The organism is Stutzerimonas nosocomialis, assembly GCF_005876855.1.
GTDB lineage: Bacteria > Pseudomonadota > Gammaproteobacteria > Pseudomonadales > Pseudomonadaceae > Stutzerimonas > Stutzerimonas nosocomialis.
In genome coordinates this window covers 1-57,671 of the sequence record NZ_QLAE01000002.1, presented here as the reverse complement: position 1 = coordinate 57,671, position 57,671 = coordinate 1, and the positions used below count along the sequence as shown (strand labels likewise).

Below are 57,671 nucleotides of genomic sequence, written 5' to 3'. Positions count from 1 at the left end.
CTACCTGGGCCTCTACCTGCCACCCTTCCTGCCCAAACGAACGCCTCCGGATTGACCGATATTTATCGGTCTTATAGTTTTCAAATGGCTTTCAATGCGACAGATAGCGCTTTCAATCCGGATAAGTATCGAATAAATTTCGCAGCGCCCACCCCGGGCCGCAACCGCCAGCATCCGCGAGGTTTTCCATGTCCCGTATCGTTACCGTTGCCGCCACCCAGATGGCCTGTTCCTGGGATCGCGAAGCGAACATCGCCAACGCCGAGAAGCTGGTCCGCGAGGCGGCCGCCAAGGGCGCGCAGATCATCCTGATCCAGGAACTGTTCGAGACCCCCTACTTCTGCCAGAAGCCGAACCCGGAATACCTGCAGCTGGCCACTCCGGTCGAGGAGAACCCGGCCATCCAGCACTTCCAGAAAGTCGCCGCCGAGCTGCAGGTGGTGCTGCCGGTGAGCTTCTTCGAGCTGTCGGGGCGCGCGCGCTTCAACTCCATCGCCATCATCGATGCCGACGGCAAGCTGCTCGGCGTCTACCGCAAGAGCCACATCCCGGACGGCCCCGGCTATCACGAGAAGTACTACTTCAACCCGGGCGACACCGGCTTCAAGGTCTGGAACACCCGTTACGCCAGGATCGGCGTGGCGATCTGCTGGGACCAGTGGTTCCCCGAGACCGCCCGCAGCATGGCGCTGATGGGGGCCGAACTCCTGTTCTACCCGACCGCCATCGGCAGCGAGCCGCATGATTCGACCATCACCTCGCGCGACCACTGGCAGCGCGTGCAGCAGGGCCATGCCGGCGCCAACCTGATGCCGTTGATCGCCAGCAACCGCATCGGCCGCGAGGAGCAGGACGGCTACGACATCACCTTCTACGGCTCGTCGTTCATCGCCGACCAGTTCGGCGCCAAGGTCGAGGAAATGGACGAGACCAGCGAAGGCGTTCTGGTGCATCGGTTCGACCTCGACCAGCTCGAGCACATCCGCAGCGCCTGGGGCGTGTTCCGCGACCGCCGGCCGAACCTGTACAGCCCGATCCGCACGCTGGATGGCTCGCTGCCCTCCAACTGAGCCGCAGCCAGTCGCAGGGTGGAAAACCGCGCAGCGTTTCCACCGCCAGGCCAAACAGTCGGTGGAAAAGACCCTCGCCGCCTTCCACCCCACACGGACATCGCCATGACCACCCTGACCACCACGCCGCGCACCGACGGTTACTTCATGCCCGCCGAATGGGCCCCGCACAGCCAGACCTGGATGGTCTGGCCGCAGCGCCCGGACAACTGGCGTGACAACGGCGCGCCGGCGCAGGACGCCTTCGCCGCGGTAGCCCGCGCCATCGCCCGCTTCGAACCGGTCACCGTCTGCGCCACCGCCGGGCAGTATCACGTCGCCCGCGCGGCGCTGGACGATGCACGCATCCGCGTGGTGGAAATGAGTACCGACGATGCCTGGGTGCGCGACACCGGCCCGACCTTCGTCATCGACGGCAAGGGCGGCCTGCGTGGCGTGGACTGGACCTTCAATGCGTGGGGCGGCCTCGACGGCGGGCTCTACGCCGACTGGCAGCGCGACGACGAGGTGGCGCAGAAGATCCTCGAGATCGAGCGCTGCGACCGCTACCGCACCGAGGGCTTCGTGCTCGAGGGCGGCTCGATCCACGTCGACGGCGAAGGCACCCTGATCACCACCGAGGAATGCCTGCTCAACCGCAACCGCAACCCGCACCTGTCCCGCGAGCAGATCGAAAACGTGCTGCGCGAGCACCTGGCGGTCGACAGCATCATCTGGCTGCCCCACGGCCTCTACAACGACGAGACCGACGGGCACGTCGACAACTTCTGCTGCTTCGTCCGCCCGGGCGAAGTGCTACTGGCCTGGACCGATGATCCGGCCGATCCCAACTTCGTACGCTGCCAGGCGGCCATGGCCGTGCTGGAGAAGGCACGGGACGCGCGGGGCCGGGCCATCACCGTACACAGGATGCCGATCCCCGGCCCGCTGCATGCCAGCGCCGAGGAATGCGCCGGCGTCGTGGCGCTCGACGGCAGCCAGCCACGCGACCCGTCGGTGCGCCTGGCCGGCAGCTACGTGAACTTCCTGATCGTCAACGGCGGCATCATCGCGCCGGCGTTCGGCGACCCGCTGGACGCCGAGGCCGAGCGCATCCTGGCCGAGGTGTTCCCCGAGCACCAGGTGGTGATGGTGCCGGGCCGGGAAATCCTGCTCGGCGGCGGCAACATCCACTGCATCACCCAGCAGCAGCCGTTGCCGCGCTGACGGCGCCTCAGCGCCAGGACGCGAACCAGCCCAGGCCGTCCTCGGTGAGGTCCCGCGGGTTGTACTCGCAGCCGATCCAGCCGTCGTAGCCGGCCTCGTCGAGCAGGGCGAACAGGTAGGGGTAGTTCACCTCGCCCAGGTCCGGCTCGTGGCGATCCGGCACCCCGGCGATCTGGATGTGTCCGATACCGGCCTGGAATCGCCTGAAGCAGGCGGCCAGGTCGCCCTCCATGATCTGCGCGTGGAACAGGTCCAGTTGCACCCGCAGGTTCGGCTCGCCCAGCTCGGCCAGAATCGCGTGGCCCTCGGCCTGGTAATTGATGAAATAGCCGGGCATCGAGCGGCTGTTGATCGGCTCGATCAACAGCGTCAGGTCGTGCTCGGCCAGCCGCCGCGCGGCATAGCGCAGATTCTCCAGATACACCTCGCGCATCCGCGGACGCTCGCGCTCGTCGCTCACCAGCCCCGCCATCGCGTGCAGCCTCGGGCAATCCAGCGCGCGGGCGTATTCGACGGCGCGGTCCACGCTCTCGCGAAACTCCGCCTCCCGCCCCGGCAGCGCCGCGATGCCCCGCTCGCCCGCGGCGAAATCACCCGGCGGCAGGTTGAACAGCACCTGGCTCAAGCCATGCTCGGCCAGCCGCCCGGCCAGCTCGGCCGGTGCGAAATCATAGGGAAACAGGTACTCCACACCCTTGAAGCCTGCGGCGGCGGCACGGCCGAAGCGCTCCAGGAAAGGGGCATCGTTGAACAGCATGCTGAGGTTGGCAGCGAATCGTGGCATGGGCAGTCACCATTGGGCGCCGAAGGTCTGGCGCAGTTCTTCGATCTGGTCATCATCGAGCGGGCGTACCGGCTGCTGGCGCAGCAACAGGTACAGCTTGGCGGTTTCTTCGAGTTCTTCGATGGCGTAGGTGGCCGCCTCCAGGGTCTTGCCCGAGACGACCGGCCCGTGATTGGCGAGCAGCACCGAACTGTGTTGCCCGACCAGCCCGCGAATCGCCTCGCCCAGCTGCGGATCGCCGGGGCGGTGATAGGGAATCAGCGGCAGCCTGCCGACACGCATGACGAAATAGGGCGTCAGCGGTGGCAGGCAGGACGTCGCGTCCAGGCAGTCCAGGCAGGACACCGCCGCCGAGTGGGTGCAGTGCAGGTGCACGATGGCGCCGGAGTCTTCACGCCCCTCATAGACGGCTCGGTGCAGGAAGGCCTCCTTGGAGGCCGGTTTGCCGGCCAGGTGGTTGCCTTGCCAGTCGAGCTTGGCGATATCGGCCGGGTCCAGCCGCCCGAGGCAGGCGTTGGTCGGCGTCAGCAGCCAGCCGTCGTCCAGGCGCGCGCTGATGTTGCCCGACGAGCCGGGACTGAGCCCGCGCAGGTAGAGCGAACGGCCGATTTCGACGATTTCCTCGCGCAATGCGCTTTCTTCGCTCATGCGAGCATCTCCCAGGCCTTGACCATGAAATCGGCGCTGCCAAAGTTGCCGGACTTGAGCGCCAGCGCCAGCGGCCGCCCGGACTGGCCGAGCGTCTGGGTCCAGGGCACGCCGGGATCGATGCTCGGCCCGATGCGCAAGCCCTCGATACCCAGCGCGCCAACCACCGCACCGGAGGTTTCACCGCCGGCCACCAGCAGCCGGCCCACGCCCTGCCGTTCGACCAGCTCGCGTGCAATCGTCGCCAGCGCCGCTTCGATGCGCTCGCCGACCTGCTGGGCGCCGAACTGCTGCTGCACGCGGCGGACGTCCTCGGGTGGGCTGCTGGCGTAGATCAGTATCGGCCCCTGCCGCTCGGCGGCCCAGGCCAGCGCCTCGGCGACCAGGGCATCGCCACGGGCCATCAGCTCGGCGGCCTCGAGGCGAAACGCGGGATACACGGCCGCAGCCTGCTCGATCTGGCCGAGGGTGGCCCGCGAACAGCTACCACTGAGAATTGCCTGGCGACCCCAGCCGGGCTCCAGCCGACTGGCTTCGCCGCCGGCCGTGAGCAGCCCCCTGGCCTGCCAGTCCTGGGCCATGCCCAGCGCCAGTCCGGAGCCCGCGGTGACCAGCGGCAGATCGGCGCAGGCGGCGCCGAGGACCGTCAGGTCTTCATTGTCGATGGCGTCGCTGATGGCGATGCCGACACCTTCGGCACGCAGCGCGGCGATTCGCCGGCGGGTCGCTTCGACGCCGCCACGCAGGGTGCGGTAGTCGATCAGGCCGACCCTGTGTGCGGTCTGCGGTTGCAGCACACGCAGCAGGTTGGCGTCACGCATGGGCGTGAGCGGATGGTCCTGCATGCCGCTTTCGTTGAGCGGCACGTCATTGGCGAACAGGTACCCGTTGAAGACGCTGCGGCGGTTTTCCGGAAACGCCGGGCAGGCCACGGTGAAATCGCTGCCCAGGGCCTGGAGCAACGCATCGGCGACCGGGCCGATGTTGCCTTCGGCGGTGGAGTCGAATGTCGAGCAATACTTGAAGTAGAACCGCCGGCACCCCTGCCGACGCAGCCAGTCGAGGGCCTGCAGCGACTGCGCGACCGCCTCGGCCGGCGGCAGGTTGCGCGACTTGAGCGCCACCACCAGGGCATCGGCCTCGCCCAGCGCCAGCGGCCGGCGCGGCACGCCGATGGTCTGCACGGTGCGGGCGCCGCCGCGCACCAGCATGCTGGCAAGGTCGGTCGCGCCGGTGAAATCGTCGGCGATACATCCGATCAGGGGCATGTCACATCTCCTCGTTGGCAGCGGCGGGCAGGCGCACGCCCGGAAAGATCTTCGCCACGGCGATGTCGTCCTCGCGGCCGAGCCCGGCAGCCGACGCCTGCTTGAACATCTGGTGCGCGCTGGCGGTGAGTGGCAGCGGGAAGACGGCGTCCTGTGCGCTGTCGAGCACCAGCCCCAGGTCCTTGACGAAGATGTCCACCGCCGAGCGCGGCTGGTAATCGCCGGCCAGCAGGTGCGGCACACGGTTTTCGAACATCCAGGAATTGCCGGCGCTGTGGCTGATCACCTCATACAGCGCCTGCGGGTCGCAGCCTTGGCGTATGCCGTAGGCCATGGCCTCTGCCGCGGCGGCGATGTGCACGCCGGCGAGCAACTGGTTGACCAGCTTGATCTGCGAGCCCTGGCCGGCTTCGTCACCCAGGCGGTAGACCTTGGCGGCAACCGCCCCGAGCGCCGTTTCGGCCCGTTCGAATGCGGCGGCAGGGCCCGAAGCCATGACCGTCAGCTCGCCGGCGGCGGCGCGCACCGCGCCCCCTGAGATCGGCGCATCGAGCATCAGCACCTGCCGTTCGGCCAGCCGCTCGGAAAGACGCCGGGCGGCGGTAGCGGAAATGGTCGCGCAGGCGATCACCACGGTGCCCGGGCGCAGGTGTATGGCGATGCCCTGCTCGCCGAAGAGCAACTGCTCGGTCTGCGCAGCGTTGACCACCACGATGAACAGCAGGTCGCTGGACGCCGCGCTGTCGGCCAGCGCGGTGACCGGTTGGCCGCCCTCCGCGACGAAGGCCCGGCACACCGCCTCGCGGAGGTCGTAGCCCCATACCGGCAGCCCGGCTCGCAACAGGGAACGCGCCATGCCCAGGCCCATGGAGCCGAGGCCGATCACGCCAACGCTGGAAGTCGCTGTCATCGGGTTAATCCTCTTGTGGTTGTTATAGGAAGATGTCGGCCTCGCTTCGCGCTTCACGCAGGCGGGCTTCGGCGTTGTGCAGGTGGGCAGAGGCCGCGCGTCGCGCCGCCTCGCTGTCACCGGCGGCGATCGCGTCGAGCAGTGCGTGATGTTCCCGATCGACCTGGTGCATGTAGCGGGTATTACGCGCCTCGTTGCGACGGGTCACGCTGATGGCCTGCTGCACCAGTTGGTGCAGGAAATCGATGGTTTCGAGGAAGTGCTGGTTACCCGTGGCCGCGACCACCGAGCGGTGGAAGGCGAGGTCCTCGCGCACCCCGTCCTCGCCGCGCTCGACCGCCTCGTCGAGTTCCGCCAAGGCATTGCGCATCGCCCGCAGCTGAGCGTTGCTGCGGCGCGCCGCAGCCAGCTCGGCGGCCTTGATCTCGAGGGCGCTGCGAAGCTCGAGAATTTCCACCACGGCCTCGAAGTTGCCCTGCGGCGGCGACAGACGCAGCGCCACCGAAGGGTTGGGAACGACAAAGGTGCCACTGCCCTGGCGCGAGGTGAGCATGCCCTCGCGCTTGAGCATCGAAATGGCCTCGCGCACCACCGTGCGGCTCACGCCGTACTGCTCGCACAGTGCCTGCTCGGTAGGCAGCCGAGTCCCGGCGGTCAACCGGCCTTCATGAACCGCCGTGCTCAGGCGCTTGGCCAGTCGTTCGGCCAGCTTGGGGGTGGCGTCGTTCAGCATATTCACTCGGGTCTCCCGGCAACCATCGCAGCTCCTTGCCGGTACGGAGGGCAAAGAAGAGCGGTGCGAACGGTTGCACCAACAGTAAATTCATCATACAACATGACAACTACCTGTCACCTGATTCGTCGATAACAAGAATGGGGCATGCCTATCCACGGCCCCGAATATTCTCCTGAAGCGGAGTGCGATGCATGAAGATCCTGGTAACCGGAGGTGCCGGCTTTCTCGGTGCCCGTCTGATCGAGGCGCTGCTGGCGCCCGCTGCGAACGACCTGCTGCCGGCGGGCAGCACCATCGTCTCGGTCGACCTGGCGCCCTGTCCGGTGAAGGACCCGCGCGTGGTGTCCTACACGGGCGATGTGTCCGATCCGGTCTTCATCGCCTCGCTGGTCGATTCGGATACAGCCCTGGTCTATCACCTGGCTGCGGTCGTCAGCGGCCAGGCCGAGGCCGATTTCGATCTCGGCATGCGGGTCAACTTCGATGCGACCCGCATCCTGCTGGAGGCCTGCCGTCAGCAGGCGCAAGCGCCACGCTTCGTCTTCGCCAGCTCCCTGGCGGTATTCGGCGGGCCGATGCCCGAGCGAGTGCCCGAATCGCTCGCGCCGCTACCGCAATCCTCCTACGGTGCGCAGAAGGCGATGGCCGAACTGCTGATCAGCGATTATTCGCGCAAGGGCTTCGTCGACGGTCGCGTGTGCCGCCTGCCGACCATTTCCGTGCGTCCGGGCAAGCCCAACGCCGCGGCCTCGTCGTTCGCCAGCGGGATTCTGCGCGAGCCGCTGGCAGGCGAGGCGAGCAACTGCCCGGTGCCGCTCGATACCCGCCTGTGGCTGTCGTCCCCGCAGACCGTTATCGACAACCTCGTGCACGCCGCGCGTCTGGATGGCAAGACGCTAGGCCTGCGCCGCACCCTCAATCTTCCCGGTATCAGCGTGCGGGTCAGCGAGATGCTCGACAGCCTCGCCCGCGTCGGTGGCGACGCGGCGCGTGCGCGGGTCAGCTTCGAGCCGGACGAGCGCGTACAACGCATCGTCTGCAGCTGGCCCGGAGATTTCGACATCGAGCGCCCGCTGCAGCTGGGCTTTGCTGTCGATGCGGACTTCGACAGCGTGGTGAGGGCTCACCAGCGCGACATGAATCGCTAACCAAACGGCGCCAACCTGGCGCCGTTGCTCCATCCAATAACAACAAGAGGGATTACCCATGGACGCAACTTCCATCGCCGGTCCGCAGTTGATGGTCGGCCTGGTCCTGGCCATCATCGTACTGATCGTGCTGGTCCTGAAGACTCGCATACATGCGCTGCTGGCGCTGATCATCGCCGCGTCCATCGCCGGCCTGGTCGGCGGCATGGCACCCGACGCGCTGGTCAAATCCATTACCACCGGCTTTGGCGCCACGCTGTCGACCATCGGCCTGGTCATCGGCTTCGGCGTGATGATGGGCCGCCTCCTGGAGGTCTCCGGCGCGGCCGAGCGCATGGCCTACAGCTTCGTCCGCTGGCTGGGCAGCAAGCGCGAGGAGTGGGCGATGATGGTCACCGGCTACATTGTCTCGGTGCCGATCTTCTGCGATTCGGCCTTCGTCATCCTCAATCCGCTGGTGCGCGCCCTGTCGCGCAATACCGGCAAATCCATGCTCACCCTGGGCATCGCGCTGGCGGGTGGCCTGATGCTGACCCACCATGCGGTGCCGCCGACCCCGGGCCCGCTGGGCATCGCCGGAATCTTCAACATCGACGTCGGACTGATGATCTTCTGGGGCGTGGTGTTCACCATTCCCGGAATGTTCGTGCTGGTGGCTTACGCACGCATCATGGGGCCGCGCATCGAGGCGATGATCACCCAGAGCGGGCAACCGCCAATCGAGCCGGCCGCCGCCTACCGCGAAGTGCTCGAACGCGCCGACGCCCGCGAAGCCCAGCTGCCGCCGCTGTGGCTTTCGATGCTGCCGATCCTGCTGCCCATCCTGCTGATCTTCGCCAACACCCTGGTGGTCACCCTCTCCAAGCTCAACGGCGACAGCACCCTGGCCCAGAGCCTCTTCGGCCAGACCGTCGCGTTCATCGGGAACCCCGTGATCGCCGTCGGTCTCGGCGTGATTGCGGCGCTCTATGGTCTGGTGCCGCGTCGCCCGCGCGATGAAGTCATCGCGGAGATGGAGAAAGGCGTGGAAAGCGCCGGGATCATCCTGCTGGTGACCGGCGCCGGCGGAGCGCTCGGCGCGGTGCTGCGCGACAGCGGCGCGGGTCAATACATGGGGGAGTGGGTAGCCACCCTTCCGTTGCCAGCCGTGCTGATTCCCTTCGTGATCGCCTCGCTGGTGCGCCTGATCCAGGGTAGCGGTACTGTCGCGATGATCACCGGGGCGTCCATCGCAGCACCGATCCTGGCGTCGATCCCCGACGTCAACATGGTCTTCGCCGCCCAGGCCGCGGCCATCGGTTCGATGGTCTTCAGCTATTTCAACGACAGCTACTTCTGGGTGGTCAACCGGATGCTCGGGGTGAAGAACGCCAAGCAACAGTTGCTGACCTGGTCGGTTCCTTCAACCCTCGGCTGGCTCAGCGCGCTGATCACGCTCCTGTTGTTCAACGCCGTCCTGGGCTGACCGCCGCCAGCCGCCTCAGGTCAGGACGATCTGGTTCTTGCCCTGGCGCTTGGCCTGGTACATGCCGGCGTCGGCGCGGGCGAAGAGGCTGTTGAGCAGCAGGTCGTTGGCGTTGAGCGAGGTCAGGCCCAGGCTCACGGTGACACGGAACAGGCGTCCTTCGGAGACGAAGCCCAGGCGCCGGATCTCGCGCTGCAGGCGCAGCGCGATCTGCTCGGCCAGGTCCGGTGCGCAGCCGGGCAGCACCGCGGCGAATTCCTCGCCGCCAATCCGCCCGAACAGGTCGCCCCGGCGCAGCGTAGAGGCGCCGCACTGGGCGACCTTCTGCAGCACCTGGTCGCCCATCGGGTGGCCGTAGGTGTCGTTGATGCGCTTGAAGTCATCGATGTCCAGCAACAGAAACGCAAGCGGCGTGGCGTACTGGCGGGCATGCTCGAATTCACGCTGGGCGCATTCGAAGAAGTGCCGGCGGTTGCTGCTCTGGGTGAGCACATCGGTGGTGGCCAGGCGTTGCAGCTCGCCCTCCAGCTGCTTCTTGTCGGTGATGTCCTCGGCGATGCCCACCACCAGCGGGCCCTTGCCGTTCTCGCTGTCACGGGCGATGAAGCACTTGTCGCTGAGCCAGCGCAGCTGACCATCGCTGCGGATGATGCGGTATTCGCGCTCTTCCACCGCGCCCGAGTCGAGCACGTCGAGCAGGGTGCTCTGGGCGTAGTCCAGGTCGTCGGGGTAGATGCTGTTGCGCCACTCGCCGTAATCGGCCAGCAACAGCGCGGCCGAACGGCCGAACACCCGCTCGTAGGCGGGGCTGACGTAGATCATCCGCTGGGCTTTCCAGTCGAACGCCCACAACACGGCATTGAGGCTGCCGAGCAGTGAGCTGAACATCTGTTCGCGCTCGCTGAGCCGCGCGACCTCCGCGCGCGCATGCATCAGCGCGAGCAATGTTTCCGCCTCGGTTCCCGGCGACTCCTTCCCCGTAACGCCTTGCTCTCCCAGCTTCATGACCGCGTACCCAAAGGCCGGCTCCAGGACACCTGCAGCCGCGTGCGGGGGGCCACCCCGTGACAAGATGCATGTCAGATAGCGCGCCTTTGAGCAAGTTCCCTAGCGGGGGACGGCCACCCGGGCCGCCCCCGAAAGGCTCATGCCAGAGCGGTTGCAGGACGTAGCGAGTAGGTCTTGAGCTGCTCGGCGAACTCGCGCAGGGACTGGATGCCGCTGGCTTCCGCCTCGTGGATCCACTGTTTGATCGCGGCCAGCATGTCGTGGCCGTTGGCGCTGGTCTTGGACCAGATCTGCTGCAGCGCCAGGCGTTTTTCGTAGATCACCCGCAGCGAGTGGCTCTGCTCGAGCATGACCGCGATGCGTGCGTGGTGGTGATCTTCCAGCAGGCTCGGCTCACGCGACAGCAGCCGCTTGGCACGGCGGAAATGGTGACGCACCGAGGCGTCGGCACGGGCCAGCTCCAGGCGCACCAGCGGCGCGATCACCAGCTTGCGGTACTGGGCCATGATCTGGAAGCGGTTGTTGAGGATGGCCATGGCGGTGTCCATGTCCAGCTGGCCCTTGCCCTCGACGCGGTGGGCGATGGGCGCGACGCGGTTGACCTTGGCCAGCCTCAGCAGGCTGAACAGGCGAATCCAGGCCCAGCCCATGTCGAACTCCCACTTGCGCACCGAAAGCTTGGCCGAGTTCGGGTAGGTGTGGTGGTTGTTGTGCAGCTCTTCGCCGCCGATGATGATGCCCCAGGGCACCAGGTTGGTCGCCGCGTCGCGGCATTCGAAATTGCGGTAGCCCACCGCATGGCCCAGGCCGTTGACCACGCCGGCCGCCCAGAACGGAATCCAGATCATCTGCACCGCCCAGACGGTCAGGCCGATGACACCGAACAGCGCCAGGTCCAGCGCCAGCATCAGCACGATGCCGAGGTTCGGAAAGCGGCTGTAGAGGTTGCGCTCGATCCAGTCATCCGGGCAGTTCTTGCCGTAGATGCGCAGCGTTTCCTCGTTCTTGGCCTCTTCCATGTAGAGCTCGGCGCCGCGCCGCAACACGGTTCCCAGGCCCTTCTGCACCGGGCTGTGGGGGTCTTCGGCGGTTTCGCACTTGGCGTGGTGCTTGCGGTGGATGGCGGTCCACTCGCGGGTATTCATGGCCGTGGTCAGCCACAGCCAGAAACGGAAGAAATGCTTGAGCGCAGGGTGCAGCTCCAGGGAGCGGTGCGCGGAATAGCGGTGCAGGTACACCGTCACCGCGACGATGGTCACGTGCGTCACAGCCAGCGTGACGGCCACGAGCTGCCAGACCGACAGGTTGAGAAGACCGTTGTACCACATAGCGTATCTGTTGCCTCGGAGTCGGGAAGTGGGCAGGCTCGGGCGACCTGCACTGCATTATCGGCCCGAGGCTCAATAACACCAGCCCCCCTGCCGATAGAAAATAACCGATCGTCGCTCTGCCTGATGACGCACCGGCTTCCAGAGGAACCGTCGCCATGTCCGATTGTCTTCGCACCCCGCGAACCATGCGTCCTCTCGGCCTGCTCGCTCGATCGGCAAGGATTTCGTCGCCCCCGTGGCGACCCTCGACGGAACATCGACCGGATGTTTCAGGCCAGACCCGCGGCGAGACGCTAAGCTTGCTTGGGCGGTGTGCGAGAAAGACCAGCCGACCGGCGCCGCGCGCTTGCCAGCCAAGGGTGCCGGCCATCACTCTTGCACGCTACCGTAGCGATGCCTCGCCCGCGCGGCCACCGGCCGGCCCCCTGCGAAGGCTCTCGTTGCGCAATCTCAAGCGGCGCTCGTTCGAAAAGCCTGTATGACAACAACAAGAATCGGCACACACCTGGCTCCCGTAACGCCCCTGGTCATCGGCACACTCCTGCTCAGCCTGTTCTTCGCCTTCCTGGCCTACGACGGCTACCGGGTGCGCGACGGGCTGTGGCAACAGCAGATGGAGCGCCAGGGGCGCTTTCAGACCCAGGCATTGCAGAACGCGCAGCAAGGCCTGCTCAAGCAGGCCGAATCGCTCGCCGGCACCCTGGCACGCGACACCGAGATGCTCGAGGTGGTGCGCCAGATCGACGCCCAGCTGCGCAGCGGCGCCGCCCTCGACGCTCCCGCCGTGCAGGCCCTGCGCCAACGCCTGCACGCCATACTCGCGCCGTCCTGGCAGGCCATGGCGCAACACCAGGTGCGGCAACTGGAGCTCTACTGGGGCGAGGCCGGCAAATCCCTGCTGCGGTTGCACGATCCGCAGGCCCATGGCGACGACGTGGCCCAGCACCGCGAACTGCTGCGCAACGTGCTGGAGCAGGGTCGCCCCGCCTCCGGCCTGGACATCGCCCGCAACGGCGCCGGCAACCGCGCGATCGTCCCCCTGCGGGCCAGCGACGACCCGGCCAGCCCGGTGATCGGCGCCCTGGAAGTCGGCCTGGACATCCTTCCGGACCTGGCCGTGCTGCAGAAGCAGATCGACGCCGGCCTGGCGCTGATCACCGATCGCCAGCAGCTCGAACAGAGCCTCTGGCAGCAGCCGCACGGCCAGCCCCTCGGCGACAGCGGCGACTGGCTGCTCGACGGCCGCTCGGCCGAGCACCTGCTCGACTGGGTCGAGCGGAAACTGCTGGCCGCGCCGGAAGACGGGCTTGCGGCCCGTCAGCTGGAATCCGGCGGGCGGCATTTCCTGCTCAGCCAGCTTCCGCTGCACGACGTCCACAGCGAACGGGACCCGGCCCGCGAGCCCCTGGCCAGGGCGATGGTCTGGCATGACGTCACCGAGCAGCGCGAGGAGCACGAGGCGGGCAACCAGCGGCTGTTTCGCAAGTGGTCCAGCGCCTGGCTGCTCGCCGAGCTGTTGCTGCTGGCCCTGCTCCTGCTGCATCGCTGGCGGCTGAACGCCCAGCGCGAACACCTGCTCACCCGCGAACAGCAGCAGCGCGAGCGGGCCGAACTGCTCGAGCGCACCCAGAAGATCACCAGCCTGCTGCCCGGCATGGTCTACCAGATGATCCGCACGCCCGAGGGCGCCTACAGCTTCCCCTACGTCAGCGAGGGCTGCCGGGATCTCTATGGCGTGAGCGCCGAGGCGCTGATGCAGGATCCGTCGCTGGCCTTCTCCACCATCCACCCGGACGACCACGACGACGCGCACAGGACCATTCGCAAATGGTCGAACGAACTGCGCTCGGGCAGCTTCGAGTACCGCATCCTCCATCCGCAGAAGGGCCTGACCTGGATCGGCGGCTACACCACCGCCGAAGCGCGCGACGACGGTTCGGTGCTCTGGCACGGCTTCATGGCCGACATCACCGAGCGCAAGGCGATCGACCAGCGCATCAAGGTCGAGCGCGAGCGCATGACCGGCGTCCTGGAGGCGACCCAGGCCGGGACCTGGGAATGGAACGTGCAGACCGGCGCGCTGACGATCAACCCGCGCTGGGCCGAAATCATCGGCCACACCCTGGACAGCCTGGGGCCGGTCGACATCGGCCTCTGGGCACGCCTGGTCCACCCGGACGACGAATTCTCCGCGGCCGAAGCCCTGGCCTGGCATTTCCACGGCGAACAGGCGCTGTTCGAGCATGATTACCGGCTGCGTCACCGCGACGGCCACTGGGTCTGGGTGCGCGTACGCGGCCAGGTCCTGAGCCGCAACGCCGAGGGCGAGCCGCTGATGATGTACGGCACGCTCAAGGACGTCAGCCGCGAGCACGAGCAGGAAGAGGCCATCCGTCGCGCCCGCGCCTTCCTCGAGGCGGTGATCGACTCCTCGTCGGAAGTGGCGATCATCGCCACCGACCCGCAGGGCACCCTCACCCTGTTCAACGCCGGCGCGGAGCTGCTGCTGGGCTACAAGGCCGGCGACGTGGTCGGCACGCTCAATGCCGCGGCGCTGCTGCCCGAGGCGCAGCTGGCCGAGCGCGCGCGAGCCCTCAGCGCCGCCCTGGGCCGCCCCATCGAAGGCTTCGAGACGCTCTCGGCGATCGCCCGTACCGGCACCCCGGAAACCCGCCACTGGCGCTTCCTGCACCCCGACGGCCGGGTTCGCCAGCTCAACCTGACCATCAGCACCATCACCGATGCCCTGGGGCAGCTCACCGGCTTTCTGGGCTTCGCCAGCGACGTCACCGAGCTGATGGAAACCACCCGCGCGCTGCAGAAGAGCGAAAGCCGCTTCCGCGGCATGGTCAGCAACCTGCCCGGGGTGGTCTACAACAGCCGCAACGACGACAGCCAGACGATGAGCTACCTGAGCGAGGGCATCGAGCGGCTGACCGGCTACCGGGTCGAGGAGCTGATCGACAGCCGCGTGCGCAGCTTCGCCAGCCTGGTCCACCCCGAGGACCTCCCGGCGTTCAACGCCGCCCGGCAACGGCAGAACGAGGACGTCTTCGAGCGCACCTACCGCCTGATCAATACCGACCAGCAGGTGGTCTGGGTGCGCGAGAAGGGCCGCGCGCAGCGCAATCGCCGCGGCGAGATCGTCGGCTACGACGGCTTCATCTGGGACATCACCCAACGGGTGCAGGCCGAAAGCGCCTTGCGCCTGAGCCAGGAGCGCTTCGCCGCGCTCTACCGCCTGGCGCCGGTGGGCATCGTGCTGAGCCGGCTCTCCGACGCCAGGATGCTGGAGTGGAACCCGCAGCTGTGCCGGATGAGCGGCTACGACGATAGGGCCCTGGCCGACCTCGGCTTCCTGAGCCTGATGCCCACCCTGGCCGGCGACTCCCAGGCTCTGGACCTGCTCACCCGCGACGGCTTCCACGGCCCCTACGAAACGCTGCTGCGCCACGCCGACGGAACCCAGGTGCCGGTGCTGCTCAACGGCGCGCTGATGACCGGCGACGACGGCCAGCCGCTGGTCTGGTCGATCATCCAGGACATCACCGAGCGCGCCCAGGCCGAGCACGAGGTGCAGGAGCGCGAGCGCTACCTGCGCCTGCTGATCGCCAACGTCATCGACGCGATCATCATCACCGACGACAGCGGCACCATCGAGACCTTCAACCACGCGGCCGAGCGCACCTTCGGCTATCTGGAGCACGAAGTCCTCGGCCGCCCGCTGTCCCTGCTGCTGCCCGAAGCGGCCATCCTGTGCGACGGCGGCCAGCCGGCCGGGGAGATGGCCGCGCGCCAAGCGCTCGATCACGAACTGACCGCGATCCGCCGCGATGGCGAGCCGTTCACCGTGGAACTTCGGGTATCGCAGGTCAGCCATGACGGGGCGGGCAAGTTCATCGGCCTGGTGCGCGACATCACCGAGCGCAAGCGCATCGAACGGATGAAGAGCGAATTCGTCTCCATCGTCAGCCACGAGCTGCGCACGCCGCTGACTTCCATCAGCGGCGCGCTGGGGCTGATCACCGGCGGCGCGCTCGGCGAGCTGTCGGGCCCGATGCGCCAGATGCTCGGCATCGCCCATCAGAACAGCCTGCGCCTGGGCCGCCTGATCGACGATCTGCTGGACATGGACAAGCTGGTCGCCGGCAAGATGGTGTTCAACCTGCGGCCGCTGCCGCTGGCCCCGCTGCTCGAAGAGGCGCTGCGCAGCCACCAGCCCTACGCCGAGCAGCACCAGGTGCGCTTCGTCCTCGAACCGGTGGGCGACTGGCAGGTGATGGTCGACGAGACCCGGCTGGAGCAGGTGCTGGCCAACTTCCTGTCCAACGCGGCCAAGTTCTCGCCGCCCGGCGAGGTGGTGGTCGTCGCGGTCCGCGCCCAGGGCAGCGGGGTGCGGGTCAGCGTGACCGACCGCGGCCCCGGCATCGACCCGGAATTCGAGACCCGCATCTTCCAGAAATTTTCCCAGGCCGACTCCTCCGACACCCGCCAGAAGGGCGGCACCGGCCTGGGGTTGGCGATCAGCAAGGAGCTGGTGGAACGCATGCACGGACGGATCGGCTTCGACAGCAGACCAGGCCAGGGCGCATCCTTCTGGTTCGAGCTGCCGCTGGCCGACGAGGTCGCGGAGACCTCCCGGTGATGGCGGCTGCTTTCCGCATGCGGCCATGCCAGCATGGGCACACTACACTCAACGGGGCGAGACGATGAACGAGCTGAGGCGAATTCTGCATGTCGAGGATGATCCCTCCATCCAGGCGGTGACCAAGGTCGCGCTGGAGGTGGTCGGCGGGTACGAGGTGTTGTGCTGCTCGTCCGGTCCCGAAGCCCTGGAACAGGCCCGGGCGTTCGCGCCCGACTTCATCCTGCTCGACGTGATGATGCCCGGCATGGATGGCCCCGAGACCCTCGCGCGGCTGCGCGAGTGCCTCGACCTGGCCGAGATCCCGGTGGCCTTCATGACCGCCAAGGTGCAACCCAACGAAGTCGAGTACCTGCGCGGGCTGGGTGCTCGGGAAGTGATCATCAAGCCGTTCGACCCCATGCTGCTGGCTGGCCAGGTGAAATCCATCTGGCAAGCCGGACGAGGCTGATGGCGCCGCCGGAGCGATCCCGATGAGCCGAGCACCAGGCAAACCGATGGAACCTGCGAACCTGAACACGACGCGCGACACCCCGCAGCGCGAGTCCTCGCGCCTGGCCGCCCTGCTGCGCTACGAGATCCTCGATACGCCCGACGAGGAGGCCTTCGACGACTTCACCCAGCTGGCCGCGCAGTTCTGCGGCACGCCCATCGCCCTGATCTCGCTGATCGACGAGCGCCGGCAGTGGTTCAAGAGCCGCGTCGGGCTGGACGTCAGCGAGACCCCGCGGGAAATCTCGTTCTGCACCCATACCATCCAGGGCAACGATGTGTTCGAAGTGCCGGACGCCACCCGCGATCCGCGCTTCGCCAACAATCCGCTGGTCACCGATGCGCCGGACATCCGCTTCTACGCCGGGGCGCCCCTGACCACGCCCGACGGCTTCAACCTGGGCACGCTCTGCGTGATCGACCGCAAGCCGCGCCAGCTCAACGACCAGCAGCGCGACGCGCTCGAGCGCCTCGGCCGTCAGGTCATCCGCCTGTTCGAGCAGCGCCTGCTGACGCGCCGCCACGCCGAGCAGGCCGCGCTGCAGCGCGCCATCCTCGACAGCGCCAATAGCGCGGTGGTGGTGGTCGACCAGGAGGGACACATCGCCAGCATCAACCCCGCCGTCGAGCAGCTGCTCGGTTACAAGGAGGTGGAGCTGCTCGACCAGCCCTTCGCGCAGACGCTGCTGCCCGCCGAGGCCCTGCAGGCCCGCGCCTCGGCGATGTCGCAGGAGTTCGGGCAGCGGATCGAACCCGGTTTCGAGGTGCTGACCGCCGGGCTGCAACGCGGCCAGCGCGAGCTGCGCGAATGGCAGATGCGGCATCGCAACGCCGGCCTGATCCCGGTGCAGCTGAGCATCTCCCCGATCATCGACGACCAGCAGCGGCTACGCGGCTACCTCGCCATCGCCTACGACATGGGCTACCAGCAGCAGCTCCAGCTGCGCCTGCAGCAGATCGCGGCCCAAGTGCCGGGCATGCTCTTCCAGTACCTCTGGCGACCCGGCGAGCGCGGCTACTTCCCCTATGCCAGCGAGGGCATCGAGCGCATCTACGGGCTGACCTCCAACCAGATCTCCGACAGCGTCAATCCGCTGTTCGCGGTCATGCACCCGGACGATCGCCAGCGCGTCAGCCGCACCATCCGTGCCGCCGCCGCGGCCGTCTCGCCGTGGCACTTCGAGCACCGCATCAACCATCCGCGCAAGGGGCTGATCTGGGTCGAGGCTCGCGCCACGCCGATGCCGCGACCCGATGGCTCGGTGCTCTGGCACGGCCTGGTCACCGACATCACCGAGCGCCGCGCGCAACAGGACGAGCTGGCCAAGCAGCAGGAAATGAACCGTCGCCTGCTCGAAGCCCTGTCCGAAGCGGTGATCGCCTGCGACGCAGACGGCAACCTGACGCTGTTCAACGACAAGGCCCGGGAATGGCACGGCCAGGACGCCGCGCCGGTCTCCCCGCAGCAGTGGGCCAGCCGCTACGACCTCTACCATGCCGACGGCGTCACCCCGCTCGAGGAAGAGGAGATTCCGCTGCGCCGGGCGTTGCGCGGCGAGCACATCACCAACCTTGAGATGACCATCGTGCTCAACGGCCGGCCACGCCACGTGCTGGTCAACGCCGACCCGCTGCACGCCCCGGACGGCGACCAGATCGGCGCCGTCGCGGTGCTGCACGACATCACCGAGCGCAAGCGCATCGAGCAGCTGCAGCGCGAGTTCGTCTCCACCGTCAGCCACGAGCTGCGCACGCCGCTGACCTCGATCACCGGCTCGCTGGCCCTGATCTGCGGCGAAGCGACCGGGGAAGTGCCCTCTCACCTGCAGGAGCTGCTGAACATCGCGCACCAGAACAGCCAGCGGCTGACCGAGCTGATCAACGACCTGCTCGACATGGACAAGCTCAACGCCGGCAAGATGCGCTTCGACCTGCAGATCCAGCCCCTGCAGCCGCTGCTCGAACAGGCCCTGCGCAGCAACGAGGGCTATGCCGAACGGCTCGGCGTGCGCTATCGCCTGACGGGCACCAGCGAGGCGCTCGTGCGCGTCGACACCCTGCGCCTGCACCAGGTTCTGAACAACCTGCTGTCCAATGCCGCGAAGTTCTCGCCGCCTGGCGAAGCGGTCCTCATCGGCACCGAGGCCCGTGGCGACGCCGTGCGGGTCAGCGTCACCGACCAGGGGCCGGGCATCAGCGACAGCTTTCGCGGGCGGGTATTCCAGAAATTCGCCCAGGCCGACTCGTCGGACACCCGCCAGCAGGGCGGCACCGGCCTCGGCCTGGCCATCAGCAAGGATCTGATCGAACGTATGGGCGGACGTATCGGCTTCGACTCCGAAGAGGGCCGCGGCGCCTGCTTCTGGTTCGAGCTGCCGCGCTACGAACAACCGGCAACGACCAGTGAGGGTCACCAGCCATGAAGCAGCTCAAACGGATTCTCCATGTCGAAGACGTTCCCTCGATCCAGGTGGTGACCCGCGTGGCACTGGAAAGGATCGGCGGCTTCGAGGTGCTCAGCTGTCTGTCGGCCAGGGAAGCATTGGCGCGCGTGGAGGATTTCGCGCCCGATCTGGTCCTGCTCGATATGATGCTTCCGGAGATGGACGGTGTGGAGCTGCTGCGCCAGCTCGGCCAGCGCATCGACCTGACCCAGGTGCCGGTGGTATTTCTTACCGGTGCCGTGGACCAGGAGCGGCTCGACGAGCTGCGCCAGCTCGGTGCCCGCGACGTATTGGCCAAACCCTTCGATCCCATGCAATTGTCCGCACGCCTACAGGACATCTGGAAACGCCTACATGACTGATCCCGGGCTCGAGTTGCAGCGCCAGCTGCAAGCCCTGACCGACAGGTTCGCCGAACGGCTGAGCCTGGAACTGCCGGAACTGGCCCGCCTGGCCGGTTTCGTTCATGACCGCGAACCCGAGGCCCTCGACCACCTCGGCGAGATCCGCGATCGCCTGCACAAGCTCGCCGGCTCGGCCGCGACCTTCGGCTTCGCCCAGGTCGGCGACGAGGCCAGGCGGCTCGAACAACGCGCCGACACCTGGCTCGTGCCCGGGCAGAGCGCCGCGGGCAGCCTCGAGCAGCTGGGTCGGGACATCGCCCGATTCGCCGCGCAGATGCCCGGAACGACCTCGGCGCCGACACCCGAACCGGTTCTCGCCGACAGCCAGAGCGAGGCCGGCGGCGCCAGCATCTACCTGCTCGAAGGCGATCTCGACGCGGCGACCGGCATGACCCAGACGCTGGGCAACTTCGGCTACGCGGTCAGCCACTTCGCCACCGCGCAGGCGCTGGCCGGGGCCCTGGCCCGGCAGCTGCCCGACGCGCTGATCCTCAGCCTCGGCGAGGACGACGACCTGCCGCAAGTCGCCGCGATCCAGCAGCGCCTGGAGGCGCCGCTGCCCCTGCTGGTGATCGACGACCGGGACGATTTCGACAGCCAGCTGGCCGCGGTGCGGGCCGGCGCCCAGGGCTACTTCACCCGGCCGCTGGACATCACCCGCCTGGAACAACGCCTGGAGCGCTGCCTGAACCAGCAGCAGGGCGAGCCCTTCCGGGTGCTGATCATCGACGACGATCTGGAGCTGGCGACGCGTTATGCCTTGGTGCTGCGCAGCGCGCGGATGCAGGTCGAGGTGCTCGGCGAGCCCGCCCGGCTGTTCGAGGCCCTGCACGGCTTCAATCCCGAGGTAGTGCTGCTGGACGTCAACATGCCCGGCTGCTCCGGCCCGGAACTGGCGCAGGCCATCCGCCTGAACGACGAATGGCTGCGGGTGACCATCATCTACCTCTCGGCCGAAACCGACATCACCCGGCAGATGGCGGCGCTGGTGAAGGCCGGCGACGATTTCATCACCAAGCCGATCAGCGACAACGCCCTGATTTCCTCGGTGTTCTCCCATGCGCAGCGGGCCCGCTCGCTGAGCAACGCGCTGGCGCGCGACAGCCTCACCGGCCTGCTCAAGCACGCCGACATCAAGGAACACCTGGCGGTGGAAGTGCAGCGTGCGCGGCGCTCGGGCAAGCCCACCAGCGTGGTCATGCTCGACATCGACCACTTCAAGAAGGTCAACGACAGCCATGGCCACGCCGCCGGGGACAACGTCATCCGCGCGCTGGCCAACCTGATGCGTCAGCGCCTGCGCCGCGTCGACAGCCTGGGCCGCTACGGCGGCGAGGAATTCGTCGCGGTCCTCCCCAACTGCTCGGCCACCCAGGCCAAACAGGTGATCGACGAGATCCGCGAGCGTTTCGCCGAGCTGATCTTCAACGCCGACGGCCAGCGCTTCAACGTGACCCTGAGCGCCGGGGTCGCCGAAACCGCCGAGGGCGTGCGCCCCAACGACCTGCTCGAGCAGGCCGACCGTGCCCTCTACAGCGCCAAGCACAACGGTCGCAACCAAGTCCGCCTCGCCGGCTGACGGCCCCACCGGGGCCACGGACGAACCGCCCCAGGGACGGCCGGTCGAACAATAGACAGCGTGCCTGGACGGAGCGGACCCGCCAGGCCTGCGCCACGTAAAGCGCTACACGCGGCAGGACGCTGCCCGGCAACCTCGCCGCCGCGAGCCCGGGCCGGCCGCCGCCAGTGCTTACCGGTCGACAAGGAGACCCGGTTTGCGAGCAAAACCTTCGATCAGCTGGCACAGCCTAGCCTTCGTGCTGGCGTTCGTCCTGCTGGCGGCCCTCGCCTGGCAGGGCAAGCGGACCCAGCAGTCGCTGGTCCACGCCAACCAGACCGTGACCCACAGCCTGGAACTGATCACCGCGATACAGGACGTGCTCTCGTCGCTGCAGGACATCGAGACCGGCGAGCGCGGCTTCGTCATCACCGGCCTTGCGCCCTACCTGAAACCCTACGAGACAGCCCTGGCGCGCCTGCCGCAGGAGCGCAACACGCTGGTCGGCCTGCTGGCGCAACGCGAGCTGCCGCGCCCGGACTGGCAGCAGGAACTGGACCGGCTCATCGACCGGCGGCTGGCGATCTCGGCGGCCAACATCCAGATGCGCCGCGACGCGGGCCTGGCCGCCGCGGCCGAACGCCTGGCCGGTGCGGGCGGCCGTCAGACGATGGATGCCCTGCGCGCGCTGCTGGCCGAGGCGGAAACCGCCGAACGCCACCTGCTCGAGCTGGAGAACCGTGCGGCCGAGGCCGTGCTCGCGCGCAGTCGAACGCTGGCACTGATCGGCAGCCTGCTGGTGATGGCGCTGTTCGTCGCCGCGCTGTGGGCGATCCGCCGCAGCCTGTCGATTCGCCAGCGCCTGGCGAGCGCGGCGCAGGCCGGCGAGGCACGACTGGACGCCTTGCTGCAGGCGGTGCCCGACACCCTCTACGAGATCGACGCGAACGGACAGGTGCGCTGCCTGTCGCTGCCGGGCGACTCGCGCACCGCGGTGCCGCGCGACATCGAACAGACGCTGGTGCCGCAGGCACGGCAGGCCACGGAGCGCCAGAGCCAGAGCCAGTGGCGCGACGCCCGGGGCAACGTCTTCGAGGTGCGCGTGGTGCCCACCGGCCTCGGCGATCATCTGGCCATCGCCCGCGACGTCACCGAGAACCAGCGCAACCGCGACAGCCTCCAGGAGCAGCGCAGCTTCCTGCGCAAGGTGGTCGATGCCGACGAAAACCTGATCTTCGTGCGCGACGACCAAGGCCGGTTCCGGCTCTGCAACCGGGCCTTCGCCGCGCTCGTCGGGCTGAGCCCCGAGCAGATCGAGGGCCGGCTGCCGGCCGAACTGGAACACCACCAGCGGCTGCAACCGCTGCTCGAAGGCGACACCGAACTGGTCGAGCAGCACGTCGAACGCCGCTATCCGGAGTTGCACCTGATCGACCTGCACGGCCAGGAACGCTGGCTGCAGCTGGTCAAACGGCCCCTGCAGCGGGCCGACGGCAGCTGCCAGGTGCTGGCGGTGGCCGTCGACATCTCCGCGCGCCGGCAGATGGAACGGATGAAGGCCGAGTTCATCTCCACCGTCAGCCATGAACTGCGCACCCCGCTGACGGCCATCCGCGGCGCCCTCGGCATGCTGGCCAACGGCATGATGGGCGAGGTCGAGCCGAGCATGCGCCCGCTGCTGGACATCGCCCACAAGAACAGCGAGCGCCTGGTGCGCCTGATCAACGACATCCTGGACATCGAAAAGCTCGAAGCGGGGCGGCTCACCTTCCATACCACCCGCAACGCCGTGCTCCCGCTGGTCGAGCAGGCGATGTTCGACATCGGGCCCTACGCCCGGGAATACGGGGTCTCGCTCGAACTGGCGCGGCCCGCCGACGACGCCCAGGTGGAGGTGGATACCGACCGCTTCGCCCAGATCATGGACAACCTGCTGTCCAACGCGATCAAGCACTCGCCCGCCGGCGGCACCGTGACCGTCTCGCTGCGCCTCGAGCAGGACGGCCTGCTGCTGACGGTGGCCGACCGTGGCCAGGGCATCCCGGACGCCTTCAAGCCCCGCATCTTCGAACGCTTCGCCCAGGCCGACGCGTCCGACGCGCGCCGCCGCGGAGGCACCGGCCTGGGACTGGCCATCACCCGTTCGCTGGTCCAGCAGATGCACGGCGAGATCGGCTTCGAATCCGAGCAGGGCCGCGGCACGCGCTTCTTTCTGCGGCTGCCCGTGGCCAATGGCGCGCCGCAGCCGACACCGATTTCCAGCCAGGCGCCGCGAATCCTGGTGATCGAGCCCGACGACCGCGCCGCCCGCCAGCTGGCGCAGATCCTCGCGCGGCAGGGCTATGCGCCGGTGGTCACCGCGAGCGCCGACGAGGCGCTGCAGGTGCTCGCCGAACGGCCCTTCCAGGCCCTGACCCTGAGCCCGGCGCTGGCCGATGCCGAGGGCATCGCCTTTCTCCAGCAGCTGCGCACCCAGGCCGCCTACCGCCACCTGCCGGTGCTGGTGGTGGACCTGCAGCCGCAGGAGCGCAGCACCGATGAGGGTACCGTTCGCGGCAACGCGGTCGGCGTACTCGACTGGCTGCACAAGCCGGTCGACCCCTCGCGGGTGATGGAGGGCGTGCGCGCCTGCCTGCACCCTCCCGGGCACCGGCCGAGCCTTCTGCACGTGGAGGACGATGCCGACCTGCGCGAGCTGCTCTCCAGCCTGCTGGCGCCGCTGGACATCGACCTGCACGGCGCCGGCAGCCTGGCCGAGGCCCGCGAGCAGCTCGCACAGCGCCACCATGACCTGGCCATCCTCGACCTGATGCTGCCCGACGGCGACGGCCTGAAGCTGCTCGACGAACTGGCCGCCGCGCGCCCGCCGACGCCGGTGATCATCTTCTCGGCCCTCGACGCGCCGGGTACCGACAACCGACTGGTGCTGCGCCGCCTGGTCAAGTCGCGCCACCACGGCACCGACCTCGCGGCGCTGATCCAGCAGCACCTCGATCACTGGCCCCAGAACCCCGTTACGCCCACCGAGGAGAATCCATGAGCGAATCCGCCGGTCCTCAGATCCTGATGGTGGAAGACGAGGAGGACATCGCCTTCCTGATCCGCTTCATGCTCGAACGCCACGGCTTCGTGGTCGACCACGCCGCCGACGGCCGGCAGGCCATCGAGCGCATCGAAAACCGCACGCCGCCGGACCTGGTGCTGATGGACATCATGCTGCCCTATCACGACGGCCTGGAGCTGATCGAACGGCTGCGCAACCAGAACGGCTGGGAAAAGGTGCCGGTGCTGATGCTGACCGCCAAGGCGCGCGAGGTGGACATCGTCCGCGCGCTCGAGCTGGGCGCCGACGACTACGTGACCAAGCCCTTCCAGCCCGAAGAACTGCTCGCCCGCATCCGCCGCTTCATCAGGAGACCCCGGTGACCCCACGCGCTCGGCGGGGTTGCCGGGCCGTTCATGGCGCTGGCACTGGTTCTCGCGCAGCAAGCACCAGTGGGGCGCGATGCGCCGCAGCGGCAAGTGGGGGCAATGAAGCAGCTTGAAGCTTGACGCCGAGAGTCGAGGTCAGCGCGCTTGCGCCTGCTTCGCCTTCCAGTCTCTGGCTTCCAGCTTCCAGCTGCTTTTCCTCAAAGCTTTATCCAGGTCGCCTTCAGCTCGGTGTACTTGTCGAAGGCGTGCAGCGACTTGTCGCGGCCGTTGCCCGACTGCTTGAAGCCGCCGAAGGGCGCGGTCATGTCGCCGCCATCGTACTGGTTGACCCACACGCTGCCGGCGCGCAGCGCCTTGGCGGCCAGGTGGGCCCTGGACAGGTTGGACGTCCACACCGCCGCGGCCAGGCCGTACTGGGTATCGTTGGCGATCGCGATGGCTTCTTCGAGCTCGTCGAAGGCGATCACCGACAGCACCGGCCCGAAGATCTCCTCCTGGGCGATCTTCATCGCATTGTCGACGCCGTCGAAGATGGTCGGCTCGACATACAGGCCGCCGGTTTCCTGCAGCGTCTGCTGGCCACCGACCACGACCTGGGCGCCACCCTGGCGGCCGGCCTCGATGTAGCCGAGCACCGTGCCGAGCTGCTGGGTATCGACCAGCGCGCCGACCGTGGTCTCGGGGTCGAGCGGGTTGCCCGGCTTCCAGGCCTTGAGCGCCTCGACCACCATCGGCAGGAAGCGATCCTTGATCGAACGCTGCACCAGCAGGCGGGAGCCCGCGGTACAGACCTCGCCCTGGTTGAAAGCGATCGCGCCCGCCGCCGCCTCGGCCGCGGCCTTGAGATCCGGCGCATCGGCGAACACGATGTTCGGGCTCTTGCCGCCCGCTTCCAGCCAGACACGCTTCATGTTCGACTCGCCGGCATAGATCATCAGCTGCTTGGCGACCCGGGTCGAGCCGGTGAACACCAGGGTATCGACGTCCATGTGCAGCGCCAGCGCCTTGCCGACCGTGTGGCCGTAGCCCGGCAGCACGTTGAGCACGCCCGGCGGAATGCCGGCCTCGAGGGCCAGCGCGGCGATGCGGACCGCCGTCAGCGGCGATTTCTCCGACGGCTTGAGGATCACCGAGTTGCCCGCCGACAGCGCCGGGCCGAGCTTCCAGCAGGCCATCATCAGCGGGAAATTCCACGGCACGATGGCCGCGACCACGCCCACCGGCTCGCGCGTGACCAGGCCCAGTTCGTCATGGGCGGTGGCGGCCACCTCGTCGTAGATCTTGTCGATCGCCTCGCCGCTCCAGCGCAGCGCCCGGGCGCTGCCGGGGATGTCCAGCTGCAGCGAATCGCTGATCGGCTTGCCCATGTCCAGGGTTTCCAGCAGCGCCAGTTCCTCGCGATGGGCCTCGAGCAGCCCGGCGAAGCGAATCATCACCGCCTTGCGCTTGACCGGCGCCAGGCGCGACCAGACGCCGGACTCGAACGCCTTGCGTGCGCTGACCACCGCACGGTCGGCGTCAGCCTGGTCGCAGCTCGCGACCTGCGCCAGCACCCGGCCGTCCAGGGGGCTGATGCAGTCGAACGTGGCGCCGGCCTCGGCACCGGTGTATTCGCCCTGAATGAAGGCGCGGCCTTCGATCTGCAGGTCGCGGGCGCGCTGTTGCCAGTCGGCGAGTGTCAGGCGGGTCATGGGGAATTCCTCGAGGTGGTCGACCATGGAAAAGGGCACCCTAAACCGGGCCGTGGGCTATATCAATATTTTTTACGAACGGCGCGGTTTTTGCCTTGTTTTGTTCGTTTTATTAAACATAGACTCGGCGAACCCGCCCCCTGCTCCGGAGCTTTCCCATGGCCCACACCGCTCAGCCCGACCACTTCTGGATGCCCTTCACCGCCAACCGCCAGTTCAAGAGCGCGCCGCGCCTGCTCGAGCGTGCCGAGGGCATGTACTACACCTCCGACGACGGCCGGCAGATCCTCGACGGCACCGCCGGGCTCTGGTGCTGCAACGCGGGGCACGGGCGCCGGGAAATCACCGAAGCGGTGACCCAGCAACTGTCGAAGATGGATTTCGCGCCGACCTTCCAGATGGGGCACTCGCTGCCCTTCCAGCTGGCCGAGCGACTGAGCGAGATCACGCCGGCCGGGCTCAACCGGGTGTTCTTCACCAACTCGGGCTCCGAGTCGGTGGACACCGCCCTGAAAATCGCCCTCGCCTACCAGCGTGCCATCGGCCAGGGTACCCGCACCCGCCTGATCGGCCGCGAGCTGGGTTATCACGGGGTCGGCTTCGGCGGCATCTCGGTCGGCGGCATGACCAACAACCGCAAGGCCTTCGGCGCCCTGCTGCCGGGCGTGGATCACCTGCCGCACACCCTGGACATCGAGCGCAACCGCTTCGCCAAGGGTCTGCCCGAACAGGGTGCGGAAAAGGCCGATGAGCTCGAGCGCCTGGTCACCCTGCACGGGGCGGAGAACATCGCGGCGGTGATCGTGGAGCCGATGTCCGGCTCGTCCGGCGTCATCCTGCCGCCCAAGGGCTATCTGCAGCGACTGCGCGAGATCACCCGCAAGCACGGCATCCTGCTGATCTTCGACGAGGTGATCACCGGTTTCGGCCGCGTCGGCGAAGCCTTCGCGTCCCAGCGCTGGGGCGTCACCCCCGACCTCATCACCTGCGCCAAGGGCCTGACCAACGGCGCCGTGCCGATGGGCGCGGTATTCGTCTCCGACGAGCTCTACGACGCCTTCATGACCGGCCCGGACAGCGCCATCGAGTTCTTCCACGGCTATACCTATTCGGGCCACCCGGTCGCCTGCGCCGCCGCCCTGGCGACCCTGGACATCTACGCCCGGGAAAACCTGTTCCAGAAGGCCATCGAGCTGGAGAGCTACTGGCAGAGCGCGCTGAAGAACCTCGAAGACCTGCCGCACATCGCCGACATCCGCACCGTGGGGCTGGTCGCTGGCGTGCAGTTCGAGACCCATGCCGAGGGCGTCGGCAAGCGCGCCTACGGCATCTTCCGCCAGTGCTACGAGGATGGCCTGCTGGTACGCGCCAGTGGCGACACCATCGCCCTGTCGCCTCCGCTGATCATCGAGAAGTCCCATATCGACGACCTGTTCGGCCGCTTCGCCGAGGCGATCCGCAAGGCGGGCTGACCGCGAGCGCCGGCGCCGCCCGAGCGGCCGCCGGCGTAACCAGACCCCGGAAACGAAAAAACCCGCCAGGAGGCGGGTTTTTTTGGTCAAGGGCCGGATCAATTACTTGATCTTGGCTTCCTTGTACATCACGTGCTTACGAACGACCGGATCGTACTTCTTGATTTCGATCTTGTCGGGCGTGGTGCGCTTGTTCTTGTCGGTGGTGTAGAAGTGGCCGGTACCGGCGCTGGACACCAAACGGATCAGGTCACGCATGTCGTTCTCCTTAAACCTTTTCGCCGCGGCTGCGCAGTTCAGCCAGGACGGTATCGATACCACGCTTGTCGATGACGCGCATGCCCTTGGCGGAAACGCGCAGACGAACGAAGCGATTTTCAGACTCGACCCAGAAGCGGTGATGCTGCAGGTTCGGCAGGAAACGACGACGGGTTTTGTTGTTTGCGTGGGAAATGTTGTTCCCGGTTACCGGACCCTTACCGGTAACTTGACAGACTCTAGACATGCCTCAGCCCTCTAAAACCACATGCCCAACCCGGCATGGGTTGGCCGCTTGAACTCTCAGTCATTTGGCGCTCTGCGCCGCGTTTCATCGGGGTCTTACCAGCCGCAGCGTCGTGCGAAGAGCCGGGCCCCTAGAAAAGAGCGCTGCTTTATATCAGAAAGCCCCCCACCTCACAAGCGCGAAATGGCTTTTCCCAATGGCCTGCCCGGGCGCGATTACGATCTCCAGCGCCCGTGTCCCGGCGCCTGGAGCCGAACGACCGTCCGTCGCCGCAGGCGGACGCAACGCGGCGACGGCCTGACCGGGTTCCTTCCTTTATATAGCCGGGCAGCGATCAGGGCCGCCCTGGGCGCAAACCGTACCGATCCCTTCGCAGTCGAGACCAGGCCTCCCGACCGCTCCATCGAAAGCCCCTCTTCTTGGGGAGCGTCCCGGCGAACGAGTCGCTGCAGTGCTCGACCCGAAAACGTGGCCGTCATATTCCCGAGTCTCCACATCGCTCGGCTTTCCTCGTACTAACCGGCAAGGCGGCGCCTTGCGGTCGACGAAACCACGCAATATGTTTTACTGTGCGAAATGAAATATCGAATATAAACGCATTCGACAGACATTTCCCTCGCAACGATCGTCCCGTTCGCTGTATGCCACCGGGTGATCTGCTATCGTTCGCCCGCCCCCACCTGCGAGACCACCGAGACATGAGCGACGACGTTGAAGACAGCGGCACCCCGAAGGATCGCAAGTTCGTCGAGGCGCTGGCCCGGGGCCTGGACGTGCTGCGCGCTTTCACCCACGGCTCGGTGGTGATGGGCAACCAGGACATCGCCCGCATCACCGGCCTGCCCAAGCCGACCGTGTCGCGCATGACCTACACGCTGACCAAGCTCGGCTACCTCAGCTACTCGCAGCAGCTGGAGAAGTATCAGCTCGACTCCGGCGTGCTCGCCCTGGGCTACGCCTACGTCTCCAACCTGCGGGTGCGCCAGCTGGCCAAGCCCTACATGGACGAATTCGCCCGGCGCACCAACACCACGGTGGGCCTGACCTGCCGCGATCGCCTGTCGATGATCTACATCGAGAACTGCCGTCCGGCCGAGGTCACCTCGCTGCGCATGGACGCCGGTGTACGCCTGCCGCTGGCGACCACCGCCGCGGGTCGCGCCTACCTGGCCGCCACCCCGGAGAAGGAGCGCGAGCACCTGATGGCGCTGCTCGCCGACAAGTACGAAGACGGCTGGGACGCGATGAAGGCCTCGCTGGAGAGCGCCTTCGCCGAATACGAACGCACCGGCTTCTGCCTGTCGCTGGGCGAGTGGGACCGCAACGTGAAGGCCGCCGGCGTGCCGCTGCGCCTGTCCGACGGCAGCATCATGTCGCTGACCTGCGGCGCCCCCTCGTTCCAGCTCGACGAAGCCACCCTCAAGGGCTCGCTGGCCCACCAGCTGGAAATGCTCGCCCGCGACATCGAAAGCCTCGGCGTCTGATCGTTAACCGTCAGGCCCTGACGCTGGCCCAGGCGATGTCCGCGAGCAGCTCACGGACATCGGCCAGCGCGGTGCGCGAGCGCCCGGCCAGCCAGTTGCGCGCCATGTCGTGGCAGGGCCCGATCACCACGGCGATGAAACAGTCACCTGGCATGCGCCTGAAAGCACCGCTTTCACGGTGGCGACGCAGGATCGCGGCGACCCGCTCGCCATGGGCCTGGTTGACCTCGCGCAGCCGATCGCCCATCTCCCCCGCCTCGACCCGCCCGCGGTTGTGCAGCACGAAGCGCGCCCAGTCCGGGTTGGCCACCACCCAGTCGATGTAGCAGGTGACGAACAACCTGACGCACGCCTCGGCATCCAGCGTCTCGATCAACCCGGCCTCGAGCCGCGCGGCGTACTCGCCGATGCCCTCCAGGTACAGCGCGGCGATGATCCGTTCGCGATTGCCGAAGTGGTGATACAGGCTGCCGATGCTGGCGCCGGAGCGGTCGCGGATCATCTCGATGGTGGTCGCCTCCACCCCGTACTCGGTGAAACAGGCGAGCGCGGCCTGGAGGATTTCCTGCTTGCGGCTACTGCGGGCCATCCGGCCTCCCTTCTGACTAGAATAATTTTCTAGAATTATATTCTGGTGTTCGTATACTGCTTCGATCGCCGCACGGGCGAAAGAGCGGAGAACAACAAGATGACGACGATACAGGCGCAAGAACGCGCGATCGACAACGGCAACGGCCACACCCTTTCCAGTTACTGGTACCCAGCGAGCGGTCCCGCGCGCGGCGCCGTCATCATCGCACCGGCGATGGGCGTGAAGCAGCGCTTCTATGCCGACTTCGCCAGCTGGCTGGCCGAGCGCGGCTACCTCGTCGTGACCTTCGACTACCTGGGCATGGGCCGCTCCCGTTCGGTACCGCTGCGCACGCTCCAGGTGGACATCCTCGACTGGGGCCGCCACGACTGCAGCGCGGTTCTGGCCACGGTCGCCGATGCGGCCGGCGACCTGCCGCTGTACTGGATCGGCCACAGCGTCGGCGCGCAGATCCTGCCGCTGGTCAAGGGCCACGACCGGTTGACCCGCATCGTCACCATCGCCGCCGGCAGCGGCTACTGGCGCGAGAACAGCCCGCAGATCCGGCGCAAGGCCTGGTTGCTCTGGCACGGCCTGGCTCCGCTGCTGACCGCCGTCGCCGGGTATTTCCCAGGCGATCGCATCGGCGCGGTCGGTGACCTGCCGGCCGGGGTGATCCGCCAGTGGCGGCGCTGGTGCCTGCACCCGGAGTATCTGGTCGGCATCGAAGGCGAGCCGGTGCGCCAGGCCTTCGCGGCGGTGCGAACGCCCCTGACGTCGTTGTCCTTCACCGACGACGAGATGATGTCGGCGCGCAACACCGAATCCCTCCACGGCTTCTATAGCGGCGCACCGAAGACCATGCACCGCATCGCCCCCGTCGACGTGGGCGCCACGCGGATCGGCCATTTCGGCTTCTTCCGCCGCGGCTTCGCCGACAACCTGTGGTCACCCTGGCTGCTGCCGGAACTGGTGGGCGACCAGAGCGGACAGGAGGTTCGACCGACAGCGCGAGTTCCGCATAGCGAAACGCCGTAGTCCTATCGCGGAACATATCCGAGGATTATTCAGCTTGCCGGATGGCTGATCTCCGACAACAGTGAGGATGGGCTGGCTACAGCCCCCCGCCAATCGGAGCTTGCCATGCACAACAACAATAACGGCTATCCCTCGAGCGCCCGCGCCTGGATGACGGTGGCCATCCTGATGCTCGCCTACGTGCTGTCCTTCGTCGACCGGCAGATTCTCAACCTGCTGGTCGAGCCGATCCGCCGCGATCTCGACATCACCGATACCCACATGAGCCTGCTGATGGGCTTTTCCTTCGCGGTGTTCTACACCATCTGCGGCGTGCCGATCGGGCGCCTGGCCGACCGCAAGAGCCGTCGCGGCATCATTGCCGTCGGCGTGCTGGTGTGGAGCCTGATGACGGCCCTGTGCGGCACCGCCCGCACGTTCTGGCAGTTCCTGGTATTCCGCATCGGCGTCGGTGTCGGCGAGGCCGCGCTATCGCCCTCGGCCTACTCGCTGATCGCCGACAGCTTCCCGCCCAAGCTGCGCGGCACCGCCATGAGCGTTTACTCGATGGGCATCTACATCGGCTCGGGCCTGGCCTTTCTGCTCGGCGGACTGGTGGTCAAGTTCGCCTCGGCGCAAGGCGATGTGGAACTGCCGGTGCTCGGCATGATGCGCCCGTGGCAGTTGATCTTCCTCGTCCTCGGCGCCGCCGGGGTGCTGTTCACCGCCGTACTGCTGTTGATCCGCGAACCGTCGCGCAAGGGCGTCGGCGCTGGCGTCGAGGTGCCGCTGAGCGAGGTGGCCGGCTATATCCGGCAGAACCGCCGCACCGTGCTCTGCCACAACTTCGGCTTCGCCTGCCTGGCCTTCGCCGCCTATGGCAGCTCGGCGTGGATTCCGACCTTCTTCATCCGCACCTACGGCTGGTCGGCCAGCGACGTCGGCGTGCTCTACGGCTCGGTGGTGGCGGTGGCCGGTTCGCTGGGCATCATCGCCGGCGGGCGGCTGTCCGACCTGCTGCACCGCCGCGGCTATCGCGACGCCCCGCTGCGGGTGGGCATCGTCTCCGCCGCGCTGACCCTGCCGCTCAACCTCGCGTACCTGGCCGGCAGCGGCGAACTGGCGCTGGCCCTGATCGCCCTGCACGTGTTCACCATCGCCATGCCCTTCGGCGTCGGACCGGCGGCGATCCAGGAAATCATGCCCAACTCCATGCGCGGCCAGGCCTCGGCGGTGTACCTGTTCGTCATCACCATGGTCGGCCTCGGCATCGGCCCGACGGCGGTGGCCCTGGGTACCGACTTCGTCTTCGGCGACGACAACGCCCTGCGCTATTCGCTGCTGATCGTCACCGGCATCGCCCTGGTCGGCGCCATGATCCTGCTCGGCATGGGACTCAAGCACTACCGCGGCAGCCTCGACCGGCTGCAGGCGTGGAAGCCGCAGAGCGCGACAGCGGACGACACCCAGGCCAAGCCCGCCTGAGCACGTAGGGTGGATCACGCTTCATCGATCCACCAAACCACCGGCGGCGCCTCAGCCGCGTGGATGTGAAGAGCGACATCCACCCTACGAACCAGCACCGTAGCACCGTAGGGTGGATCACGCTCCACCGATCCACCAAACCACAGGCGCTAACCCAACCGCGTGGATGTGAAAAGCGACATCCACCCTCGAACCGGCACCGTAGGGTGGATCACGCTTCACCGATCCACCGATCCACCGATCCACGGTTGCCAACCCGCCGCGTGGATGTAAAAGGCGACATCCACCCTACGCTCGACCATCCAAACCAAACCACGCATCGACCGCCCACAAAAAACCCGCTCCTGGGAGCGGGTCTTCGTTCACGCGACCTCGGCCGATCACGCCACCTGCATCAGCTTCGTATAAGCCTTCAGGTGATGGTCATCGTCGCCCAGCTCGTGGGCCATCATCACCAGGCGCTTGGCGTGGTGGGCGAGGTTGTATTCCCAGGTCATGCCGATGCCGCCGTGCAGCTGGATGGCTTCCTCGGCGATCTTGCGACCGGCGCGGGCGCAGACGTACTTGGCGGCGGCGAGGATGCGGCGGCGGTCGTCGTTGTCTTCGCCGTCGGCGAAGGTCGCGGCGAGGATCGCCATGCTGGTGGCCTGCTCCAGTTCGGTCTGCATGTCCACCATCCGGTGCTGCAGGACCTGGAACTTTCCGATCGGCACGCCGAACTGCTTGCGCGTCTTCAGGTAGTCGAGGGTGAGCTTGCAGGCCTCCTGCATGCTGCCCAGCGCATCGGCGCACTGCGCGGCGATGGCGCGGCCCTGCTGGTAGCGCAGCGCGGGCAGTGCATTGCCGACGTCTCCGAGCACCGCGTCGGCCGTCACCTGGACGTTGTCGAGGAACAGCTCGCAGCCCTTGCGCCCGTCGATGGTCGGGTAGACGCGGCGTGTCACGCCCTGGGCGTTCGGGTCGACGAGGAACAGGCCGATCCCCGCCTCGTCACGGCTGTCGCCCGAGGTGCGCGCGGAGACGACGATCTTCCCGGCGCTGTGCCCGCCGATCACCACGGCCTTGCGCCCGGAAAGGCGATAGCCGCCGTCCACGGCCTCGGCACGGGTCTGCACGTCGTTGAGGTTGTAGTGGCTCTGCGGTTCTTCGAAGGCGACCGCCAGCTGCAGCGAACCGGCCGCCACCTGGGGCAGCAGGTCCTGCTTCTGCGCCTCGCTGCCGAGCTGGTCGATCAGCCCGCCGGCGAAGATCACCGAGTGCAGGTAGGGCTCGAGCGTCAGGCCGCGGCCCAGCTCGGTCATCACCAGCATGGTTTCCACGCCACCGCCGCCGAAGCCGCCCATCTCCTCGGAAAACGGCACGGCGGTCAGGCCCAGTTCGCCCAGTTGTCCCCAGAACCCGGCGGAGAAGCCCAGTTCAGACTCGCTGAATTTCTCGCGCTGCTCGAACGGGTAGGCGTCGCGCACCAGGCGCGCCGCGGTGTCTTGCAGCATCTGCTGCTCTTCAGTCAGTTTGAAGTCCATTGCGGTGCCCCCTTACAGCTCGAGAATCATCTTCGAGACGATGTTCTTCTGGATTTCGTTGGAGCCGCCGAAGATCGACAGCTTGCGCATGTTGAAGTAGTCGCCGGCCAGCGCCGCGCTGTAGTCGGCGTGCAGCAGCTCGCCGTCGTAGTCCAGCTGCAGCTCCTCTTCGAGGAAGGGCAGCGCGTAGGGGCCGATGACCTTGCGCAGCAGATGGGTGATGGCCTGGCGGATTTCGGTGCCCTTGACCTTGAGGATCGAGGACTCGGCTCCGGGCACGCCGCCCTCCTTCGCCGCCGCAAGGATGCGCAGGGTGCTCATCTCGATGGCCATCAGCTGCATCTCGACTTCCGCGACCTGGGCGCGGAACAGCGGGTCTTCGAGCATCGGCCTGCCGTCGCAGACCTCCTTCATGGCGATGCGCTTCAAATGCGCCAGCGCCGCCTTCGAGGCGCCGATGCCGGCCAGGCCCGTGCGCTCGTGGGTCAGCAGGTACTTGGCGCAGGTCCAGCCCTGGTTTTCCTGGCCGACGAGGTTTTCCACCGGCACGCGGACGTTGTCGAAGAAGACTTCGTTGACCTCGTGGTCACCGTCCAGGGTGATGATCGGCCGCACGCTGATGCCCGGCGTGCTCATGTCGATCAACAGGAAGCTGATGCCGCGCTGCTGCTGGGCCTCCGGATCGGTGCGGACCAGGCAGAAGATCATGTTGGCGTGCTGACCGAGGGTGGTCCAGGTCTTCTGGCCGTTGACCACGTAGTGGTCGCCGTCACGCACGGCGCGGGTCTTGAGGCTCGCGAGATCCGAGCCGGCGCCCGGTTCGGAGTAGCCCTGACACCACCAGTCCTCGCCCGAGAGGATGCGCGGCAGGTAGTGATCCTTCTGCTGCTGGGTGCCGAACTTGATGATCACCGGGGCGACCATGTTGACCCCGAACGGGATGGTGCGCGGCGCACCGAAGGCGGCGCATTCCTCGTCGAAGATGTGCTTTTCCACCGGACCCCAGGTGGTGCCGCCCAGCTCCACCGGCCAGCCCGGTGCGTACCAGCCCTTGTTCGACAGGATGCGTTGCCAGCGCTGGTGGTCCTCCTTGGACAGGTGCTTGCCCAGCTTGGTCTTGGTGGCGATGTCCGCCGGCAGTTCGGTGGACAGGAAGGCACGCACCTCGTCGCGGAAGGCGAGCTCTTCGGTCGTGTAGTTGACGTTCATGGGTAGTCCTCTGAGCAGGGGTGCAGGCGGCTACTGGCCGGCCTGCCATTGCGAAAAGGTGCGGCCTTCGGCGGCCAGTTTTTCCAGCAGCGGCGCCGGCTTCCACCAGTCGCCGCAACGCGCGTGCAGTTCCTTGACCTTCGCCAGCACGGTGTCGAGCCCGACGCTGTCGGCGTAGAACATCGGCCCGCCGCGGAACGCCGGGAAGCCATAGCCGTTGAGGTAGATGACGTCGATGTCGCTGGAGCGCTGGGCGATGCCCTCTTCCAGAATCTTCGCGCCTTCGTTCACCAGCGCGTAGATTGTCCGCTCGATGATGTACGCCTCGTCCAGCGCGCGGCGCTCGATGCCCTTTTCCCGCGAAGCGGCCTCCAGCATCTCGGCGAGGGCCGGGTTCTCCCGGGGCGTGCGGTTGCCGGGCTCGTAGCGGTAGTAGCCGGCGCCGGTCTTCTGCCCGAGCATCCCCGCTTCGCAGAGCTTGTCGGACACCGTGGGGAAGTCGAGGCCCGCCGGCAGCGTCGCGCGCTGGCGCTTGCGGATCGCCTGGCCGATGTCGAGCCCGGAGAGGTCGCGCATGGCGAACGGGCCCATGGCCATGCCGAAGTCACGCAGCGCGGCGTCCACCTGCTGGGGCGTGGCGCCCTCTTCGAGCAGGAATTCCGCCTCGCGGCCGTACTGGAACACCATGCGATTGCCGACGAAGCCATCGCAGACGCCCACCACCACGGCGACCTTCTTGAGCGTCTTGCCCAGCGCCATCGAGGTGGCGAGCACTTCATGGCTGGTCCGCTCGCCGCGCACCACCTCCAGCAGGCGCATGACGTTGGCCGGGCTGAAGAAATGCAGGCCCACCACATCCTCGGGGCGACTGGTGAAGGCGGCGATCTGGTTCAGGTCCAGCGACGAGGTGTTGGAGGCGAGGATCGCGCCGGGCTTGCAGACCGCATCGAGCCGCTCGAACACCTGCTGCTTGACGCCCATGTCCTCGAACACGGCCTCGATCACCAGGTCGACGTCGGCGAGCGCGGCGTAGTCGGTCACACCCTGGACCAGCGTGAGGCGCTTCTCCATGGCCGCCTGGGTCAGGCTGCCGCGCTTGACGCTGGCGCCGCAGATATCACGGGCGCGCTGCAGGGCACGGCCGAGCGCCGCGTCGTCGATTTCCAGCAGCTTGACCGGCAGCCCGGCATTGGCGAAGCACAGGGCGATGCCGACGCCCATGGTGCCGCCACCGATCACCGCGGCGCTCCTGATCGGGCGGGGCGACACATCGGCAGGCAGCCCGGCGACCTTGGCCGCCTGGCGCTCGGAGAAGAAGGCATGCACCAGCGCCGCGCGCTGCGGCGATTGCAGGCACTCGACGAACAGCTCGCGTTCGCGCTTGAGCCCTTCGGCCAGCGGTAGTCGGGTGGCCGCTTCCACCGCCGCCACGCAGCGCAGCGGCGAGAACAGGCCCGGCATGCGCTTGGCCACTTCGGCGTGCTTGGCGGCGATCAACGCGGCGTTGTCGACGCCTTCCAGGCCGGCGGTCTGCTCGCCGCTGCGCCGGGGCGCGCGACCTTCCTCCACCATGCGGCGGGCGTAGGCCAGGCCGGCTTCGACCAGGTCGCCCTCGAACAGCTCGTCGACGATGCGGTGCTCGACCGCCTCGGCCGCGCCGATCGGCTGGCCACTGACGATCATGTCCAGCGCCTTGGCGACGCCGGCCAGACGCGGCAACCGCTGGGTACCGCCAGCGCCGGGCAGCAGGCCCAGCTTCACCTCGGGCAGACCGACCTTGGCGTCGGCCCGGGCGATGCGGTAATGGCAGCCCAGCGCGACCTCCAGTCCGCCGCCGAGCGCGGTGCCGTGAATCACGGCGACGCTGGGCTTGCTGCCAGCCTCGATGATCTCGATCACCTCCGGCAGGCTCGGCGACTGCGGCGGCTTGCCGAACTCCTTGATATCCGCGCCGGCAATGAAGGTCGTGCCCTCGCAGAGCAGCACCACCGCACGGAACTCGGTATCGGCCTCGGCGCGTTCGAAGGCCTGTTGCAGCCCGGAGCGAACCGCCACGCCGAGTGCGTTGACCGGTGGATTGTTGACCGTGATCAGGGCGATATCGCCCCGGCGCTCGAGCCGAACGACTTCTGACATGGCAGGCCTCCGCTGGTGAGGTGTGTTTTTAGATTTGTTATTTCACGAAACCATATTTCGCACAGCAGAATACAAAAGTCATTTTGGTCTGTCGAGAACGAAAACGGCCCGATCAGTCATAGCACCTGCCCGTGCTCGGACAAGCGCCATTGGCGAGACGAATGTCGGCCGAAAGGCTTCGGCAGAAGGCACCCGCCTCGCTGTTGTCCGGCAGCGAATCCGTCGAGGCGCTGGTACTTCCAGAGCATTCTCGGTCAAGACCAGGCGTCCCCGACCGCCCCCTCGGCATCGGGGGCCCGGTTGTGGGAACGGTCTTGACCGCGAATCGATGGCCCGGCAAGCAGCCCCCAGCCAGCCATGCAACCAGCCGACCCGGGCCGAAATCCCGAACACAAAAAAGCCGATCATCCGATCGGCTTTTCAGCGAAGTACCAGCGCCGCTCCGCGGCCTGTCTCAGATGGACAAGCAGAGGTACTTGATTTCCAGGTAGTCCTCGATCCCGTACTTCGAGCCTTCACGGCCGAGCCCGGAGGACTTCACGCCACCGAACGGCGCCACCTCGGTGGAGATCAGCCCCGTGTTGATGCCAATCATCCCGGCCTCGATCGCCTCGGCCACGCGGAACACGCGGCCCAGGTCGCGGGAATAGAAGTAGGCCGCCAGGCCGAACTCGGTGTCGTTGGCCAGGGCGATACCCTCGGCCTCGTCCTTGAAGCGGAACAGCGGCGCCAGCGGGCCGAAGGTCTCCTCCTTCGCCACCTTGGCGCTGTGCGGCACGTTCACCATCAGGGTCGGCTCGAAATAGCTGCCGCCCTTCTCGTGCGCCTTGCCGCCGGTCAGGACCTTCGCACCGTTGGCCACGGCATCCTCGATGTGCTCGCGTACCTTGGTCGCCGCGCGGTCGTCGATCAGCGGGCCGATGTCCACCCCCTCATCGAGGCCGTTGCCGACCTTGAGCTTCTCTACCGCCGCCTGGAATTTCTGCGCGAAGGCGTCGTAGACCCCGTCCTGCACGTAGATGCGGTTGACGCAGACGCAGGTCTGCCCGGCGTTGCGGTACTTGGACTGCATCGCGCCCTTGACCGCCTCGTCCAGGTCCGCGTCGTCGAACACCAGGAAGGGCGCGTTGCCGCCCAGCTCCAGCGAGACCTTCTTGATCCCCGGCGCGCACTGCTCCATCAGCTTGGCGCCGACTTCGGTGGAGCCGGTGAAGCTGATCTTGCGCACCGTCGGGTTGGCCGTCAGCTCGTTGCCGATGTCGCCGGCGGACCCGGTGATCACGCTGAACACGCCCTTGGGAATGCCCGCGCGCTCGGCAAGCTCGGCCAGCGCCAGCGCGGAAAACGGCGTCTGGCTGGCCGGCTTGAGCACCATGGTGCAGCCGGCGGCCAATGCCGGGCCGGCCTTGCGGGTGATCATCGCCGCCGGGAAGTTCCACGGGGTGATCGCCGCGGTCACCCCGATCGGCTGCTTGATCACCAGAATGCGCTTGTCCTTCTGATGACCGGGGATGGTGTCGCCATAGACGCGCTTGGCCTCCTCGGCGAACCACTCGATGAACGAGGCCGCATAGGCGATCTCGCCCTTGGATTCGGCCAGCGGCTTGCCCTGCTCCAGGGTCATCAGGCGGCCCAGGTCGTCCTGGTTTTCCATCATCAGTTCGAACCAGCGACGCAGCTTCTGCGAGCGCTCCTTGGCGGTCAGGTCACGCCAGGCGGGCAACGCACGCTCGGCCGCCTCGATCGCGCGCCGGGTTTCGGCGGCGCCCATCTTCGGCACGGTGCCCAGCGTCTCGCCGGTGGCCGGATTGGTCACGGAAATGGCCTGGCCACCGTCGGCCCCCACCCAGGCGCCGTCGATATAGGCCTGCTGGCGGAACAACGTAGTGTCTTTGAGTTGCATGGCAGTCTCCTTCGAGCCGGCGTCGCGCGCCGGTTATGGGCCTGGCCCTGGGGCCGCGGAAAGGGAGCGAAGCGCCGCGGCGCAGCCTCGTCCCGGATCAGAGAGCGGCAGGCCTGCGGGGTTCCTGATAGAACAGGTGGCGTTTGAAATCTCAAACGGATGCTAGGTCCATGCGCCCGCAACCGCAACAACATGTTCGATAAAATTAACAGCCCATAGCCGGGCGTGATGCGGCCTTCGGCCGCCAGCAGTCGCTCGGACGCCACCCGAGGCTCCAGCTGCTTTCGCCTCATCATCGGGCCCCGCACTCACCCCCTCCGTCCACGCCCCCCGGCAGCCGCCGAAGCGCCATGGACGGCCGCGAGCGAGATGCGTATCATGCGGCCCGCAACGCATCCGTAGCTCAGCTGGATAGAGTACTGCCCTCCGAAGGCAGGGGTCGTGGGTTCGAATCCCGCCGGATGCGCCATATCAAAGCCCCAGGTAAAGCGCCTGGGGCTTTTTTTTGGCGTCGTTTTCAGCGATCCATTCGCCGGGCTTCCAACCGGACGACTTAAGAAGGCAGCGCTGCCACACCGCTTGCGGGCGAGCCTTTCAATGAAGGCTCGCTTGGATCAAGGGCAATTGCAGGAAGGAAGTTTTCGGAGGCTGGGTCCGTATTCCGTTGAAGCGCCCACCCGTGTTGCGCAGCTGGCCAGATTCATGCGATCGCGTACAGGCCGCCGTGACCAGGCGACGCCGACCACCGCCGGATGGCAGCGCAAGCCCGCAATTCGCGGCTGCCTGCAGAGCGCCCATAAATCCCGGACACCAGAACGACTCAAGGGAGCCGAAGCTCCCTTGAGTTTGAACGCTCTTGTTTTTCTGCCCACCAAGTGGTGGAGGCCATCTCGGCCCAGTAGATAACGGATGCTTTTGGTCGCTGAAGCGCCATCTACCGCCAGTCACCGAGCTGCTCGTGCAGTTTTTTATTCTCGACTGGCCGCCGGGTCATGCCCGCTGGCGTTTCCTCTCCAAAAGAATCGGTTAGCTTCGTCTCTGCCGTCTTGTCGTTATTGTGCGAGAGCCGATACGTATCGTTCTTGTTTGGTTTTTGCCGCTTATTATTTTTGTTGTGCCATACAGAAAGCATAGGGCGTGCCAAAAACGTGAAATCCTTTGTTTTCAACCGGTTAGCGAAAAACTCAGGTCGGATCAGGCTGTAACCTTGGGCGATCCGTTACCGTAACACTCACCTCGCGCCCGATCGGCGCAAGATGCGGTAACAACTGAATCGGTTCAGCTGTTTCAGCGTAGCGCCGCCTCGTCATAATCCAGGTCGCGGATCAGCGCCTGGAGCATCTGCTCGTCGATGTCATGGCGTTTGCGCATGCGCAGCAGCTCCTTGCGCTGCACCGCGATCGCCTGCAGGCGCAGTTCGATTTCCAGCGTCCGGGTCCGCCGCGCCTGGTTTGCCATGTCTTCCCGGTCCATCAGCGCTTCGAGGTCCTGGCGGTAGGACTCGATCACCCGCTCGGCGACCTCGCTCTGCAGCGCCGAGCGGTCGACGTCGCTGCTGGCATTCTCCTGCCGCCAGTTCTCCAGCCAGCCGACCGCCGCCTGCGCCGCCTGGCGCCTGGCCTTCTGCAGTTCGCGCTCGTGCTCTTCGAAATCGTTGTGTGGCATCCGCTTGAGGAAAAAGGGCACACCGAGCGCGCCGACCAGCAGCGAGAGGATGATCACCGCCGCGGCAAGGAAGATCATCAGGTCGCGCCCGGGAAAAGGCGTATCGCCGATCATCAGGGGCACCGACAGGACCCCGGCCAGGGTGATGGCGCCCCGCACGCCCGCCACCGCGCTCAGCGCCGAGAACAGGCCGAGCGACTTGTCCTCCACCGGTGCGCCCCGCAGGCGGCGCACGCGCATTTCGCTCCAGTGGTAGGCGTAGACGAAGGCGAAGCGCATCGCCAGCAGCAGCGCCATGATCGCCACGGCGCTGAACAGCAGCGTCGGCATGTCGTAGGCCTGGTGGGCGGACGCCTCCCAGACGCGGCCGACGATGCGCGGGAACTGCAGGCCCAGCAGCAGGAACACCAGGCCGTTGAAGCTGAAGTCGAGCATTTCCCAGATGCTGCGGTTGAGGATTCGCGTGCTGGTCTTGACCGGCAGCATGTCGACGCGGCTCTGCACCATGCCGGCGGCCACCGCCGAGAGGATGCCGGACATGCCCGCATGCTCGGCCAGGTAGAACGCGGCGAACGGCAGCAGCAGGATCATCACCACGTACACCGCCGGATCGAACAGGCCGCGCGCGGTCATCCAGCGCTTGAGCCTGCCCACCGACCAGCTCAGGCCGGCGCCGATCAGCAGGCCGCCAAGGGCGACGATCACGAACTCGCCGGCCACCGAGACCAGCGAAAAGGTGCCGCTGATGGCCGCCGCCAGGGCGAACTTGAAGGAAACCAGGCCCGTGGCGTCGTTCATCATCGCCTCGCCTTCGAGCTGGTGCGCCATGTGCCTCGGCAGGCGCCCCTGGCCGATGGCGATGACCGCCAGCGCGTCGGTGGGCGAGAGGATCGCGGCCAGGGCGAAGCTCGCGCCCAGCGGTATCGCCGGCAGCAGCCAATGGATGAAGTAGCCGGCGACCACGACCACCAGCAGTACCAGCACCAGCGACATGGCGGTCATCTCAACGCCATGTTCGGTGAATTCGCGCTTGGGAATCTTCCAGCCGTCGTAGAACAACAACGGCGGGATGAACAACAACATGAAGATTTCCGGATGCAATTCGATCTGCATGCCGAACGGCGGCATCGCAAGGAGGCTGCCAAGCACTATCTGCAGGATCGGCAGGGGCAACGGAATGAGATTGGCGAGGATGCGACTGGCGCCCACTGCCAGCAGCAGCAGGAAAATCAGGTAGAGAATATCCATCGGCAAACAGGGTCTCGCTGCGAGTACACGTCCAGTTACAAATCGGCAGGCATCCGCAGTATAGACCTCGCCGCACGCCTGACCGTGGGTTCATTGGCGGCGGATTGACCTCCGTCAACGGCTCGCCCGCGTACCCGCCGCCGGGGTTAAACTGGCACGCCTTCCAGATCACCGATCGTCATGACGCCCACCGCTATCGCCACGCTGCAGCCCCTGCTGCTCGACGCACTCGACCCCGCCCCCGCAGAAGCACGCCGCCTGTTCCATGGCCGGGGGCGCCGCTGGGAAGGGCTGGAGCAACTGACCGTGGACTGGCTCGAGGGCGTGCTGCTGGTGGCGCTGTTCCGGGCGCCCGATGCCGAGGCGCTGGCCGCCCTGAAGGACACGCTGATGGCGGTCGCGGCCTCGCCCGCCTGGTCCGCCAGCGGCGCCCATAGCCTGCTCCTGCAGCACCGCTACCTGCCGGACAGCCCCACCGAACGCCTGCTCGGCGAGCCGCTGGAGCACTGGGTGATCCACGAGGACGGCCTGCGCTTCCAGCTGGACATCGGCCAGAAGCAGAACAACGGGCTGTTTCTCGACATGCGCCACGGCCGACGCTGGGTGCGCGAGCAGGCGGCCGGCAAGCGCGTGCTCAACCTCTTCGCCTATACCTGCGGGTTTTCGGTGGCCGCCGTCGCCGGCGGCGCCGAGCACGTGGTCAACCTGGACATGGCGCGGGCCGCGTTGAGCCGCGGGCGCGACAACCATCGCCTCAACGGCCACGACCTGAGCCGGGTCGGCTTTCTCGGCCACGAGCTGTTCAAGAGCTGGGGCAAGGTGCGCAAGGAAGGCCCATACGACCTGATCATCATCGACCCGCCGAGCTTCCAGAAAGGCAGCTTCGCCCTGACCCGCGATTACCAGAAGATCCTGCGCCGGCTGGCCGAACTGCTCACCGACGATGGGCAGGTACTGGCCTGCATCAACGATCCGGACACCGGGCCGGCCTTTCTCATCGACGAGATGGGCCGCGAGGCGCCGCAGCTGCGTTTCGAGCGGCGCCTGGACAACCCGCCGGAATTCGCCGACATCGACCCCGACGCCGGCCTCAAGGCCCTGGTCTTCAGCCGGCGCGAGGCCTGAACGATCAGGGCAGGGTCAGTATCCGCAGGGTGACCCGGGTAACCTCGTCCCCCACGCGCTCGCGGTAACGCAGCATATGGGGCATCTGCAGATGAGCCTGCAGGTCATCGACGCTTTGCCATTGCTCGAACATGAGGATGCTGTCTTCGTCGACCGTCTGCGCCGCCATGTCGGTGGCGAGGTCGACCAGCGGCTGGTAGGCCAGGCAGCCCGGCTCGGCCAGCACCTGCGGCGTGACCTCGGCGAGGGCCTGGAGCACCCGCGGGCGGGCGCCCGGGGCGGTATGAAGGGTGGCGATGACGTGGATCATGGCGTTCTCCGGTGATGGCTGCGAGGCCCCGCAGTCTGGGCGCCGACGCCCTCGGGAAAAAGCCGCCTGGCCAGCAAACACCTTTGACTGGCGCGCAAGCAGGCGGCTCGCCCGGGCCGCCACGGCAGCGCCGAAGCCGTGAAGCGCTTCACTCCTGGCCATCATTGAGCCTTCAGAGATCGAGGGGTCTGCCGACTACCTGTTACCCGCCGTCCAGCCCTCGGTACCCGCCCCATGTTCTTCACAAAACTCAAAGCCAAGAACGCTCAGCTTCAGGAAGAGCTCGCCAGCCTCCAGCAGACCCGGGATTCGCTCTATCGCGAAATGATGGTGCTGGAACTGGATATCGACGGGCGGATCCGCTACGCCAACGACCTGTTCCTGAAGGAGATGCTGTACCGGCGCGAGGACCTGATCGGACGCCCGATCGAGGACCTGATCTCCGCCTCGTTCCGCACCCAGCCGAACTATCAGAAGCTGCAGGCCACCTTCAAGCGCGGCGAACACTTCAGCGGAGCGTGCAGGATGCTGCGCGCCAACGGGCAGGAAGCCTGGCTGCGCTCGATCTGGGAACCGATCAAGGACAGCCAGGGACGCACCCTCAAATTCACCCTGTGCGCCAACGACCTGACCCGCACCATCGAAAAATCCAAGGAACACGAAGCCCTGATCAACGCGCTGCTGCGCTCGACCGCCTTCATCGAACTGGGGCTCGACGGCGAGGTGATCACGGCGAACGAGCGCTTCCTCGGGGCCATGGGTTACAGGCTCGAACAGATTACGGGCAAGCACCACCGTCTGTTCTGCGAACCCGAGGAAGCGGCTTCCCAGGGCTACCGCGACTTCTGGGCCCGCCTCAACGCCGGGGAATTCGTCTCCGGCCGCTTCAAGCGCATCGACAGCCATGGCCGGACCGTCTGGCTGGAGGCCTCGTACAACCCGGTGCGCGACAGCTACGGGAAACTGTACAAGGTGGTGAAGTTCGCCACCGTCGTCACCGACCAGGTGCATCAGGAGCGCGCGGTTTCCGAAGCGGCCACCATCGCCTACGGCACGTCCCAGCAGACCGACCACACCGCACAGAAAGGCGCCGCGGTGGTTCAGCAGACCGTCGAGGTGATGCATCGGATCGCCGAGCAGGTAGAGGAAGCGGCCAACGGCATCGAGGCGCTGGACAAGCAGTCGCAACTGATCAGCTCCATCATGAAGACCATCAGCAGCATCGCCGAGCAGACCAACCTGCTGGCGCTCAATGCCGCCATCGAAGCGGCCCGCGCCGGCGAGCAGGGCCGCGGTTTCGCGGTGGTGGCCGACGAGGTGCGCCAACTGGCCGGCCGCACCAGCAAGGCGGCCGCCGAGATCGTCGACGTGGTGCAGCAGAACCAGGCGCTGGCACAGACCGCCGTGGACAGCATGTCCAGCAGCAAGGCTCAGGCCGAACGGGGGCTGGCGCTGGCCAACGAAGCCGGCGCGGTGATCGTCGAGATTCAGGACGGCGCGAAGCAGGTGGTCAGCGCCGTCGGCCAGTTCGCCAACCAGCTCAAGAACTGACCAGCGACACGCTGCTCCGCCCGGCGCAGAGCCATCGTTAACCTGAGCGTAACGATTGCACGCCGAGCTTGATTGATGACCGCCCGGTCACTACCTAACGTGCCCTCCACATCGCGGAAAATGTGGAGTCAGCATGACAACAACAATATCCCCACCGCCGCAGTGGTCGCGTCGTCGCGCTGAAAAGGCCCGGCGTCTGGACCAGGTGCGCAACCTCGCCGATGGCGTGGTGTTGCCCAGCGACAAGATCGTCGCGGCACTGGAAGCACTGATCGCACCGGGCGATCGGGTGGTGCTCGAAGGCAACAACCAGAAGCAGGCGGACTTCCTCTCCCGCTCCCTGGCCCAGGCCGACCCCGGCCGGCTGCACGACCTGCACATGATCATGCCGAGCGTCAGCCGCGCCGAGCACCTGGACCTGTTCGAACGCGGCATCGCGCGCAAGCTCGACTTCTCCTTCGCCGGCCCGCAGAGCCTGCGCATCGGCCAGTTGCTCGAGGACGGCCTCCTGGAAGTCGGTGCCATCCACACCTACATCGAGCTCTATTCGCGCCTCTTGGTGGACCTGATCCCCAACGTCGCGCTGGTGGCCGGCTTCATCGCCGACCGCGAGGGCAACCTCTACACCGGCCCGAGCACCGAGGACACCCCGGCGCTGGTCGAACCCACCGCGTTTTCCGATGGCATCGTCATCGCCCAGGTCAACGAGATCGTCGACGACCCGCGCGACCTGCCGCGGGTGGATATCCCGGCGAGCTGGGTGGACTTCGTGGTGGTGGCCGACAAGCCGTTCTACATCGAGCCGCTGTTCACCCGCGACCCGCGCCACATCAAGCCGGTGCACGTGCTGATGGCGATGATGGCGATCCGCGGCATCTACGAAAGACACAAGGTGCAGTCGCTCAACCACGGCATCGGCTTCAACACCGCCGCCATCGAGCTGATCCTGCCGACCTACGGCGAATCCCTGGGCCTCAAGGGCAAGATCTGCCGCAACTGGACGCTCAACCCGCACCCGACGCTGATCCCGGCGATCGAGACCGGCTGGGTCGAGAGCGTGCACTGCTTCGGCACCGAGCTGGGCATGGAGCACTACATCGCCCAGCGCCCGGACGTGTTCTTCACCGGCCGCGACGGCTCGATGCGCTCCAACCGCATGATGTGCCAGCTGGCCGGACAGTACGCGGTAGACCTCTTCATCGGCGCGACCCTGCAGGTCGATGGCGACGGGCATTCGTCCACCGTGACCCGCGGTCGCCTGGCCGGCTTCGGCGGTGCGCCGAACATGGGCCACGATCCGCGCGGCCGCCGTCACGCCACGCCCGCCTGGCTCGACATGACCGAGCCTGTGACCCTGCTCGAGCGCGGCAAGAAGCTCGTGGTGCAGATGGTCGAGACCTTCCAGGAAGGCGGCAAACCCACCTTCGTCGAGCAGCTCGACGCGGTCGAGGTGGCGAAGAAGAGCGGCATGCCGCTGGCGCCGATCATGATCTACGGCGACGACGTCACCCACCTGCTCACCGAGGAAGGCATCGCCTACCTGTACAAGGCGCGTTCGCTGGAGGAACGCCAGGCGATGATCGCCGCGGTGGCCGGCGTCACCGCCATCGGCCTGCGCCACGATCCCAAGGACACCGAGCGCATGCGCCGCGAGGGCCTGATCGCCCTGCCGGAAGACCTCGGCATCCGCCGCAACGACGCCAGCCGCGAGTTGCTGGCGGCCAAGAGCATCGCCGAGCTGGTGGAATGGTCCGGCGGCCTCTACAACCCGCCCGCCAAGTTCAGGAGCTGGTGATGAGCGCGCTCATTTCAACACGGCCGTCGCCGGCCGAGCGGCTGGCGGACCTGGCGGTGCAGGCACTGATCGACGAGGCCGACCTGTCGCCCAAGCCGGGGCTGGTGGACCGGCGCGGCAGCGGTGCGCACCGTGACCTGCACCTGGGGTTGATGCACGCCTCGGCGCAATCGCTGTGGCCGGCCTTCGCCGCCATGGCCGAGGCGGCGCGGACCGAAGGCCGGGTCAGCCAGGCGCTGCGTGAAACCCTCGGCCAGCTGGGTCGCGACGGTGAAGCGGAGATGCTGCGCGTCACCGTCGGGGTCAACACCCATCGCGGCGCGATCTGGGCGCTGGGGCTGCTCAGTGCGGCGGCGATGCTGGAAACCGGCGCTTCGGCTGGCGAAATCGCCACAAGCGCGGCAGCCCTGGCGCGGCTGGACGACCCGGCCGCCCCTTACGACCCGGACAGCCATGGCGCGCGGGTCTGCCGCCGCTACGGCGTGCCCGGCGCCCGCGAACAGGCGCAGCACGGCTTCCCCGCCGTCATCGAACACGGCCTGCCGCAATTGCTGGCCAGCCGCCGCACCGGTACCGGCGAGCAGAACGCCCGGCTCGATGCGCTGCTGGCGATCATGAGCCAACTGACCGACACCTGCGTGCTGCACCGCGCCGGGCTGGAAGGGCTGGAGCGCATGCAGCAAGGCGCCCGCGCCGTGCTCGCCGCCGGCGGTGCCTCCAGCCTCGCCGGACGCCGCCAGCTGCGCCTGCTCGATCGCGACATGCTCGCCCTCAACGCCTCGCCGGGTGGTGCTGCCGACCTCCTGGCCGCCACCCTTTTCCTCGACCGCCTGGCGCCCGCCGCGCCGGCGCCGACTGGGAGCAACTGAACATGGAAACCCTGTCTTTCGAATTCGCCGCCGGGCAACCCGCCCGCGGCAAGGCCCTGGTCGGCGTGGTCGGCTCGGGCGATCTGGAGGTGCTGCTCGAACCCGGCCAGGCCGGCACGCTGGCGATCCAGGTGGTCACCTCGGTCAACGGCGCCGAGCAGCGTTGGCGGCACCTGTTCGAGCGCATGTTCCGCGAGCAGACGCCGCCGGCGCTGAACATCGACATCCACGACTTCGGCGCCACACCCGGCGTGGTGCGCCTGCGCCTGGAACAGGGACTGGAGGAGGTCGGCCATGACTGATGCCTCTGCAAACGAAGTGACCCGCCTGCTGCAATCGCGCAGCTTCGTCGAACTCGGCGCCCGCCAGCGCGCCCGCGCATTGCTGGACGAAGGCAGCTTCCGCGAACTGCTCGATCCGTTCGACCGCGTCACCTCGCCCTGGCTGCCGAAGCAGGGCATCGTCACCCAGGCCGACGACGGCGTGGTGGTGGCCAAGGGCACCCTGGACGGCCAGCCGGCGGTGATCGCCGCCATCGAAGGCGCCTTCCAGGGCGGCAGCATGGGCGAGGTCGGCGGCGCGAAGATCGCCGGGGCCCTGGAGCTGGCCGTCGAGGATAACCGGGGCGGCATTCCCACCCGCGCCATGCTGCTGCTGGAAACCGGTGGCGTGCGCCTGCAGGAAGCCAACCTGGGCCTGGCCGCCATCGCCGAGATCCAGGCCGCCATCGTCGAGCTGCGCGAGTACCAGCCGGTGATCGGCGTGGTCGCGGGCTCGGTCGGCTGCTTCGGCGGCATGTCCATCGCCGCCGGGCTCTGCAGCTATCTGGTGGTGACCCGCGAGGCGCGCGTCGGCCTCAACGGCCCGCAGGTGATCGAGCAGGAAGCCGGCCTCGAGGAATACGACTCGCGCGACCGCCCCTTCATCTGGAGCCTCGCCGGCGGCGAGCAGCGCCATGTCAGTGGTCTGGCGGACAGTTACGTCGCCGACGACAGCGATGCCATCCGTGCCGAACTGCACAGGCTGTTCGCCCGGGGCAAACCGCCCCAGCCACGCAGCCGTCGCCACGCCTGGTACCTGCGGCGCCTGGCCGACGTCGACACCCGCACGCAGCTCGATGCCGCCGCCGTACGCGCCCTCTATCAAGGAGATGCCCAATGAGCCGTGGACTGAACTGGTTGCAAGCCTTGGCCGGTGGCCGGGCACAGGCGGGCTATCCAGCCTCGGTGAAGGTGGTCGACGGTGAACTCGCCGGCCGTACCGCGCGCTACATCGCCGTGGTGCCGGATGCCGAAAACCCCTTCCCGCGCGCACGCAATGGCGAGGTCGGCCTGCTCGAAGGCTGGGCCCTGGGCCAGGCGCTGGACGAGGTGATCGAAGCCGATCGCGACAAGGCGGACAAGCGCGTCGTGGTCGCCGTGGTCGACGTGCCGAGCCAGGCCTATGGCCGCCGCGAGGAGGCGCTGGGCATCCACCAGGCACTGGCCGGCGCGGTGGACGGCTATGCCCGCGCGCGCCTGGCCGGGCACCCGGTGATCGCGCTGCTGGTGGGCAAGGCCATGTCCGGCGCCTTCCTCGCCCACGGCTACCAGGCCCAGCGGATCATCGCCCTGCGCGATCCGGGGGTGATGGTGCACGCAATGGGCAAGGCCGCGGCGGCACGCATCACCCTGCGCAGCGTCGAGGAACTGGAAGCGCTGGCCGAGTCGGTGCCGCCGATGGCCTACGACATCGACAACTACGCGACCCTCGGGCTGCTCTGGGAAACCCTCTCGGTGGAGCACATCGAGCAACCCTCGGCGGACGATCTGGCACGGGTGCGCGACTGCCTGCAGCAGGCGGTGGCCGACATCGGCACCAGCACCGACCTGCGCGGCCGCCTCGGCGCGCCGAATCGGGCCGCTTCGGCGAAGGTCCGGGAGCGGCTGCGGGCGCAGTGGTAAGCCGGCTTCAGGAGGATGTCCAGCATGGACCGCGAAGGACGCAACGCAAAGGAACCCCGAAACCCCTGACGCTTGACCACCGGCTCGACAATAACAATCAAAAGGAGGCTGCAGATGCACGACACGCCACGCCCCCACGACCTGCTCTGGGGCATGACGCCGGCCCAGCTGCCCGCCGACGCGCCGGACTGGGCGCGGCAGGTGCTCGCGGCCGGCCAACCGGTCGTGGTGCGCCGCGCGGTGGTGGCCGACGAGCAGATCGCCGTCGGTCTGCGGGGCGCGACACGCGAGCAACGCTTCGCCGCCTGGATGCGACGCGAATCGGTGGTCTCTCGCGTCGGCCCCGAGCAACTGATCGCCCGCCTTCCGGACAGCCATCTCCCCGCGCTGCGCGCCCTGCACCGCTTGCATCCGCTGCTCGACAGCCTGGGCCTGGCCTGGGGCGTCACCGGCTCGGTGGGGTATCAGCTGGGCAGTGGCATCGCGGTCGTCAGCGCCGAAAGTGACCTCGACCTGCTGCTGCGTACCCCTACCGCGTTTTCACGCAGCGAGGCGCGCGAGCTTCAACAACTGCTGGACAGGGTCCCGTGCCGGGTCGACCTGCAGCTGGAAACGCCTTCCGGCGCCATCGCCCTGCGCGAGTGGGCCGGCGATTCGGCCCGGGTGCTGCTCAAGTGCGCCACCGGCGCTCGGCTGATCGAAGATCCCTGGGACCAGGCGGAGCGGGCCGCATGAGCAGCCTGTTCGCCTTTCCCGGCCAGGGTGCGCAGAAGCCCGGCATGCTCCATCGCCTGCCGCAGAACGCGCAGGTGCTCGATTGCTTCGAGCAGGCCGGGGAAGCGCTCGGCGAAGACGTGCTGGCGCTGGACAGCGAAGCCGCCCTGGCCTCGACCCGCGCCGTGCAGCTCTGCCTGCTGATCGCCGGCGTCGCCGGCGCGCGCCTGCTGATGAGCGGCGGGCAGACGCCTGACTATGTGGCGGGGCTGTCCGTCGGCGCCTATGCGGCGGCCGTGGTGGCCGGCTCGCTGGACTATCGCGACGCGGTTCGGCTGGTCGCGCTGCGCGGCGAACTGATGCAGAGCGCCTACCCCAGAGGCTACGGCATGACCGCCCTCATCGGCCTCGATCTCGGCAGCGTGGAACGCCTGCTGGCCGAGGTGCACGACGAGCGATCGCCGGTTTACCTGGCCAACATCAACGCCGACAACCAGATCGTCATCGCCGGTGCGGACGACGCCATGGCGCAGGTCGCCCGGCGCGCCAGGGCGCTGGGCGCGGCGGCCGCGAAACGGCTGGCGGTCAGCGTTCCATCCCACAGCACGCTGCTCGAAGCGCCGGCCAGGGCGCTCGCCAGCGCCTTCGCCGAGGTCGAGTTGCGCGCCCCGCGCCTGCGCTACCTGAGCGGCACCACGGCGCGGCCGATCGCCGACCCCGAGCGCCTGCGCGAGGACCTGGCCTTCAATATGTGCCGCGTCGTCGACTGGCACGGCACCCTGCGCACCGCGTACGAGCGCGGCGTACGGCTGCACATCGAACTGCCGCCCGGCACGGTGCTCACCGGCCTGGCGCGGCGGGTTTTCGAACAGGGTACGCTGGTCGCATTCGACGGCGCCCGGCTGGACACGATGGGCGCCTTGTTGCGCCAGGAGGTGAGCCAGACGCCATAGATCGCAGCGTTCTCGGGACGCGGCAGACGTGCCAGCCAAGGTACGCCAGGCCGCCGCTTGATCGATGAATAACAACAATCACTTCGACACCACGCGTCGCCGGTAAAGCGGGTTGCCCATCGAGCCGCCGCCAGGCCGCGCACAAGAGGACAACGACAATGATTATCTTCGGTGTGGCCTTCCTGGCCCTGTGTACCCTGGCAGGCATCTTCATCGGCGAGATGCTCGGCAAGCTCATCGGCGTGCCGGCCAACGTCGGCGGCGTCGGCATCGCCATGGTCATCCTCATCCTGCTCGGCAGCTACCTGAAAAAGCGCGGCCTGTTCGACGGCACGTCCGAGCAGGGCATCCAGTTCTGGAGTGCGGTGTACATCCCCATCGTGGTCGCCATGGCCGCGCAGCAGAACGTCTACGGCGCGCTCGCGGGCGGACCGATGGCGATCCTCGCGGGCGTCGCGGCGGTCGCTGCCTCCTTCGCGCTGGTCCCGGTGCTCAGCCGGATCGGGCAAAAAAAGCCTGAAGCCGGCGTCGACGACAAGCCCCTGACCACCGGCCCGAGGGTTTGACCATGTACGACTCACTCATGAAGGTCATCTCCGGCTATGGCCTGATCAGCGGGTTCGCCGTGATCGGCGCCGCCATGTGGTTCTCCTACTGGCTGTCCAGGCGGTTCACACGCGGCCGCCTGCACGGCTCGGCCATCGCCATCCTGCTCGGCCTCGTGCTCTCCTACATCGGCGGCGCGCTGACCGGCGGGCAGAAGGGCCTGGTGGACATCGCGATGTTCTCCGGCATCGGCCTGCTGGGCGGCGCGATGCTGCGCGATTTCGCCATCGTCGCCACGGCCTTCGGGGTCAGCGTCGAGGAGCTCAAGCGGGCGGGCTACGTCGGCGTGCTGGCGCTGTTCATCGGCGTCTTCACCTCTTTCATAGCCGGCGTCGCGGTGGCCATGGCCTTCGGTTACACCGATGCGGTCAGCCTGACCACCATCGGCACCGGCGCGGTGACCTACATCGTCGGGCCGATCACCGGCGCGGCGCTGGGCGCGAGTTCCGACGTGATGGCCCTGTCGATCGCCGCCGGGCTGGTCAAGGCGATCCTGGTGATGGTCGCGACGCCCTTCGTGGCGCCCTACATCGGCCTGAACAACCCCCGCTCGGCGGTGATCTTCGGTGGCCTGATCGGGACCTCCAGCGGCGTGGCCGGCGGGCTGGCCGCCACCGACCCCAAGCTGGTGCCCTACGGCTGCCTCACCGCCGCGTTCTACACCGCGCTGGGCTGCCTGCTCGGCCCGTCGCTGCTGTTCTTCATCATGCGCGGAATGCTGGGCTGAAGGCGCAGCGGTCTCAGCCCGGATGTTTCAGGCTGTACATGCGGCATTCGGCGAGGAGCGCGAGCAGGTTGGGGTCGCGCTCCTTGGCCTTGAGGAACACCACGCCGATGTGCTGCTGCAGGCGGTAGTCGGCGCGCAGCGGGATCAGCCGCACGCCGGATTCGTAGACCATCCCCACCCGACCGGGCAGCAGCGCATAGCCGACCCCGGAATTGACCATGCTCAACAGGGTGAAGATGTCGTTGACCTGCATGGCCACCTGCGGCTCGAAACCGGCCTGGCGGAACACCCGGTTGCCGTCCTGGTGGGTCGCGAACCCCTGGGTCAGGGTGAGGAAGGTGGCGTCGCGCAGCTCGCTCAGGTCGACTTCCGCCTGGCGGGCGACCGGGGAATCGGCCGGCGCGGCGAGGAAGATGTCGTCGGAGAACAACGGCACCTGGGCGCAATCGGCATCGCTGACGCTGTCGTTGAGCGACACCAGGATCGCGTCCAGCTCCATGCTCTTGAGCTTGTAGAACAGGTCGACGTTCGAGCCCAGGATCAGGTCGATGTTGAGCTCGCTACGGCGCAGCTTGAGCCCCATGATCAACTGCGGAACCGTCTTGACGGTGAGCGAATAGAGCGCACCGAGCTTGAAGCGCTCGGCCGAGAAACCGGCGGCTTCGCGCGTCTGGCGCACCGTCTCGACCACCTCCTGCACCAGTTTCTGCGCCCGCTCTTCGAGCACGTAGGCGCTTTCCAGCGGAATCAGATGGCGGCCCTCGTGCTTGAACAGCGGGCAGCGCAGCGCCGCTTCCAGCGAATGGATGGCCCGGTGCACGCTGACGTTGCTGGTGTTGAGGTCGGCGGCCGCCTTGCCGAGGCTGCCGCTGCGCATGAACGCCAGGAACACCTGCAATTTCTTCAGCGTCAGTTCTTCATCGATCTGCATGGCATGCGCTCAGGTGGCGAAGCTTGCGATTATGCCTGCCGGTCGCCTTGGCGCATCAACCGCGACGATCCCGTCGCGGCCGATGGGCCGCTTCCCCGAGCGCTAGGGCACGAGCTGGGCCGTGGTCACCGCAGCGGGCTGGCACAGGGTGGCCGCGCCGCTTTGCAGGTAGGGCTTGAGGATCGGCGCCATGCCCTTGAGGGCCTGTACCGGCAGGGCCGAGGTGAAGCGGAAGCTGTCCGCCGCCCGGCCCGGCACATAGGCGGTCAGGGTGCCGAAATGGTTGGGCCCCAGATAGAAGACGAAGGTCGCCGTGCGGTTCATCGCCAGCGAGCTGATCAGCCGCCCGCCAGCCCCCACGCTCTGGATTCGGTTGTCACCGGTACCGGTCTTGCCGCCGACGGTCAGGACGCTGCCGTCGTCGAGCGCGAAGGTGCCGTTGAGCCGCCGTGCGGTACCGCCCTCCACGACGCTGGCCAGCGCCTCGCGCAGCGCCGCGGCGACCTCGCTCGGCATCACCCGCTCGCCGGCGCCGGGCGCAATGCCCAGGCGCGTCTCGTAGGGGGTGTCCACCGCGAACTGCAGGCTGTCGATGCGCACGCTCGGCAGCCGCACCCCGTCGTTGAGGATGATCCCCATCAGCTCGGCCAGCGCCGCCGGGCGATCGCCCGAGCTGCCCAGGGCAGTGGCCAGCGACGGCACCAGATGGTCGAACGGGTAGCCGACGCGCTGCCAGCGCCGGTGGATATCGGTGAAGGCTTCCACCTCGAGCATGATCCGAATGCGGCTGTCGCGCGCGCTCTTGTGGCGGCTGCGGAACAGCCAGCCGTAGACCTCCTGGCGCTGTTCGCGGCTGGCGCCGACGATCTCGCCGAGCGTGGCGTCCGGATGCTCGAGCAGGTAGCCCAGCAGCCACAGGTCCAGCGGATGCACGCGGGCGATGTAGCCCTGGTCCGGCAGGCTGTAGGCGCCGGGCGCGTAGCGGCTGTAGAGGCCGTCGAGCTGCTTGTCGGTCAGCTCGGCGCCGGGCAGGCGGGCTCGCAGGAAGCGTTCGAAGGCCGAGCGATCGGCGTCCGGCATAAGGTAGCGATGGACCGCCGCCAGCCGCACCGGGGTGGCGCGCATGCCGTTGAGGAAGGCCTCGATGCGCTCATCGCCGCTCTTGCCGCGATACTTCTGCCAGAAGCGCTGGAGAAACACCGAACCTTCGCGATCGGCGAAACGCGTCAGGTATTCGAGGCGCGCGGGGTTGTTGTCGTCCTTGAGCAGCTCGGCGCGGTTGATCATGGCGTAGGTGCTGTAGCTGACCAGGTCGCGCATCAGCCGCACGAACGGCAGGTTGATCGACTCCTGCAGCGACTCGCGCAGCGTCGGCAGGCGGCCGTCGTCCTCGCGGCGGAAATTGCCGAAGCGGTGCACGCCGGCACCGGTGAAGAACCGCTCGGCAGGGCTTGCCGAATAGCGCCGCTCGAGCGCCGCCTCGAGCATTGCCGGCAGGTTACGGTCGCCCGTCGCCCCCAGGTAACCGATCGCCCAGCGGCTGAGCGGATCTTCCGCTTCGACGCGGCGCAGCTCGGCCGCCGTCATGCCCGCATAGCGCCCATGCAGTTCGGCGATGACCTCGAGGTAGGTCGTCAGCACGCGCAGCTTGGCGGTCGAGCCCAGCTCGAGCTTGCTGCCTTCGTTGATGTCGAACGGCTGGTTGGTGCTGTCGGTCTGCACCCGTACCCGGAACCCTTCGCCGGCCCGCTCGAACAGCGTGAAGCTGTAGCGCACGTCGGCGGTCTTCTCCGGCGACAGCATGCGCTCGCCGAGCAGCCCCATCTCCTTGGCGAACGCCGGGTCGGCCAGGTGACCGAGGTAATCGCTGATCTGTTCCTGCAGGTCGCCCTGCAACGTCGTGGTGGCCGCCAGGTCGATGCGGTCGAGGTCGTACAGCGGCAGGCCGAGCAACCCGGCCACCCGCATCCGCGCCACACTGATGCCCTTGGTCGCCTCGACCGGGCGCAGCGCAGGCTCGCGGCGCAGGTCGCGGAATGCGGCGTGCTGGGCCAGGGCCGCATCGCGCAGTGCCGTGTCGATGATGCCGCCACGGGCCAGCAGGCGGATATGGCTGTCGGTGAGGTCGACCATGTCCTGCCGCCCCTTGCCCAGGTAATAGGAAGGCCTGCGTTGCGCGATCAGCAGCGAAAGCACCTGGCGCAGCGCCAGGCCCTGGGCCTCGAGGTCGGTACCGGCATTGCGCCGCGGGTCGAGCAGACGGTTGACCTCGGCGAAGTCGGCGCCGTACCACAGCCGCAGGCCATCGGCGATGCCGTGCACTTCGCCATGACCCGGTGCTGCCGACAGGGGCACGCTGTTGAGGTAGTCGCGCACGATGCGCTGCCGGGTGGCGAGGGTCTGCGGACCGTCACGGTAGGCGCGAACGCTGGCCGAAACCATCTGGCGCAGCTTTTCCTCGCCGCTGCCCGTGCGGCCTTCGGGTGAATGGCGGTACTTCTCCACCTGGGTCGCCAGGGTGCTGCCGCCGGCGGACTGCACGGAAATCCCGAGCTGTTTCTGGACCTGGCTGTACGCCGCCATGGCGAAACGCGGCCAGTCGACCGCGGGGTTGGCCATCGGGCGGTCGGCGGCCAGCAGGTTGCGGTCCTCGATGAACAGCAGGCTCTTTGCAATCAGCGGCGGGATGCTTTCGAAGCTGTCGTAGTACTCGTGCGGGTAGCTGTTGGCATAGAGCGGCTCGCCGCGACAGTCGTCGATGGTGAGGCCCGCCTGGGATTTCTCCGGATAAGGCACGAAGAAACCACGGTTGGCGTAGTCCTCCAGCGCCGGCGAGAAGCGCGCCTGCGCCTCGATACGGAAATTGCGCTGAACCAGGCGTTCGATGAACACCGGCATGTCGGCATAACCCAGGCGGCGATCGAACGGACCGCTATCGGGAAACTGCACCGAGGGGCTGGGGCCGGGTTCGACGCTATAGTCCAGATCGGCCGCGTAGCGACTGATCCAGTGAGCCTGCCAGCGAGAGCTGTCGATCTCCTGCCAGGCCACATAGCCGCCGCCCGCCAGCAAGGAAACGGCCGACAGCAATGCCAGCCGGCGCGCCACTGGGCGTCCACGTTGAGGTGATTTGTTTGGAGGCGTCGCAGACGAAGCGCGCGATGGACGCACAGCTCCAGATCTATCGGATTGCCATACTGCGCCCATGATTACCGGCCTGGCTTCCTAGCAAGTGTTTCGGGCGCAAGCTTAGCCTGCGCCAACGCGGCGGCGGTGGCGAGCAGACGAACGGAGCGGCAGCGCGTCGGAACCTACGATCGCGCCCAGCCGGGGAATGGCCGGCAGGCACGATACATGCCCCTTGCAGGGCCTTTGCCGAGGCCTTGGTGGGCTCATTCCCGCCCGTCTTCGCATCAAGCGAGGGATTTTCCGTGCCCATTGTCGGACGTGATTGATTCGTCAGCGCCCTGCTCGGAGCAGGACTAGGCCGAGGGGCTCTGGCAAGGGGAGAATGCCGTTCGGAGCGACCGCTCGCGAAGCGTAGGGCGATGCATCAGGGGCTTCGAAATCCGGTCGGGCGAGCCGTTCGCCATCGCGGCGCGCGGCTCGCAGCGCTGGTCACCAGGAGTGCCCTGTTCCGTTGAGACATCAAGGTCGGTCCAGGCACCGAAGCGAGCGCAGCCTGAACA

The 57,671-nt window shown here is 67.4% G+C and carries 46 protein-coding genes and 1 tRNA gene (1 of these 47 running past the window's edge); 28 read left to right on the top strand and 19 right to left on the bottom strand.

Annotated elements, in window-relative coordinates; genetic code table 11:
* The 3 genes from DN824_RS01410 to aguA all read left to right on the top strand — a co-directional run.
* Positions 1-55, top strand: the end of a protein-coding gene (locus tag DN824_RS01410; protein WP_138406608.1) for a TetR/AcrR family transcriptional regulator. Its footprint begins 602 nt before the window's first position; only the last 55 of its 657 coding nucleotides appear in the window; its start codon lies off the left edge, out of view; it ends in the stop codon at positions 53-55.
* Positions 56-188: 133 nt separating this feature from the next.
* Positions 189-1,070: an N-carbamoylputrescine amidase gene (aguB, locus tag DN824_RS01405; protein ID WP_138406607.1), complete on the top strand. Its 882-nt coding sequence runs from the start codon at positions 189-191 to the stop codon at positions 1,068-1,070.
* A 105-nt stretch (positions 1,071-1,175) separates the two neighbouring features.
* A complete protein-coding gene (gene aguA / locus DN824_RS01400) occupies positions 1,176-2,276 on the top strand; it encodes an agmatine deiminase (RefSeq protein WP_138406606.1) in 1,101 nt (366 codons plus the stop codon).
* Positions 2,277-2,283: 7 nt separating this feature from the next.
* Here aguA and otnI read toward each other — a convergent pair whose 3' ends face one another.
* Genes otnI through DN824_RS01375 form a run of 5 tightly spaced genes read right to left on the bottom strand, consistent with a single transcriptional unit; the run spans position 2,284 to position 6,619 of the window.
* Positions 2,284-3,060 carry a 2-oxo-tetronate isomerase gene (gene otnI, locus DN824_RS01395; RefSeq protein ID WP_138406605.1) on the bottom strand — a complete coding sequence of 259 codons (777 nt, stop codon included), beginning with the start codon at positions 3,058-3,060 and terminating at the stop codon, positions 2,284-2,286.
* Between the two features lie 6 nt (positions 3,061-3,066).
* Complete coding sequence (gene otnC, locus DN824_RS01390) at positions 3,067-3,708, bottom strand: 3-oxo-tetronate 4-phosphate decarboxylase (protein ID WP_138406604.1); 642 nt, start codon at positions 3,706-3,708, stop codon at positions 3,067-3,069.
* Positions 3,705-4,976, bottom strand: a complete 1,272-nt coding sequence (otnK, locus tag DN824_RS01385) for a 3-oxo-tetronate kinase (RefSeq protein ID WP_138406603.1) — start codon at positions 4,974-4,976, stop codon at positions 3,705-3,707. Before otnK ends, otnC begins: the two co-directional genes overlap by 4 nt.
* A 1-nt stretch (position 4,977) precedes the next feature.
* On the bottom strand, positions 4,978-5,886 hold the full coding sequence (ltnD, locus tag DN824_RS01380) for an L-threonate dehydrogenase (RefSeq protein WP_138406602.1): 909 nt from the start codon (positions 5,884-5,886) through the stop codon (positions 4,978-4,980).
* Positions 5,887-5,908: 22 nt separating this feature from the next.
* Complete coding sequence (locus DN824_RS01375) at positions 5,909-6,619, bottom strand: FadR/GntR family transcriptional regulator (protein ID WP_138406756.1); 711 nt, start codon at positions 6,617-6,619, stop codon at positions 5,909-5,911.
* A gap of 194 nt (positions 6,620-6,813) precedes the next feature.
* Between DN824_RS01375 and denD the strand changes: the two genes are divergently transcribed.
* Entirely contained in the window at positions 6,814-7,770 is a 957-nt protein-coding gene (gene denD, locus DN824_RS01370; RefSeq protein WP_138406601.1) for a D-erythronate dehydrogenase, read from the top strand.
* Between the two features lie 58 nt (positions 7,771-7,828).
* The gene (locus DN824_RS01365) at positions 7,829-9,235 is read left to right on the top strand and encodes a GntP family permease (RefSeq protein ID WP_138406600.1); all 1,407 of its coding nucleotides are present in this window, start codon (positions 7,829-7,831) and stop codon (positions 9,233-9,235) included.
* A 15-nt stretch (positions 9,236-9,250) separates the two neighbouring features.
* On the opposite strand, the gene DN824_RS01360 is transcribed toward DN824_RS01365, so the two are convergent.
* Together DN824_RS01360 and desA are read right to left on the bottom strand one after the other, a co-directional pair.
* Positions 9,251-10,240 carry a GGDEF domain-containing protein gene (locus DN824_RS01360; protein WP_138406599.1) on the bottom strand — a complete coding sequence of 330 codons (990 nt, stop codon included), beginning with the start codon at positions 10,238-10,240 and terminating at the stop codon, positions 9,251-9,253.
* 140 nt (positions 10,241-10,380) lie between these two features.
* Complete coding sequence (desA, locus tag DN824_RS01355; RefSeq protein ID WP_138406598.1) at positions 10,381-11,571, bottom strand: delta-9 fatty acid desaturase DesA; 1,191 nt, start codon at positions 11,569-11,571, stop codon at positions 10,381-10,383.
* Positions 11,572-12,052: 481 nt separating this feature from the next.
* Between desA and DN824_RS01350 the strand changes: the two genes are divergently transcribed.
* The 7 genes from DN824_RS01350 (at position 12,053) to DN824_RS01320 (ending at position 24,543) form a co-directional block, all read left to right on the top strand.
* Positions 12,053-16,219, top strand: coding sequence for a PAS domain S-box protein (locus tag DN824_RS01350; RefSeq protein ID WP_138406597.1), 4,167 nt, complete (start codon positions 12,053-12,055; stop codon positions 16,217-16,219).
* Positions 16,220-16,283: 64 nt separating this feature from the next.
* Positions 16,284-16,670: a response regulator gene (locus DN824_RS01345; RefSeq protein ID WP_138406596.1), complete on the top strand. Its 387-nt coding sequence runs from the start codon at positions 16,284-16,286 to the stop codon at positions 16,668-16,670.
* Positions 16,671-16,716: 46 nt separating this feature from the next.
* The gene (locus tag DN824_RS01340) at positions 16,717-19,134 is read left to right on the top strand and encodes a PAS domain S-box protein (RefSeq protein ID WP_138406755.1); all 2,418 of its coding nucleotides are present in this window, start codon (positions 16,717-16,719) and stop codon (positions 19,132-19,134) included.
* Positions 19,131-19,517, top strand: coding sequence for a response regulator (locus DN824_RS01335; protein WP_138406595.1), 387 nt, complete (start codon positions 19,131-19,133; stop codon positions 19,515-19,517). The genes DN824_RS01340 and DN824_RS01335 overlap by 4 nt, the downstream gene beginning before the upstream one ends.
* Complete coding sequence (locus DN824_RS01330; protein ID WP_138406594.1) at positions 19,510-21,138, top strand: diguanylate cyclase; 1,629 nt, start codon at positions 19,510-19,512, stop codon at positions 21,136-21,138. Before DN824_RS01335 ends, DN824_RS01330 begins: the two co-directional genes overlap by 8 nt.
* Before the next feature lie 196 nt (positions 21,139-21,334).
* Positions 21,335-24,157 carry an ATP-binding protein gene (locus tag DN824_RS01325; RefSeq protein WP_138406593.1) on the top strand — a complete coding sequence of 941 codons (2,823 nt, stop codon included), beginning with the start codon at positions 21,335-21,337 and terminating at the stop codon, positions 24,155-24,157.
* Entirely contained in the window at positions 24,154-24,543 is a 390-nt protein-coding gene (locus tag DN824_RS01320) for a response regulator transcription factor (RefSeq protein ID WP_138406592.1), read from the top strand. The genes DN824_RS01325 and DN824_RS01320 overlap by 4 nt, the downstream gene beginning before the upstream one ends.
* A 203-nt stretch (positions 24,544-24,746) precedes the next feature.
* On the opposite strand, the gene DN824_RS01315 is transcribed toward DN824_RS01320, so the two are convergent.
* Complete coding sequence (locus tag DN824_RS01315) at positions 24,747-26,240, bottom strand: aldehyde dehydrogenase (RefSeq protein ID WP_138406591.1); 1,494 nt, start codon at positions 26,238-26,240, stop codon at positions 24,747-24,749.
* 158 nt (positions 26,241-26,398) lie between these two features.
* Between DN824_RS01315 and aptA the strand changes: the two genes are divergently transcribed.
* Positions 26,399-27,712: an omega-aminotransferase AptA gene (gene aptA, locus DN824_RS01310; protein ID WP_138406590.1), complete on the top strand. Its 1,314-nt coding sequence runs from the start codon at positions 26,399-26,401 to the stop codon at positions 27,710-27,712.
* A gap of 102 nt (positions 27,713-27,814) precedes the next feature.
* On the opposite strand, the gene rpmG is transcribed toward aptA, so the two are convergent.
* Together rpmG and rpmB are read right to left on the bottom strand one after the other, a co-directional pair.
* Positions 27,815-27,970, bottom strand: coding sequence for a 50S ribosomal protein L33 (gene rpmG, locus DN824_RS01305; protein ID WP_045423166.1), 156 nt, complete (start codon positions 27,968-27,970; stop codon positions 27,815-27,817).
* Positions 27,971-27,980: 10 nt separating this feature from the next.
* Positions 27,981-28,217, bottom strand: a complete 237-nt coding sequence (gene rpmB, locus DN824_RS01300; protein WP_138406589.1) for a 50S ribosomal protein L28 — start codon at positions 28,215-28,217, stop codon at positions 27,981-27,983.
* Positions 28,218-28,915: 698 nt separating this feature from the next.
* On the opposite strand from rpmB, the gene DN824_RS01295 reads away from it, so the two are divergent.
* Positions 28,916-29,701 carry an IclR family transcriptional regulator gene (locus DN824_RS01295; protein ID WP_138406588.1) on the top strand — a complete coding sequence of 262 codons (786 nt, stop codon included), beginning with the start codon at positions 28,916-28,918 and terminating at the stop codon, positions 29,699-29,701.
* A 10-nt stretch (positions 29,702-29,711) separates the two neighbouring features.
* On the opposite strand, the gene DN824_RS01290 is transcribed toward DN824_RS01295, so the two are convergent.
* Positions 29,712-30,290 (bottom strand): TetR/AcrR family transcriptional regulator, encoded by a 579-nt coding sequence (locus DN824_RS01290; RefSeq protein WP_138406587.1) that lies wholly within the window; start codon positions 30,288-30,290, stop codon positions 29,712-29,714.
* 99 nt (positions 30,291-30,389) lie between these two features.
* On the opposite strand from DN824_RS01290, the gene DN824_RS01285 reads away from it, so the two are divergent.
* Together DN824_RS01285 and DN824_RS01280 are read left to right on the top strand one after the other, a co-directional pair.
* Positions 30,390-31,310, top strand: a complete 921-nt coding sequence (locus tag DN824_RS01285; RefSeq protein ID WP_138406586.1) for an alpha/beta hydrolase family protein — start codon at positions 30,390-30,392, stop codon at positions 31,308-31,310.
* Positions 31,311-31,415: 105 nt separating this feature from the next.
* Complete coding sequence (locus tag DN824_RS01280) at positions 31,416-32,774, top strand: spinster family MFS transporter (RefSeq protein WP_138406585.1); 1,359 nt, start codon at positions 31,416-31,418, stop codon at positions 32,772-32,774.
* Between the two features lie 380 nt (positions 32,775-33,154).
* On the opposite strand, the gene DN824_RS01275 is transcribed toward DN824_RS01280, so the two are convergent.
* The 4 genes from DN824_RS01275 to gabD all read right to left on the bottom strand — a co-directional run bounded on the left by DN824_RS01275 (position 33,155) and on the right by gabD (position 39,545).
* Complete coding sequence (locus DN824_RS01275) at positions 33,155-34,297, bottom strand: acyl-CoA dehydrogenase family protein (RefSeq protein WP_138406584.1); 1,143 nt, start codon at positions 34,295-34,297, stop codon at positions 33,155-33,157.
* A 12-nt stretch (positions 34,298-34,309) separates the two neighbouring features.
* Positions 34,310-35,506, bottom strand: a complete 1,197-nt coding sequence (locus DN824_RS01270) for an acyl-CoA dehydrogenase family protein (RefSeq protein ID WP_138406583.1) — start codon at positions 35,504-35,506, stop codon at positions 34,310-34,312.
* 30 nt (positions 35,507-35,536) lie between these two features.
* A complete protein-coding gene (locus tag DN824_RS01265; RefSeq protein WP_138406582.1) occupies positions 35,537-37,642 on the bottom strand; it encodes a 3-hydroxyacyl-CoA dehydrogenase NAD-binding domain-containing protein in 2,106 nt (701 codons plus the stop codon).
* Positions 37,643-38,096: 454 nt separating this feature from the next.
* Positions 38,097-39,545, bottom strand: a complete 1,449-nt coding sequence (gene gabD, locus DN824_RS01260; protein WP_138406581.1) for an NADP-dependent succinate-semialdehyde dehydrogenase — start codon at positions 39,543-39,545, stop codon at positions 38,097-38,099.
* 392 nt (positions 39,546-39,937) lie between these two features.
* Here gabD and DN824_RS01255 point away from each other — a divergent pair.
* Positions 39,938-40,014: transfer RNA gene (locus DN824_RS01255), tRNA-Arg, on the top strand.
* 818 nt (positions 40,015-40,832) lie between these two features.
* Here DN824_RS01255 and DN824_RS01250 read toward each other — a convergent pair.
* A complete protein-coding gene (locus DN824_RS01250; protein WP_138406580.1) occupies positions 40,833-42,458 on the bottom strand; it encodes a Na+/H+ antiporter in 1,626 nt (541 codons plus the stop codon).
* Between the two features lie 180 nt (positions 42,459-42,638).
* Here DN824_RS01250 and DN824_RS01245 point away from each other — a divergent pair, with 180 nt between their 5' ends.
* Positions 42,639-43,583, top strand: a complete 945-nt coding sequence (locus DN824_RS01245; RefSeq protein WP_138406579.1) for a class I SAM-dependent methyltransferase — start codon at positions 42,639-42,641, stop codon at positions 43,581-43,583.
* A gap of 4 nt (positions 43,584-43,587) precedes the next feature.
* Here the strand turns inward: DN824_RS01245 and DN824_RS01240 are convergent, their stop codons facing one another.
* On the bottom strand, positions 43,588-43,893 hold the full coding sequence (locus DN824_RS01240; RefSeq protein ID WP_138406578.1) for a putative quinol monooxygenase: 306 nt from the start codon (positions 43,891-43,893) through the stop codon (positions 43,588-43,590).
* A 234-nt stretch (positions 43,894-44,127) separates the two neighbouring features.
* Here DN824_RS01240 and DN824_RS01235 point away from each other — a divergent pair, with 234 nt between their 5' ends.
* From DN824_RS01235 to madM, 10 genes are all read left to right on the top strand, one after another.
* Positions 44,128-45,444 (top strand): methyl-accepting chemotaxis protein, encoded by a 1,317-nt coding sequence (locus DN824_RS01235; protein WP_138406577.1) that lies wholly within the window; start codon positions 44,128-44,130, stop codon positions 45,442-45,444.
* 133 nt (positions 45,445-45,577) lie between these two features.
* Positions 45,578-47,239 carry a malonate decarboxylase subunit alpha gene (mdcA, locus tag DN824_RS01230; RefSeq protein ID WP_138406576.1) on the top strand — a complete coding sequence of 554 codons (1,662 nt, stop codon included), beginning with the start codon at positions 45,578-45,580 and terminating at the stop codon, positions 47,237-47,239.
* Positions 47,239-48,108, top strand: a complete 870-nt coding sequence (locus tag DN824_RS01225; protein ID WP_138406575.1) for a triphosphoribosyl-dephospho-CoA synthase — start codon at positions 47,239-47,241, stop codon at positions 48,106-48,108. The genes mdcA and DN824_RS01225 overlap by 1 nt, the downstream gene beginning before the upstream one ends.
* 2 nt (positions 48,109-48,110) lie before the next feature.
* The gene (locus DN824_RS01220) at positions 48,111-48,410 is read left to right on the top strand and encodes a malonate decarboxylase subunit delta (protein ID WP_138406574.1); all 300 of its coding nucleotides are present in this window, start codon (positions 48,111-48,113) and stop codon (positions 48,408-48,410) included.
* Positions 48,403-49,269, top strand: coding sequence for a biotin-independent malonate decarboxylase subunit beta (locus DN824_RS01215; RefSeq protein ID WP_138406573.1), 867 nt, complete (start codon positions 48,403-48,405; stop codon positions 49,267-49,269). The genes DN824_RS01220 and DN824_RS01215 overlap by 8 nt, the downstream gene beginning before the upstream one ends.
* Entirely contained in the window at positions 49,266-50,051 is a 786-nt protein-coding gene (mdcE, locus tag DN824_RS01210; RefSeq protein ID WP_138406572.1) for a biotin-independent malonate decarboxylase subunit gamma, read from the top strand. Before DN824_RS01215 ends, mdcE begins: the two co-directional genes overlap by 4 nt.
* Positions 50,052-50,165: 114 nt before the next feature.
* On the top strand, positions 50,166-50,786 hold the full coding sequence (locus DN824_RS01205; RefSeq protein WP_138406571.1) for a malonate decarboxylase holo-ACP synthase: 621 nt from the start codon (positions 50,166-50,168) through the stop codon (positions 50,784-50,786).
* Positions 50,783-51,718 (top strand): malonate decarboxylase subunit epsilon, encoded by a 936-nt coding sequence (gene mdcH, locus DN824_RS01200; protein ID WP_138406570.1) that lies wholly within the window; start codon positions 50,783-50,785, stop codon positions 51,716-51,718. The genes DN824_RS01205 and mdcH overlap by 4 nt, the downstream gene beginning before the upstream one ends.
* A 158-nt stretch (positions 51,719-51,876) precedes the next feature.
* Complete coding sequence (gene madL, locus DN824_RS01195) at positions 51,877-52,284, top strand: malonate transporter subunit MadL (RefSeq protein WP_138406569.1); 408 nt, start codon at positions 51,877-51,879, stop codon at positions 52,282-52,284.
* Between the two features lie 2 nt (positions 52,285-52,286).
* On the top strand, positions 52,287-53,051 hold the full coding sequence (gene madM / locus DN824_RS01190) for a malonate transporter subunit MadM (RefSeq protein ID WP_138406568.1): 765 nt from the start codon (positions 52,287-52,289) through the stop codon (positions 53,049-53,051).
* A gap of 13 nt (positions 53,052-53,064) precedes the next feature.
* Here madM and DN824_RS01185 read toward each other — a convergent pair whose 3' ends face one another.
* Positions 53,065-53,982: a LysR family transcriptional regulator gene (locus DN824_RS01185; protein ID WP_138406567.1), complete on the bottom strand. Its 918-nt coding sequence runs from the start codon at positions 53,980-53,982 to the stop codon at positions 53,065-53,067.
* Positions 53,983-54,084: 102 nt separating this feature from the next.
* Positions 54,085-57,189: a transglycosylase domain-containing protein gene (locus DN824_RS01180; RefSeq protein ID WP_138406566.1), complete on the bottom strand. Its 3,105-nt coding sequence runs from the start codon at positions 57,187-57,189 to the stop codon at positions 54,085-54,087.
* Positions 57,190-57,671: the final 482 nt, after the last annotated feature.

Coding starts and splice junctions, on each gene's coding strand:
- DN824_RS01275 (WP_138406584.1), bottom strand. CDS start 34,297: ATGGACTTCAAACTGACTGAAGAGCAGCAGATGCTGCAAGACACCGCG.
- rpmG (WP_045423166.1), bottom strand. CDS start 27,970: ATGCGTGACCTGATCCGTTTGGTGTCCAGCGCCGGTACCGGCCACTTC.
- DN824_RS01375 (WP_138406756.1), bottom strand. CDS start 6,619: ATGCTGAACGACGCCACCCCCAAGCTGGCCGAACGACTGGCCAAGCGC.
- DN824_RS01350 (WP_138406597.1), top strand. CDS start 12,053: ATGACAACAACAAGAATCGGCACACACCTGGCTCCCGTAACGCCCCTG.
- DN824_RS01180 (WP_138406566.1), bottom strand. CDS start 57,189: ATGGGCGCAGTATGGCAATCCGATAGATCTGGAGCTGTGCGTCCATCG.
- DN824_RS01240 (WP_138406578.1), bottom strand. CDS start 43,893: ATGATCCACGTCATCGCCACCCTTCATACCGCCCCGGGCGCCCGCCCG.
- DN824_RS01290 (WP_138406587.1), bottom strand. CDS start 30,290: ATGGCCCGCAGTAGCCGCAAGCAGGAAATCCTCCAGGCCGCGCTCGCC.
- rpmB (WP_138406589.1), bottom strand. CDS start 28,217: ATGTCTAGAGTCTGTCAAGTTACCGGTAAGGGTCCGGTAACCGGGAAC.
- desA (WP_138406598.1), bottom strand. CDS start 11,571: ATGTGGTACAACGGTCTTCTCAACCTGTCGGTCTGGCAGCTCGTGGCC.
- DN824_RS01265 (WP_138406582.1), bottom strand. CDS start 37,642: ATGTCAGAAGTCGTTCGGCTCGAGCGCCGGGGCGATATCGCCCTGATC.
- madL (WP_138406569.1), top strand. CDS start 51,877: ATGATTATCTTCGGTGTGGCCTTCCTGGCCCTGTGTACCCTGGCAGGC.
- gabD (WP_138406581.1), bottom strand. CDS start 39,545: ATGCAACTCAAAGACACTACGTTGTTCCGCCAGCAGGCCTATATCGAC.
- aguB (WP_138406607.1), top strand. CDS start 189: ATGTCCCGTATCGTTACCGTTGCCGCCACCCAGATGGCCTGTTCCTGG.
- mdcA (WP_138406576.1), top strand. CDS start 45,578: ATGACAACAACAATATCCCCACCGCCGCAGTGGTCGCGTCGTCGCGCT.
- DN824_RS01315 (WP_138406591.1), bottom strand. CDS start 26,240: ATGACCCGCCTGACACTCGCCGACTGGCAACAGCGCGCCCGCGACCTG.
- DN824_RS01270 (WP_138406583.1), bottom strand. CDS start 35,506: ATGAACGTCAACTACACGACCGAAGAGCTCGCCTTCCGCGACGAGGTG.
- otnC (WP_138406604.1), bottom strand. CDS start 3,708: ATGAGCGAAGAAAGCGCATTGCGCGAGGAAATCGTCGAAATCGGCCGT.
- aguA (WP_138406606.1), top strand. CDS start 1,176: ATGACCACCCTGACCACCACGCCGCGCACCGACGGTTACTTCATGCCC.
- DN824_RS01235 (WP_138406577.1), top strand. CDS start 44,128: ATGTTCTTCACAAAACTCAAAGCCAAGAACGCTCAGCTTCAGGAAGAG.
- DN824_RS01340 (WP_138406755.1), top strand. CDS start 16,717: ATGGAACCTGCGAACCTGAACACGACGCGCGACACCCCGCAGCGCGAG.
- mdcH (WP_138406570.1), top strand. CDS start 50,783: ATGAGCAGCCTGTTCGCCTTTCCCGGCCAGGGTGCGCAGAAGCCCGGC.
- DN824_RS01320 (WP_138406592.1), top strand. CDS start 24,154: ATGAGCGAATCCGCCGGTCCTCAGATCCTGATGGTGGAAGACGAGGAG.
- DN824_RS01280 (WP_138406585.1), top strand. CDS start 31,416: ATGCACAACAACAATAACGGCTATCCCTCGAGCGCCCGCGCCTGGATG.
- DN824_RS01330 (WP_138406594.1), top strand. CDS start 19,510: ATGACTGATCCCGGGCTCGAGTTGCAGCGCCAGCTGCAAGCCCTGACC.
- madM (WP_138406568.1), top strand. CDS start 52,287: ATGTACGACTCACTCATGAAGGTCATCTCCGGCTATGGCCTGATCAGC.
- DN824_RS01220 (WP_138406574.1), top strand. CDS start 48,111: ATGGAAACCCTGTCTTTCGAATTCGCCGCCGGGCAACCCGCCCGCGGC.
- DN824_RS01365 (WP_138406600.1), top strand. CDS start 7,829: ATGGACGCAACTTCCATCGCCGGTCCGCAGTTGATGGTCGGCCTGGTC.
- DN824_RS01205 (WP_138406571.1), top strand. CDS start 50,166: ATGCACGACACGCCACGCCCCCACGACCTGCTCTGGGGCATGACGCCG.
- denD (WP_138406601.1), top strand. CDS start 6,814: ATGAAGATCCTGGTAACCGGAGGTGCCGGCTTTCTCGGTGCCCGTCTG.
- DN824_RS01345 (WP_138406596.1), top strand. CDS start 16,284: ATGAACGAGCTGAGGCGAATTCTGCATGTCGAGGATGATCCCTCCATC.
- otnK (WP_138406603.1), bottom strand. CDS start 4,976: ATGCCCCTGATCGGATGTATCGCCGACGATTTCACCGGCGCGACCGAC.
- DN824_RS01360 (WP_138406599.1), bottom strand. CDS start 10,240: ATGAAGCTGGGAGAGCAAGGCGTTACGGGGAAGGAGTCGCCGGGAACC.
- DN824_RS01225 (WP_138406575.1), top strand. CDS start 47,239: ATGAGCGCGCTCATTTCAACACGGCCGTCGCCGGCCGAGCGGCTGGCG.
- DN824_RS01215 (WP_138406573.1), top strand. CDS start 48,403: ATGACTGATGCCTCTGCAAACGAAGTGACCCGCCTGCTGCAATCGCGC.
- DN824_RS01185 (WP_138406567.1), bottom strand. CDS start 53,982: ATGCAGATCGATGAAGAACTGACGCTGAAGAAATTGCAGGTGTTCCTG.
- DN824_RS01250 (WP_138406580.1), bottom strand. CDS start 42,458: ATGGATATTCTCTACCTGATTTTCCTGCTGCTGCTGGCAGTGGGCGCC.
- otnI (WP_138406605.1), bottom strand. CDS start 3,060: ATGCCACGATTCGCTGCCAACCTCAGCATGCTGTTCAACGATGCCCCT.
- DN824_RS01295 (WP_138406588.1), top strand. CDS start 28,916: ATGAGCGACGACGTTGAAGACAGCGGCACCCCGAAGGATCGCAAGTTC.
- DN824_RS01285 (WP_138406586.1), top strand. CDS start 30,390: ATGACGACGATACAGGCGCAAGAACGCGCGATCGACAACGGCAACGGC.
- aptA (WP_138406590.1), top strand. CDS start 26,399: ATGGCCCACACCGCTCAGCCCGACCACTTCTGGATGCCCTTCACCGCC.
- mdcE (WP_138406572.1), top strand. CDS start 49,266: ATGAGCCGTGGACTGAACTGGTTGCAAGCCTTGGCCGGTGGCCGGGCA.
- DN824_RS01335 (WP_138406595.1), top strand. CDS start 19,131: ATGAAGCAGCTCAAACGGATTCTCCATGTCGAAGACGTTCCCTCGATC.
- ltnD (WP_138406602.1), bottom strand. CDS start 5,886: ATGACAGCGACTTCCAGCGTTGGCGTGATCGGCCTCGGCTCCATGGGC.
- DN824_RS01245 (WP_138406579.1), top strand. CDS start 42,639: ATGACGCCCACCGCTATCGCCACGCTGCAGCCCCTGCTGCTCGACGCA.